The 56469-nt window shown below is 70.0% G+C and carries 49 protein-coding genes and 1 pseudogene (1 of these 50 only partly in view); 25 read left to right on the forward strand and 25 right to left on the reverse strand.

Annotated features, from left to right (window positions below; translation table 11 throughout):
• Positions 1 to 106: 106 nt before the first annotated feature.
• Positions 107 to 919, reverse strand: coding sequence for an enoyl-CoA hydratase/isomerase family protein (locus tag ACFWXQ_RS39535; protein ID WP_383951937.1), 813 nt, complete (start codon positions 917 to 919; stop codon positions 107 to 109).
• 153 nt (positions 920 to 1072) lie between these two features.
• On the opposite strand from ACFWXQ_RS39535, the gene ACFWXQ_RS39540 reads away from it, so the two are divergent.
• The 4 genes from ACFWXQ_RS39540 (at position 1073) to ACFWXQ_RS39555 (ending at position 5986) form a co-directional block, all read left to right on the forward strand.
• Positions 1073 to 2215 carry a diguanylate cyclase domain-containing protein gene (locus tag ACFWXQ_RS39540; protein ID WP_383951939.1) on the forward strand — a complete coding sequence of 381 codons (1143 nt, stop codon included), beginning with the start codon at positions 1073 to 1075 and terminating at the stop codon, positions 2213 to 2215.
• 126 nt (positions 2216 to 2341) lie between these two features.
• Entirely contained in the window at positions 2342 to 3880 is a 1539-nt protein-coding gene (gene hutH, locus ACFWXQ_RS39545; RefSeq protein ID WP_383951957.1) for a histidine ammonia-lyase, read from the forward strand.
• 199 nt (positions 3881 to 4079) lie between these two features.
• Entirely contained in the window at positions 4080 to 4283 is a 204-nt protein-coding gene (locus ACFWXQ_RS39550; RefSeq protein WP_053661143.1) for a cold-shock protein, read from the forward strand.
• A gap of 122 nt (positions 4284 to 4405) precedes the next feature.
• Complete coding sequence (locus ACFWXQ_RS39555) at positions 4406 to 5986, forward strand: DEAD/DEAH box helicase (protein WP_383951941.1); 1581 nt, start codon at positions 4406 to 4408, stop codon at positions 5984 to 5986.
• A gap of 95 nt (positions 5987 to 6081) precedes the next feature.
• Here ACFWXQ_RS39555 and ACFWXQ_RS39560 read toward each other — a convergent pair whose 3' ends face one another.
• Together ACFWXQ_RS39560 and ACFWXQ_RS39565 are read right to left on the reverse strand one after the other, a co-directional pair.
• The gene (locus tag ACFWXQ_RS39560) at positions 6082 to 8166 is read right to left on the reverse strand and encodes a glycosyltransferase family 4 protein (protein ID WP_383951943.1); all 2085 of its coding nucleotides are present in this window, start codon (positions 8164 to 8166) and stop codon (positions 6082 to 6084) included.
• Positions 8167 to 8216: 50 nt separating this feature from the next.
• Positions 8217 to 8516, reverse strand: coding sequence for an LPXTG cell wall anchor domain-containing protein (locus tag ACFWXQ_RS39565; RefSeq protein ID WP_383951945.1), 300 nt, complete (start codon positions 8514 to 8516; stop codon positions 8217 to 8219).
• 110 nt (positions 8517 to 8626) lie between these two features.
• On the opposite strand from ACFWXQ_RS39565, the gene ACFWXQ_RS39570 reads away from it, so the two are divergent.
• The 6 genes from ACFWXQ_RS39570 (at position 8627) to ACFWXQ_RS39595 (ending at position 17328) form a co-directional block, all read left to right on the forward strand.
• Entirely contained in the window at positions 8627 to 8968 is a 342-nt protein-coding gene (locus ACFWXQ_RS39570; RefSeq protein WP_383951946.1) for a hypothetical protein, read from the forward strand.
• Positions 8969 to 9217: 249 nt separating this feature from the next.
• A complete protein-coding gene (locus tag ACFWXQ_RS39575; protein ID WP_383951948.1) occupies positions 9218 to 10486 on the forward strand; it encodes an Ig-like domain-containing protein in 1269 nt (422 codons plus the stop codon).
• A gap of 159 nt (positions 10487 to 10645) precedes the next feature.
• Positions 10646 to 12124, forward strand: coding sequence for an ABC transporter permease (locus ACFWXQ_RS39580; protein ID WP_383951950.1), 1479 nt, complete (start codon positions 10646 to 10648; stop codon positions 12122 to 12124).
• 124 nt (positions 12125 to 12248) lie between these two features.
• Positions 12249 to 12932 (forward strand): ABC transporter ATP-binding protein, encoded by a 684-nt coding sequence (locus ACFWXQ_RS39585; RefSeq protein WP_189837332.1) that lies wholly within the window; start codon positions 12249 to 12251, stop codon positions 12930 to 12932.
• A gap of 151 nt (positions 12933 to 13083) precedes the next feature.
• Positions 13084 to 16407: a S8 family serine peptidase gene (locus tag ACFWXQ_RS39590; RefSeq protein WP_383951953.1), complete on the forward strand. Its 3324-nt coding sequence runs from the start codon at positions 13084 to 13086 to the stop codon at positions 16405 to 16407.
• Between the two features lie 150 nt (positions 16408 to 16557).
• Positions 16558 to 17328 (forward strand): group II truncated hemoglobin, encoded by a 771-nt coding sequence (locus tag ACFWXQ_RS39595; protein ID WP_383951955.1) that lies wholly within the window; start codon positions 16558 to 16560, stop codon positions 17326 to 17328.
• A gap of 351 nt (positions 17329 to 17679) precedes the next feature.
• On the opposite strand, the gene ACFWXQ_RS39600 is transcribed toward ACFWXQ_RS39595, so the two are convergent.
• Complete coding sequence (locus ACFWXQ_RS39600) at positions 17680 to 18627, reverse strand: helix-turn-helix transcriptional regulator (protein ID WP_383940624.1); 948 nt, start codon at positions 18625 to 18627, stop codon at positions 17680 to 17682.
• Between the two features lie 173 nt (positions 18628 to 18800).
• Between ACFWXQ_RS39600 and ACFWXQ_RS39605 the strand changes: the two genes are divergently transcribed.
• Entirely contained in the window at positions 18801 to 19841 is a 1041-nt protein-coding gene (locus tag ACFWXQ_RS39605; RefSeq protein WP_383940627.1) for an NAD(P)-dependent alcohol dehydrogenase, read from the forward strand.
• A 66-nt stretch (positions 19842 to 19907) separates the two neighbouring features.
• Here ACFWXQ_RS39605 and ACFWXQ_RS39610 read toward each other — a convergent pair whose 3' ends face one another.
• The 3 genes from ACFWXQ_RS39610 to ACFWXQ_RS39620 are packed head-to-tail and all read right to left on the reverse strand — an operon-like array spanning position 19908 to position 23104.
• Complete coding sequence (locus ACFWXQ_RS39610; RefSeq protein WP_383940629.1) at positions 19908 to 21041, reverse strand: FecCD family ABC transporter permease; 1134 nt, start codon at positions 21039 to 21041, stop codon at positions 19908 to 19910.
• On the reverse strand, positions 21038 to 22006 hold the full coding sequence (locus tag ACFWXQ_RS39615) for a FecCD family ABC transporter permease (protein ID WP_383940723.1): 969 nt from the start codon (positions 22004 to 22006) through the stop codon (positions 21038 to 21040). The genes ACFWXQ_RS39610 and ACFWXQ_RS39615 overlap by 4 nt, the downstream gene beginning before the upstream one ends.
• Positions 22007 to 22054: 48 nt before the next feature.
• On the reverse strand, positions 22055 to 23104 hold the full coding sequence (locus ACFWXQ_RS39620) for an ABC transporter substrate-binding protein (protein WP_383940631.1): 1050 nt from the start codon (positions 23102 to 23104) through the stop codon (positions 22055 to 22057).
• 209 nt (positions 23105 to 23313) lie between these two features.
• Here ACFWXQ_RS39620 and ACFWXQ_RS39625 point away from each other — a divergent pair, with 209 nt between their 5' ends.
• On the forward strand, positions 23314 to 23703 hold the full coding sequence (locus ACFWXQ_RS39625) for a VOC family protein (RefSeq protein WP_383940634.1): 390 nt from the start codon (positions 23314 to 23316) through the stop codon (positions 23701 to 23703).
• 52 nt (positions 23704 to 23755) lie between these two features.
• Here ACFWXQ_RS39625 and ACFWXQ_RS39630 read toward each other — a convergent pair whose 3' ends face one another.
• The gene (locus tag ACFWXQ_RS39630) at positions 23756 to 25345 is read right to left on the reverse strand and encodes a protein kinase (RefSeq protein WP_383940636.1); all 1590 of its coding nucleotides are present in this window, start codon (positions 25343 to 25345) and stop codon (positions 23756 to 23758) included.
• Between the two features lie 213 nt (positions 25346 to 25558).
• Entirely contained in the window at positions 25559 to 26131 is a 573-nt protein-coding gene (locus tag ACFWXQ_RS39635) for an SAM-dependent methyltransferase (RefSeq protein ID WP_383940639.1), read from the reverse strand.
• A 188-nt stretch (positions 26132 to 26319) separates the two neighbouring features.
• Between ACFWXQ_RS39635 and ACFWXQ_RS39640 the strand changes: the two genes are divergently transcribed.
• The gene (locus tag ACFWXQ_RS39640) at positions 26320 to 27534 is read left to right on the forward strand and encodes an FAD-dependent monooxygenase (RefSeq protein WP_383940642.1); all 1215 of its coding nucleotides are present in this window, start codon (positions 26320 to 26322) and stop codon (positions 27532 to 27534) included.
• Positions 27535 to 27592: 58 nt separating this feature from the next.
• Here ACFWXQ_RS39640 and ACFWXQ_RS39645 read toward each other — a convergent pair whose 3' ends face one another.
• Together ACFWXQ_RS39645 and ACFWXQ_RS39650 are read right to left on the reverse strand one after the other, a co-directional pair.
• The gene (locus ACFWXQ_RS39645; protein WP_383940645.1) at positions 27593 to 28594 is read right to left on the reverse strand and encodes an LLM class flavin-dependent oxidoreductase; all 1002 of its coding nucleotides are present in this window, start codon (positions 28592 to 28594) and stop codon (positions 27593 to 27595) included.
• 100 nt (positions 28595 to 28694) lie between these two features.
• The gene (locus tag ACFWXQ_RS39650; RefSeq protein ID WP_383940647.1) at positions 28695 to 29630 is read right to left on the reverse strand and encodes an SDR family oxidoreductase; all 936 of its coding nucleotides are present in this window, start codon (positions 29628 to 29630) and stop codon (positions 28695 to 28697) included.
• 212 nt (positions 29631 to 29842) lie between these two features.
• Here ACFWXQ_RS39650 and ACFWXQ_RS39655 point away from each other — a divergent pair, with 212 nt between their 5' ends.
• Positions 29843 to 30409, forward strand: a complete 567-nt coding sequence (locus ACFWXQ_RS39655) for a TetR/AcrR family transcriptional regulator (protein WP_383940650.1) — start codon at positions 29843 to 29845, stop codon at positions 30407 to 30409.
• Positions 30410 to 30542: 133 nt separating this feature from the next.
• Here the strand turns inward: ACFWXQ_RS39655 and ACFWXQ_RS39660 are convergent, their stop codons facing one another.
• Together ACFWXQ_RS39660 and ACFWXQ_RS39665 are read right to left on the reverse strand one after the other, a co-directional pair.
• Positions 30543 to 30944, reverse strand: coding sequence for a hypothetical protein (locus ACFWXQ_RS39660; protein ID WP_383940653.1), 402 nt, complete (start codon positions 30942 to 30944; stop codon positions 30543 to 30545).
• 464 nt (positions 30945 to 31408) lie between these two features.
• Complete coding sequence (locus ACFWXQ_RS39665) at positions 31409 to 31867, reverse strand: DUF4291 domain-containing protein (protein ID WP_383940655.1); 459 nt, start codon at positions 31865 to 31867, stop codon at positions 31409 to 31411.
• 94 nt (positions 31868 to 31961) lie between these two features.
• Between ACFWXQ_RS39665 and ACFWXQ_RS39670 the strand changes: the two genes are divergently transcribed.
• Entirely contained in the window at positions 31962 to 32810 is an 849-nt protein-coding gene (locus tag ACFWXQ_RS39670; RefSeq protein WP_383940727.1) for an SAVMC3_10250 family protein, read from the forward strand.
• 608 nt (positions 32811 to 33418) lie between these two features.
• Here the strand turns inward: ACFWXQ_RS39670 and ACFWXQ_RS39675 are convergent.
• Positions 33419 to 34213 carry a hypothetical protein gene (locus ACFWXQ_RS39675; protein ID WP_383940658.1) on the reverse strand — a complete coding sequence of 265 codons (795 nt, stop codon included), beginning with the start codon at positions 34211 to 34213 and terminating at the stop codon, positions 33419 to 33421.
• 325 nt (positions 34214 to 34538) lie between these two features.
• Between ACFWXQ_RS39675 and ACFWXQ_RS39680 the strand changes: the two genes are divergently transcribed.
• Positions 34539 to 35132, forward strand: coding sequence for a DUF4291 domain-containing protein (locus ACFWXQ_RS39680; protein WP_383940661.1), 594 nt, complete (start codon positions 34539 to 34541; stop codon positions 35130 to 35132).
• A gap of 73 nt (positions 35133 to 35205) precedes the next feature.
• Here the strand turns inward: ACFWXQ_RS39680 and ACFWXQ_RS39685 are convergent.
• Positions 35206 to 35352, reverse strand: a pseudogene (locus tag ACFWXQ_RS39685) (DUF4291 family protein); the annotation flags it as partial.
• A 220-nt stretch (positions 35353 to 35572) separates the two neighbouring features.
• On the opposite strand from ACFWXQ_RS39685, the gene ACFWXQ_RS39690 reads away from it, so the two are divergent.
• The 3 genes from ACFWXQ_RS39690 (at position 35573) to msrA (ending at position 38386) form a co-directional block, all read left to right on the forward strand.
• Positions 35573 to 35860 carry a DUF1905 domain-containing protein gene (locus tag ACFWXQ_RS39690; RefSeq protein WP_383940664.1) on the forward strand — a complete coding sequence of 96 codons (288 nt, stop codon included), beginning with the start codon at positions 35573 to 35575 and terminating at the stop codon, positions 35858 to 35860.
• A 398-nt stretch (positions 35861 to 36258) separates the two neighbouring features.
• Positions 36259 to 37662 carry a hypothetical protein gene (locus tag ACFWXQ_RS39695; RefSeq protein ID WP_383940666.1) on the forward strand — a complete coding sequence of 468 codons (1404 nt, stop codon included), beginning with the start codon at positions 36259 to 36261 and terminating at the stop codon, positions 37660 to 37662.
• 211 nt (positions 37663 to 37873) lie between these two features.
• Entirely contained in the window at positions 37874 to 38386 is a 513-nt protein-coding gene (gene msrA / locus ACFWXQ_RS39700) for a peptide-methionine (S)-S-oxide reductase MsrA (protein ID WP_383940669.1), read from the forward strand.
• A gap of 213 nt (positions 38387 to 38599) precedes the next feature.
• Here the strand turns inward: msrA and ACFWXQ_RS39705 are convergent, their stop codons facing one another.
• Positions 38600 to 39721: a hypothetical protein gene (locus tag ACFWXQ_RS39705; RefSeq protein WP_383940671.1), complete on the reverse strand. Its 1122-nt coding sequence runs from the start codon at positions 39719 to 39721 to the stop codon at positions 38600 to 38602.
• Between the two features lie 222 nt (positions 39722 to 39943).
• Between ACFWXQ_RS39705 and ACFWXQ_RS39710 the strand changes: the two genes are divergently transcribed.
• Complete coding sequence (locus tag ACFWXQ_RS39710) at positions 39944 to 41098, forward strand: cystathionine gamma-synthase (RefSeq protein WP_383940674.1); 1155 nt, start codon at positions 39944 to 39946, stop codon at positions 41096 to 41098.
• A gap of 80 nt (positions 41099 to 41178) precedes the next feature.
• Here the strand turns inward: ACFWXQ_RS39710 and ACFWXQ_RS39715 are convergent, their stop codons facing one another.
• From ACFWXQ_RS39715 to ACFWXQ_RS39725, 3 genes are all read right to left on the reverse strand, one after another.
• Positions 41179 to 41430, reverse strand: a complete 252-nt coding sequence (locus tag ACFWXQ_RS39715) for a hypothetical protein (RefSeq protein ID WP_383940677.1) — start codon at positions 41428 to 41430, stop codon at positions 41179 to 41181.
• Complete coding sequence (locus tag ACFWXQ_RS39720; RefSeq protein ID WP_383940680.1) at positions 41427 to 41936, reverse strand: sigma factor-like helix-turn-helix DNA-binding protein; 510 nt, start codon at positions 41934 to 41936, stop codon at positions 41427 to 41429. Before ACFWXQ_RS39720 ends, ACFWXQ_RS39715 begins: the two co-directional genes overlap by 4 nt.
• Before the next feature lie 140 nt (positions 41937 to 42076).
• A complete protein-coding gene (locus ACFWXQ_RS39725) occupies positions 42077 to 42577 on the reverse strand; it encodes a MarR family winged helix-turn-helix transcriptional regulator (RefSeq protein WP_383940730.1) in 501 nt (166 codons plus the stop codon).
• 162 nt (positions 42578 to 42739) lie between these two features.
• Between ACFWXQ_RS39725 and ilvA the strand changes: the two genes are divergently transcribed.
• The 3 genes from ilvA to ACFWXQ_RS39740 all read left to right on the forward strand — a co-directional run bounded on the left by ilvA (position 42740) and on the right by ACFWXQ_RS39740 (position 46010).
• The gene (gene ilvA, locus ACFWXQ_RS39730) at positions 42740 to 43969 is read left to right on the forward strand and encodes a threonine ammonia-lyase (RefSeq protein WP_383940683.1); all 1230 of its coding nucleotides are present in this window, start codon (positions 42740 to 42742) and stop codon (positions 43967 to 43969) included.
• A 176-nt stretch (positions 43970 to 44145) separates the two neighbouring features.
• Positions 44146 to 45156: an ATP-binding cassette domain-containing protein gene (locus ACFWXQ_RS39735; protein WP_383940686.1), complete on the forward strand. Its 1011-nt coding sequence runs from the start codon at positions 44146 to 44148 to the stop codon at positions 45154 to 45156.
• Positions 45153 to 46010 carry an ABC transporter permease gene (locus ACFWXQ_RS39740; protein ID WP_055614166.1) on the forward strand — a complete coding sequence of 286 codons (858 nt, stop codon included), beginning with the start codon at positions 45153 to 45155 and terminating at the stop codon, positions 46008 to 46010. Before ACFWXQ_RS39735 ends, ACFWXQ_RS39740 begins: the two co-directional genes overlap by 4 nt.
• A gap of 162 nt (positions 46011 to 46172) precedes the next feature.
• Here ACFWXQ_RS39740 and greA read toward each other — a convergent pair whose 3' ends face one another.
• On the reverse strand, positions 46173 to 46670 hold the full coding sequence (gene greA / locus ACFWXQ_RS39745) for a transcription elongation factor GreA (RefSeq protein WP_055614165.1): 498 nt from the start codon (positions 46668 to 46670) through the stop codon (positions 46173 to 46175).
• Positions 46671 to 46860: 190 nt separating this feature from the next.
• On the reverse strand, positions 46861 to 47253 hold the full coding sequence (locus ACFWXQ_RS39750; RefSeq protein WP_383940733.1) for a DUF4307 domain-containing protein: 393 nt from the start codon (positions 47251 to 47253) through the stop codon (positions 46861 to 46863).
• 180 nt (positions 47254 to 47433) lie between these two features.
• On the opposite strand from ACFWXQ_RS39750, the gene mca reads away from it, so the two are divergent.
• Positions 47434 to 48315, forward strand: coding sequence for a mycothiol conjugate amidase Mca (gene mca, locus ACFWXQ_RS39755; RefSeq protein ID WP_383940689.1), 882 nt, complete (start codon positions 47434 to 47436; stop codon positions 48313 to 48315).
• Positions 48308 to 48574 (forward strand): hypothetical protein, encoded by a 267-nt coding sequence (locus tag ACFWXQ_RS39760; protein ID WP_383940691.1) that lies wholly within the window; start codon positions 48308 to 48310, stop codon positions 48572 to 48574. The genes mca and ACFWXQ_RS39760 overlap by 8 nt, the downstream gene beginning before the upstream one ends.
• A 39-nt stretch (positions 48575 to 48613) precedes the next feature.
• On the opposite strand, the gene ACFWXQ_RS39765 is transcribed toward ACFWXQ_RS39760, so the two are convergent.
• The 4 genes from ACFWXQ_RS39765 to ACFWXQ_RS39780 all read right to left on the reverse strand — a co-directional run.
• Positions 48614 to 49630, reverse strand: a complete 1017-nt coding sequence (locus ACFWXQ_RS39765) for a hypothetical protein (RefSeq protein WP_383940694.1) — start codon at positions 49628 to 49630, stop codon at positions 48614 to 48616.
• Positions 49627 to 50964: a CHAT domain-containing protein gene (locus ACFWXQ_RS39770; protein ID WP_383940697.1), complete on the reverse strand. Its 1338-nt coding sequence runs from the start codon at positions 50962 to 50964 to the stop codon at positions 49627 to 49629. The genes ACFWXQ_RS39765 and ACFWXQ_RS39770 overlap by 4 nt, the downstream gene beginning before the upstream one ends.
• 5 nt (positions 50965 to 50969) lie before the next feature.
• Complete coding sequence (locus ACFWXQ_RS39775) at positions 50970 to 53795, reverse strand: AAA family ATPase (RefSeq protein ID WP_383940700.1); 2826 nt, start codon at positions 53793 to 53795, stop codon at positions 50970 to 50972.
• A 71-nt stretch (positions 53796 to 53866) separates the two neighbouring features.
• Positions 53867 to 56469, reverse strand: the 3' portion of a protein-coding gene (locus tag ACFWXQ_RS39780; RefSeq protein WP_383940704.1) for a tetratricopeptide repeat protein. Its footprint extends 601 nt past the window's final position; only the last 2603 of its 3204 coding nucleotides appear in the window; its start codon lies beyond the right edge, outside the window; its stop codon occupies positions 53867 to 53869.

The following is a 56469-nucleotide window of genomic DNA, read 5'->3' on the forward strand; positions in this document are numbered from 1 at the left end:
CCCCTAGTTTTTTAGGGGCGCGGGGAACTGCGCAGTCTTTTGGGGGTTCGGGGGCGTAGCCCCTGAGTAAGGGACGGGAATGGGTAGGGGCGGCGGGGGCGAGGAACTACTCGCCGGGCCACTCCGGGCGGCGCTTCTCGTTGAAGGCTGCCACCCCCTCCGCCCGGTCGCCCGAGAAGGCGACCGAGCGCCACGCGGCATCCTCGATCTCCAGACCGGCGCGGAGATCGAGCCCGTGCCCGAGCCGAAGCGCCCGCTTGGCGGCCCGCAGCCCGACGGGCGAGTTGACGGCGATACGCCCGGCCACCGCCAACCCCTCCGCACGGGCCTCGCCCACGGCAACCAGCACATCGACCAGCCCCAGCTCCCGCGCCTCCGCCGCCTCCACCCGCCGCGCCGAGAAGATCAGCTCGGCCGCCCGCGCCGCCCCCACCCGCCGCGGCAGCAACTGCGTACCCCCGCCCCCGGGAATGACGCCGACGGACACCTCGGGCAGCCCCACCACCGCCGTACCGTCCGCCACGATCAGATCGCAGGCCAGGGCCAGCTCGAAACCGCCGCCCAGCGCGAACCCGTGCACGGCGGCAATGGTGGGCATCGGCAGATCGAGGACGCCCGTGTACGCGGCCCGCGCGAGCGGACGCTGACGGACCAGCTCGGCGTCCGTGAGGGAGTTGCGCTCCTTGAGGTCGGCGCCGACGCAGAAGGCCCGCTCGTGGGTGGAGGTGAGGACGACCGCCCGGACGTCCCGGTCCGCGGCCAGCGCCTCGCACGCCGCGGCGATCGAGCGGGCCATGGCCGTCGACACGGCGTTCATGGCCTTGGGCCGGTCCAGGACGAGCTCGGCGACGTGCGACGACGTATGGCGTCGCACCACGACGTACTCCCCGAACCGCTGTTCCGCGCCTTGCTCGGACATGAGACTCTCCCGGTTCACGGTCCACGTTAACGACGGTTAACTTCTCGGTGTCCCGATCATCGTAGCCGGCCGCCTCCAGGGAAAGGCCCGCCCCGGACCCCTGTTCGCCGCATCAATCTCCCAAATTATTACAAACATACCTAACCTGGAGTGATGGGCGGTGACGATGTGCGGTTGAGGGCCGTGGTGACGCTGGCGCAGGGCATGGCCGCCGCGCACGCCCCGCGGGAGTCCTGGCGCGCGGCCGCGGCCGGAGCCTGCCGGGCGCTGGGCGGGAGCTTCGCCGCGCTGTCCGTGTGGGAGCGGGAACTCGGGCGGCTGCGGGTCCTGGCGAACGTAGGGGAGCGGGCCCGGGACGAGGAGGAGTTCCCGGAGGACGAGGCCTACCCCGTGCACCAGTTCCCGGAGATCACGGAGTTCCTGCACGAACGCTGGGTCGGCGGCGGCGGGCCCAACGCCTGGGTGGAGACGGCCGACGGACCGGCCGCGGGGGACGCCGGGTACTGCCATCAGCGCGTCGCCGCCCTGCGCAGACGCGGCCGCGGGTGCTGTGTCGTCGCGCCGATCGTCATGCACGGGCGCGCCTGGGGGGAGTTGTATGTGGCCCGGCCTGCCGGAGCCCCAGTCTTCGACCGCGCCGACGCCGACTTCGCGACCGTCCTCGCCTCCGTGGTCGCCGCCGGGATCGCGCAGACCGAACGCCTGGAGGAGGCCCGCCGACTCGCCTTCACCGACGCCCTCACCGGCCTCGCGAACCGCCGTGCCGTGGACATGCGGCTCGACGAGGCCATCGAGCGCCACCGTGCCGAGGGCGTGGTCGTGAGCCTCGTCGTCTGCGACCTCAACGGCCTCAAGCGCGTCAACGACACCCGGGGCCATGCCGTCGGCGACCGGCTCCTTGAGCGCTTCGGGTCTGTCCTCTCGCTGTGCGGCGCGATGCTGCCCGGCACCCTCGCCGCGCGCCTCGGCGGCGACGAGTTCTGCCTGCTGGCCGTGGGCCCGGCCGCCGACGAGGTCGTACGCGTCGCCGACGAGCTGTGCCGCCGCGCCGCCGAGCTGGAGCTCGGCGAGGGTGTCGCCTGCGGGGTCGCGTCGACCGAGGACCCGCTCGGGCCCGTCCGCTCGGCCCGGCGGCTCTTCCGGCTCGCCGACGCGGCCCAGTACCGCGCCAAGGCCGTACGTTCCGCGAAGCCCGTCGTCGCGGGCCGTGAGGGGCCGGACGACCCCGTCGTACGCCTCGCCGACGCACCCCCGCCCGCCGCGGCCGAACGCCGGCGGTTCCGCGGCCGACGGTAGGGCCGCCCCCGTCCGTCCGCCCCTATGAGGTCCTGTGGGGTCTTTTGGGGTCCTGTGTGTAAGGACCCAACCTGCCACCCACTAGTGACACCAAGGCATTCACTGCGTACGCTCCTGAATATGGATATGCACACTGTGGTGGTGGGGACGACGGGTGTCACCGCGTCCGACGTTCTCGCCGTGGCGCGCGGCGGCGCCCGGGTCGAGCTCTCCGACGAGGCGGTCTCGGCGCTCGCCGCGGCCCGCGAGATCGTGGAAGCGCTGGCGGCCAAGCCGGAGCCCGTGTACGGGGTCTCCACCGGCTTCGGAGCCCTCGCGACCCGGCACATCAGCCCGGAACTGCGCGCCCAGCTGCAGCGCAACATCGTGCGGTCGCACGCCGCCGGAATGGGCCCGCACGTCGAGCGCGAGGTCGTCCGTGCCCTGATGTTCCTGCGGCTGAAGACCGTCTGCTCGGGCCACACGGGCGTCCGCCCGTCCGTCGCGCAGACCATGGCCGACATCCTGAACGCCGGTATCACCCCGGTCGTCCACGAGTTCGGCTCCCTCGGCTGCTCGGGCGACCTCGCGCCGCTCTCCCACTGCGCCCTGACTCTCATGGGCGAGGGGGACGCGGAGGGCCCGGACGGAACGATTCGCCCCGCCGGTGAACTCCTCGCCGCGCACGGCATCGAGCCCGTCGAGCTGCGCGAGAAGGAGGGCCTGGCCCTCCTCAACGGCACCGACGGCATGCTCGGCATGCTGGTCATGGCCCTCGCCGACCTCGACACCCTCTACAAGTCCGCCGACATCACCGCGGCCCTCTCCCTCGAAGCGCTCCTCGGCACCGACCGCGTCCTCGCCCCCGAACTGCACGCCATCCGCCCCCACCCGGGCCAGGGCGCCAGCGCCGCCAACATGCTGGCCGTGCTGAAGGGTTCGGAGCTGACCGGCCACCACCAGGACGACGCCCCCCGCGTCCAGGACGCCTACTCCGTGCGCTGTGCCCCGCAGGTCGCGGGCGCCGGCCGCGACACCATGACCCACGCCCGTCTGGTCGCCGACCGCGAACTCGCCTCCGCCGTCGACAACCCCGTCGTCCTGCCCGACGGCCGCGTCGAGTCGAACGGCAACTTCCACGGCGCCCCGGTCGCCTACGTCCTGGACTTCCTCGCCATCGCCGCCGCCGACCTCGGCTCGATCACCGAGCGCCGCACGGACCGGCTCCTCGACAAGAACCGCTCGCACGGCCTGCCGCCGTTCCTCGCGGACGACGCCGGCGTCGACTCCGGCCTGATGATCGCCCAGTACACGCAGGCCGCCCTGGTCAGCGAGATGAAGCGGCTCGCCGTCCCGGCCTCCGCCGACTCCATCCCGTCCTCCGCCATGCAGGAGGACCACGTCTCGATGGGCTGGTCGGCCGCCCGCAAGCTCCGTACGGCCGTCGACAACCTGACCCGGATCGTCGCCATCGAGCTGTACGCCGCCACGCGCGCCATCGAGCTGCGCACCGGCCTCACCCCCGCACCCGCCTCGCAGGCCGCGATCGCCGCCGCCCGCGCCGCCGGTGTCGCGGGCCCGGGCCCCGACCGCTTCCTCGCCCCGGACCTGGCGGCCGCGGACGCGTTCGTGCGCGGCGGCCACCTGGTCGAGGCCGTGGAACCCGTAACGGGCCCGCTGGCATAGGGATTTCCGGGGTTCCTACAGATGTGCGAGGTGGGGGCGTCGGGGCGTCGCGACGCCCCCACCGAAAACTGTGCTAGGGTTCCTAACGAAACGTTTTTGGTACCCATTAACTTTGTGCGCCTGAAAGGAATCCTCTCTCAGGCGCGTTTTGTTTTTCCGGTCATTTCCGGATGGGAGCCACCTATCTTGGAGAAATGACATGGCTACTGGCACCGTGAAGTGGTTCAACGCGGAAAAGGGCTTCGGCTTCATCGAGCAGGACGGCGGCGGCGCCGACGTCTTCGCCCACTACTCGAACATCGCCACCTCGGGCTTCCGTGAGCTGCAGGAGGGCCAGAAGGTCTCCTTCGACGTCACGCAGGGTCAGAAGGGCCCGCAGGCGGAGAACATCGTCCCCGCCTAATTCCGGGACGCGTAACACGCGAGCCGGGGCCCGCACCTTCGGGTGCGGGCCCCGGCTTGTGCTGTCCGTGTGTTCTTGAACACGGGTAACCGTGAGGCCCAGGAAGGAATTCCAGATCCAGCATGACTCGATCCGAACGTCCTGAACGACCCGTCGGCAAACGACCGGCGAATTCCCGGGGTACCCGCGGTTCTCGTGGCGCGCGCGGCGGAGCCCCGGCGGCTTCCGCGAACGGCGGCGCAAGGAACGTACGCAAGAAGCCGTCCCAGCAGTCGACGGCGCCGCGGGAGTTCACCCTGCCGCAGACGCTGACGCCCGCGCTGCCCTCCGTCGAGTCCTTCGACGCGCTGGACATGCCGGCCGCGCTGACCAAGACCCTCACCGCCCAGGGGGTCATCGAGCCGTTCCCGATCCAGGGCGCGACGCTCCCCAACTCCCTCGCCGGGCGCGACATCCTCGGCCGGGGCCGCACCGGCTCGGGCAAGACCCTCGCCTTCGGCCTCGCGCTGCTCGCCCGCACGGCCGGCCGTCGTGCCGAGCCCAAGGCGCCGCTCGCGCTCGTCCTCGTGCCCACGCGCGAGCTCGCGCAGCAGGTCACCGACGCGCTCACGCCGTACGCCACGGCCGTGAACCTGCGGCTCGCGACCGTCGTCGGCGGCCTCTCCATCGGCAAGCAGTCCGGTCTGCTGAGGCGCGGCGCCGAGGTGCTCGTGGCCACGCCCGGGCGGCTCAAGGACCTGATAGACCGGGGCGACTGCACCCTCGCCCAGGTGGGCATCACCGTCCTCGACGAGGCCGACCAGATGGCCGACATGGGGTTCATGCCCCAGGTCACGGCACTGCTCAACCAGGTCGAGCCGGACGGCCAGCGCATGCTGTTCTCCGCGACGCTGGACAAGAACATCGACAAGCTCGTACGGATGTTCCTCACGGACCCCGTCGTGCACTCCGTCGACCCCTCCGCGGGCGCGGTGACGACGATGGAGCACCACGTGCTGCACGTCGCCGACGAGACCGACAAGAAGGCCGTCGCGATGCGGATCGCCGCGCGTGACGGGCGCGTGATTCTGTTCGTCGATACCAAGCGCGCCGCCGACCGCTTCGCCAAGCGGTTGCTGGCGAGTGGTGTGCGGGCCTCCGCGCTGCACGGCGGGCGGTCGCAGCCGCAGCGGAACCGGACGCTCGACCAGTTCAAGACCGGTCTTGTCACCGCGCTCGTCGCCACGAACGTCGCGGCTCGCGGGATTCACGTCGACGATCTCGACCTCGTCGTGAACGTCGATCCGCCGGTCGACCACAAGGACTATCTCCACCGAGGCGGGCGCACCGCCCGCGCGGGGGAGTCCGGGAGCGTCGTCACGCTCGTCCTGCCCGAGCAGAAGCGGGAGATGATCCGGCTGATGGCCGACGCCGGGATCAGTCCGCAGACCGCTCGGATCAAGTCGAGCGACGAGGAGCTCGTACGGATCACGGGGGCCCGGGAGCCGTCCGGGGTTCCTGTTGTCATTCCTGTGCCGGAGCCGGTTGCTGCGCAGGCTCAGTCGAAGTCGCCGTCTCGGGCTCGGCGTGGTGGGGGCGGGCGTGGGAATGCCGCCGCGCGTCCCGGTGCCGGGGCCGGTACCAGTGGGGGTTCTCGGGGGCGTGGTGGTGCGGGTTCTTCGCGTGCGCGTGGAGGGCAGGGGGGCGGGCGTCGGTCCGCCTAAGAGCTCGGGGGGAAGTGTTGTGCGCGGCTGCGGGTTGAGTGTGGCTGGTCGCGCAGTTCCCCGCGCCCCTTACGGGGCCCCAGTTCGCCGCGCCCTTAAAGGGCGCTGATTGCCACGTCGTTCGTCGTCGTGAAGAAGTAGTGGGCCCGCACTGACTTGCCTGTTGGGGTGGTCAGCGTTGTGCTCGGGTGTTTCGTTGTGGGCTTGCGGTCGACGATGTCGTCGGTGATGCGGCCCACTCGTACGGGGGCGGCGGCTTCGGAGGGGCGCAGGAAGAGGTCCCACAGGGGCTTGTCCGCCTCGCCGGGGCGGGGCAGCGTCGTGATGCGGGCCCTGAACGTCTGTTCTCCGGTGGGTCTCGCCGGTGTGGTGAAGTTGTGGGCCTCGCCGTCGCGGGAGACGCCGAGCAGGACCGCGTCCTCGCCCAGGACCGCCCCGTGGAGCGCGCCTTCCACGGACAGTGAGTCGTCGTCGGTGCGCAGGGCGGTGGCTTCCGCGTGGGCCGGGCGGCGGAAGGTCCGCAGGGCCAGGTAGCCGTCCTTCGTCGCGTACGGGATCCACCAGGCGAAGGCTTTCCCCGGAACCGGTCTCGCGCTCAGCAGGCCGCGCTGCTCGACGAGTCCCGCCTTGAGACGACGGCGTGTGCCGTCCTCCGCGCGTTCGACATGCAGGTCCCAGCGGCCTTCCGCCAGGGCAAGGCGAGCGTGCGTCAGGTCCGCGGTCCAGGGCGACTTCAGGTCCGTCGGGGGATCCAGCGGGACGCGTGTCTCGTCGTCTCCGTGCCGGTGGCGCAGGACCAGGGTGAGGTCCTTGCCGGACACGCTCGCCGCGTTCACCGTGATCCGTACGCAGCCGGTGGAGTCGGTCGTGCAGCCGGCCTTCGGGCGCAGGGCGCGTGGGCGGGCGTCCGCGGGCGGTGGGGCGGCGGGCGGGGCCGCCGGGGGCGCTTCCTCGGGGCGGGGGCGTGAGCTCTGGGGCAGCAGCGCCGTGAGCGCGCGGCGTACGCGGCGCGTGACCTTTGTCGCCGTTGAGGTGCGGGCCTCGCGCAGTTCGGCGAACAGGCGCTCGTACCGGTCCGCGATCCGGCGGGGCGCGAAGCGCTGGACGGACTCCCTGGCGGCCTCACCCATGAGACGGCGCTGGTCCGTGTCCTCGATCAGCTTCAGCAGTCCCGCCGCGAACGCGTCCGCGTCGCCCGGCGGTACGAGGAGTCCGTCGGAGCCGTCGGTGATGATCTCGCCGGGGCCGTGCGGACAGTCGGTCGCCACCACCGGGACGCCGGCGTGCATGGCCTCCAGGATCGTCATGCCGAAGGACTCCCAGTCCGAACTCACGGCGGCGACGGAGGCCTTGGCCCACTCGGTCTCCATCGTCGGGTGGGGTCCCATGAGGAAGACGTGGTCGTTCAGGCGGTGTGCGTCGACGGCCGCGCGGAGGGTGGCGCGTTCCGGCCCCTGGCCGTAGATCCGCAGGCGCCACTCCGGGCGTACGGCGACGACCTTGCCGAAGGCCTCGATGAGCAGGTCGTAGCGCTTGACCGGCATCAGCCGGCCCGCGGCGACCACCAAAGGGGCCTGTACGTCGGAACGTTCGGCCTTCGGGCGGGGCGCGGCGTTCGGGACGTCGGTGATCCGCGTCCGCAGCCCGGGCAGGCGGGCGCGGTGGTCGGCCGCGTCCTGCGCGGAGACGGTGACGAAGGCGTCCAGGTGCCGCAGGGCCTCGTTCTGCGCGGCGCGTACGTCCGGGACGTGGTTGTCGTACGACAGGTGCTCCTGTCCGACGCGCAGGTAGCGGCGCGAGCCGTACCGGGCCAGGACGACTACCAGTGCCGGGCGGGTCGCGACGACGACGTCCGCGTCCGTCCCGTCGAGGAAGTCGCGCAGCCGCTCGTCGGTGAGTTCGTTGTAGCGGTGGGCGAGGACCTCGGCGGGAGGCACGACCGTGGAGGGGCGCGCCATGAGAGGGTTTTCGCCGTCGTACGTCGGCGCGTCCTGGCGCTCGTCGACGAGCGGGACGAGACGGACCTTGCGGTTCACCCCGAGCAGGGGTCTGTCCTCGCTGCGGAAGACCGAGACGATCTCCACCTCGTGCCGCGCGGCCAGCGCACCGGCGAGGTTGAGCGTCGAGCGCACGGTGCCGCCGATGGCGTAGGCGTTGTGCAGCAGGAAGACGATCTTCACGTGGGCCACTCCCTGTTCACGCGGTACGGAGAAGCGACCAGGGTGCGCCTTCAATACAAGGTCGTACGTTCCCGGCGTACCGAATACACCACGAAACCGGCGCCCAGGCTGAGGAACAGGGTGCCGCCGACCACGTACGGAGTCGTGTCGAAGCTTCCCGTGTCGGCCAGTTGGGTGCGGACGGAGGTGGTCTCGTCCCCCGTCTTGGTCTGCAGGGGTGTGGTCGTCGCTGTCTGTGTTCTGTGTTCTGCCGTCGCGTCTCCGGTCGCATTGGCGGACGGGACGAACCACAGGGCGCCCAGCAGGGTCCCCGCGGCGGTGGCGGTCAGCAACGATCGACGTGCGGACACGGAATATCGATCCCCTTGTGACGCTGGCGAATTGGCCGTGTGGGGCGATGTTAGTGAAAGGTGCGGGTCACGGGAAAGTCACGGTGGTGATGAGTCGTACGCTCCGACGTATGAGCACTCCTGAGGCATCACGTTTTGTACGGTTGCGCGTCGAATTGGTCGTCGAGGTCGACGACGAGAACGCGCTCACCAAGGCCGCGCTGGGGCGCATCGCCGAGGACCCCGAGCTCCCCGGCGACGAGCGGGCGCACGCCGAGAGCGCAGTGACGGAAGACACTGCCGAGGCCCTCGCGTACCTCGTCGACCCGTTCGACCTGGTCAGCGGGGTGACCGGGGTCGAACTCGCGCAGGCCTCCTGGAGCACCGAGCAGATCGACTACGACCCCGATTCGCCGGAGTGGGACCTCGACGAGGATGATGAGGCCGGAGACGAGGAAGAAGTGGTCGGCTGAGGCGGCTTGGGAGAATCGTGACCCCGGGCGGCAACCGCCACCCGGGGTTCTGTCGTCTCAAGGGGCGCAGTGACCGACACCCGCACCAGTCGTAACAGCCGCACCGGTCGGATCGAGGACGATCCGACGTGGGCCGAAATGGATCGACGTGGTGTGCCCCACACCTGGGAAGGGTGTGGAACGGGACGAACCGGTCGTAGCGTTTACAGGTGTTACGGGGACTCTCGGGGTTTTGGGGATTCGGCAACGATGGAGAAGCGTGTGATGACGGACAGTAAGCGGCGCAAGGGCCTCACGGTCGCGTCCGCACTGCTCGGCGGGGTGCTGGTGCTCTCTGCGTGCAGCGGAGGCGGCGGCGACGACCCCAAGGGCGAAGGCGGTGACAGCACCTCGCAGGCCAAGGTCGACGAGGCGGCGGCCAAGAAGTCCTCCGAGGCCCAGATCAAGATCACACCCAAGGACGGCTCCGACAACGCCTCCATCAACAGCGCCGCGGCCGTCACTGTGACCAAGGGCACGCTGACCGACGTGACCATGAAGACGGCGGCCGGCGCGGCTGTCGCGGGTGAGATATCCGCGGACAAGAAGAGCTGGAAGCCCAGCGCCCAGCTGGAGCGCGCCACCGCCTACAAGATCGCCGCGACGGCCAAGGACTCCGACGGCCGCGCCGCCCACGAGAACGCGTCGTTCACGACCGTCTCCCCGGCCAACAGCTTCATCGGCAACTTCACGCCCGAGGACGGTTCCACCGTCGGCGTCGGCATGCCGGTCTCGATCAACTTCGACAAGGCCATCACCAACAAGGCCGACGTGCAGAAGGGGATCACCGTCTCCTCCAGCAGCGGCCAGGAGGTCGTCGGCCACTGGTTCAACGCCAACCGGCTCGACTTCCGCCCCGAGGAGTACTGGAAGGGCAACTCGACCGTCACGCTCAAGCTGAACCTCGACGGCGTCGAGGGCGCCGACGGTGTCTACGGCGTGCAGCAGAAGACGGTCACCTTCAAGATCGGCCGCAACCAGGTCTCGATCGTCGACGCGCAGACCAAGACCATGAAGGTCACGCAGGACGGCAAGACCATCCGGACGATCCCGATCTCCGCCGGTTCGCCCGAGAACAAGACGTACCAGGGCCAGATGGTGATCTCCGAGAAGTTCAAGGAGACCCGGATGAACGGCGCGACCGTGGGCTTCACGGACGACGACGGCAAGGGCGAGTACGACATCAAGGACGTACCGAACGCGATGCGTCTGTCGAACTCCGGCACCTTCATCCACGGCAACTACTGGGGCGCCAAGTCCATCTTCGGCAGCGTCAACACCAGCCACGGCTGCGTCGGCCTGTCGGACACGAAGGGCGCCAACGACCCGAACACGCCGGGCGGCTGGTTCTTCAGCCACTCGATCGTCGGTGACGTCGTGGACGTGCGGAACACCGGTGACAAGACCATCGCCCCGGACAACGGCCTCAACGGCTGGAACCTGGACTGGGCGGCGTGGAAGGCCGGTTCGGCCGTCTGACCCGAACGCGTTTCCCGTCCCGAGGGCGGTTGTCCGTACGACTCGTACGGGCAACCGCCCTCGGCGTTCTCACAGGGTTCCGCGGCGGCGCACAGTGTTCTCATCCTTCTCTTATGCGGGCCTTATCCCGCCATCACGCGGTGTCCCTAGCTTTCGGCCATGTTCTTCACCTACCTGAGGCGCGAACTGCGCCGCCGCAGAAAGGCGGCGCTCGTCGTCGCCTCCGGACTCGCCCTGGGCATCGCCCTGGTCATCGTGGTCAGTTCCGTGTCGTCCGGCATGGAGAAGGCGCAGGGCAAGGTCCTCCAGTCGCTGTACGGACTGGGCACGGACATGACGGTCACCAAGGCGGCCCAGGCACAGTCGAGCACGGGCGAGCGCCCGCGCTTCCAGTTCGACGCCCGGGGCAGCGACTCCGACGAAGAACAGAGCAGCGACCGCGTCATGGTGCAGGGCTTCCAGACCCTGGCCACGAGCACGGTCTCCAAGGTCGGCACACAGAACGGTGTCTCGGACGCCGTAGGGGGGCTCAGCCTTCAGGTCATCAAGGTCAGCGGCCAGTTCCGCCAGGGCCAGTTCCAGCAGGACCAGCAGAGCGGCGGCGGCAACCAGCAGGGCGGCGGCCAGCCCGGCGCCCAGCAGTCCCCGGAGGGCCGGGTCGAGGGCGGCGGCGCCGACTTCGACGTCAACAACTACTCCGTCTACGGCACCGACGTCACCAAGCCCGCGCTCGGCCCGCTGACCTCCTCGAAGATCACCAGCGGCCGGACCTTCAAGTCCTCCGAGACCGACGCCAAGGTCGTCGTCGCCGACAAGTCGTACGCCAAGGAGAAGAAGCTCGCCCTCGGTGACACGGTCACCATCAAGAGCGTCAAGTACAAGGTCATCGGCATCGCGACCCCCGAGAGCGGTGACGCGGCGGCCAACCTCTACATCCCGCTCAAGCAGGCGCAGACGCTCAGCGACTCCAAGAACAAGGTCACCACGATCTACGTCAAGGCGTCCGACTCGCAGCAGATCAGCACGGTCAAGTCGACCATCCAGAAGAACATGTCGGGTACGACCGTCACCACCTCCGCCGACCTCGCCGACACGGTCTCCGGCTCCCTCTCCACGGCTTCCGACCTCGCCTCCAACGTGGGCAAGTGGCTGTCGATCGCGGTGCTCGTGGCCGCGTTCCTGGTCGCCGGCCTGCTCACCTCCTCGGCCGTCTCCCGCCGCGTGAGGGAGTTCGGCACCCTCAAGGCGCTCGGCTGGAAGTCCGGCCGAGTCACCCGGCAGGTCGTCGGCGAGGCGGTCGTCAACGGCCTGGTCGGCGGCGCCCTCGGTATCGCGCTCGGCCTCGGCGGCGCCTATGCCGTCACCGCCATCAGCCCGACGCTCCAGGCCGAAGTCGGCTCCACGGGCGGGGCAGTCGGCGGCGGTGGCCCGGGTGGCGGTATGGGCGGCGGCATGGGCGGACCCGCCCGCGAGACGGCGTCCAAGGCCCTCGACGTGGCGCTCACCGCGCCCGTCGCCCTCAGCACGATCGCCCTCGCGGTCGGCCTCGCCGTCACCGGCGGCCTGATCGCGGGCGCCTTCGGCGGCTGGCGCGCCTCCCGCCTGCGGCCCGCGGACGCCCTGCGCCGCGTGGAGTAACTCGGCGCTGTGCAGCGCCCCGGAAGGGGCGCGGGGAACCGCGCGACCAGCCACGGACCACCCGCAGCTTGCGAACGGCGCTCCCGGCGGAGCCAACCACTTTACGTATCCCAGGAGTTGGACCATGTACGAACTCAGAGGCGTCACCAAGCGCTACAAGCGGGGCAAGGAGTCCGTCGACGCGCTCGACGGGGTCGACCTGACCATCGGGGACGGTGACCGGCTGGTCATCCAGGGCCCCACCGGCGGCGGCAAGTCCACCCTGCTGCAGATGCTCGGCGGACTCGACCGGCCCACCGCCGGAAGCGTCGAACTCGACGGTACGGATCTCGCCAGACTGTCCGAGAGCAAGCTCACCAAGGTGCGCAGCGAGAACATCGGCTTCGTCTTCCAGAGCTTCAACCTCATTCCCACGCTCACCGCCCAGGAGAACGTGGAAACCGCCCTCGTGCCCCTGAAGCTGAAGGTCAAGGACCGGCGCGAACGGGCCGCGGCCGCACTGGATTCCGTGGGTCTCGCCGAGCGGCTCGGACATCTGCCGGCCGAGCTGTCCGGAGGCCAGCAGCAGCGCGTCGCGATCGCCCGCGCCCTGGTCAAGCAGCCCAAGGTGCTCCTCGCCGACGAACCGACCGGCAACCTCGACGAGTCCATGCGCGACGAGATCATGGACGTACTCGAAACCATGTGGAAGGAGCACGGGCTCACTTTCATCATGGTCACGCACGATTCGGCCATCGCGAAAAAGGCCCCCCGGCTCGCCACGATCCGCAAGGGAAAGATCACCGTGAAGGAAAACGCGAACTCATAACAGCCGCCTCACTATTGAGCGCCTGTTCACCCCCCGGCATACTGAGTATTCCGGGGGGTTGCGCGCGAGCATGCGTACGGGACGTCCCCCGGCCGGATGAACGGGGATTCATCCCGGACCTGCATCTCCAGGGGGAGACTTGCGCAGACAAGTGAAAAGAGCGTGCGTGGCCACGATCGCCGCGGCGGCAGCCGTGGCCCTGGCGGCGGGCATGACCAGCCCGGCGTCGGCGGAGGCCAGGACCGCGGCCGCCGACTCGGCCGTGCCGACCACGCCCAAGCACCGCATCACCCTGATCACCGGCGACCGTGTGGTCGTCGACGCCAAGGGCCGCGTCGTCGGCCTGGAGCGGGCCAAGGGCCGCGAGGGGATACCCGTCCAGATCCGCACGGCCGGCGGGCACACCCTCGTCGTGCCGGCCGACGCCGCGCGGCTGATCGCCTCCGGCAAGCTCGACCAGCGGCTCTTCGACGTCACCGAGCTCAACAAGTCGGCCAACCGCAAGGCCCAGAAGCAGGGCCTCAAGCTGATCGTCGGCTACCGCGGCGCCGCAGCGGCGGCGAAGGCCGACGTCCGTGACGCGGGCGACACCAAGGTCCGCAGGACCCTCAAGTCGCTGAACGCGGACGCGGTGCTGACACCGAAGGCCGACGCGAGCGACCTCTGGGCCGCGGTCACCGACGCGCAGGGCGGCAACGCCCGGACCGCCTCCGGCATCGCCCACGTGTGGCTCGACGGCGTCCGCAAGGCCAGCCTCGACAAGTCCGTCAAGCAGATCGGCGCCGACAAGGCCTGGGCCGCCGGGTTCGACGGCAAGGGCGTCAAGATCGCCGTCCTCGACACGGGTGTCGACACGACCCACCCGGACCTCAAGGACCAGGTCGTCGCCGAGAAGAACTTCTCGACCGCTCCGGACGCGACCGACAAGTACGGCCACGGCACGCACGTCGCGTCCATCGCCGCCGGTACGGGCGCCAAGTCCGCGGGCAAGTACAAGGGCGTCGCGCCGGGAGCCCAGCTGCTCAACGGCAAGGTCCTCGACGACAGCGGCTTCGGTGACGACTCCGGCATCCTCGCCGGCATGGACTGGGCTGCCGAGCAGGGCGCCGATGTGGTGAACCTCAGCCTGGGCGGCGGCGACACCGCGGAGATCGACCCGCTGGAGGCCCAGGTCAACAAGCTGTCGGCCGAGAAGGGCATCCTCTTCGCGATAGCCGCCGGCAACTCCGGCGAGTTCGGCGAGCAGACGGTCGGCTCCCCGGGCAGCGCGGCCGCCGCACTCACCGTCGGCGCCGTGGACGACGGCGACAAGCTTGCCCCGTTCTCCAGCACCGGACCCGGCCTCGACGGCGCCATCAAGCCCGACGTGACCGCACCCGGCGTGGACACCACCGCCGCCTCGGCCAAGGGCAGCCTCATCGCCCAGGAGGTCGGCGAGAAGCCCGCCGGCTACGTCACCATCTCGGGTACGTCGATGGCGACCCCGCATGTCGCGGGCGCCGCGGCGATCCTCAAGCAGCAGCACCCGGACTGGACGTACACCGAGCTCAAGGCCGCGCTGACCGGCTCCACCAAGGGCGGCAAGTACACACCGTTCCAGCAGGGTTCGGGCCGCATCCAGGTCGACAAGGCCATCAAGCAGACCGTGCTCGCCGAGCCGTCGTCCGTGAGCTTCGGCATCCAGCAGTGGCCGCACACCGACGACACCCCGGTCACGAAGAAGATCACGTACAAGAACCTCGGCACCGCCGATGTCACGCTGAGCCTCTCCGCGACCGCCACCAACCCGAAGGGCCAGGCCGCTCCGGCCGGCTTCTTCACGCTCGGCGCCAAGACGCTGACCGTCCCGGCGGGCGGCACGGCCTCCGCCGACCTCACGGTCAACACCAAGCTGGGCGGCACCCTCGACGGCGGCTACTCCGCGTACGTGACCGCGACGGGCGGCGGCCAGACCGTGCGCACGGCGGCGGCGGTGCAGCGCGAGGTGGAGTCGTACGACGTCACGCTCAAGATGATCGACCGTGACGGCAACCCGGCGAAGTACTACGACGTCAACCTGACCGGTGTCTCCGGTGCGGCCGCGGACAAGTGGTTCACGCCGTACGACGAGTCCGGCACGGTCAAGGTCCGCGTGCCCAAGGGCGGATTCATCCTCAACTCGGCGTTCTTCGTCGACCCGGAGGACTTCACCAAGGGTGCCGACTGGGTGGCCCAGCCGAAACTGAGCGTCACCAAGAACGTCACGATCACGGTGGACGCGCGGACCGCGAAGCCGGTGGACGTCACCGTGCCCGACACGGCCGCCAAGTCGGAGTTCGCGTCGCCGGACTACACGGTGGACGTCGGCAACAGCAGCTACGGGTTCGGCTGGTGGCTGGACACGTACGCCAACTTCCGTACCGCGCACGCCGGTCCGGAGATCACCGACGGTTCGCTGTTCCAGCAGTGGGGCGGCCACTGGGCCAAGGACGGTGAGGAGTACAACACCGTCGCGGGCGGCAAGGTGAAGAAGGTCGCCACCGGCTACACCAAGCACTACAAGACGAGCGAACTGGCCACCCTGAAGGTCGGCCTGGGCGCCTCGACGAGCGGCAAGAAGGGCGCGGTCAACACCATCGGCTGGCTGCCCGGCAGCTTCAGCGCCTCCTCGATCGGGGTCCCGCAGACGCTGCCCAGCACGCGGAAGGTGCATGTCTCCACCGCGAACGGCGTGAAGTGGGAGCAGGACTTCGAGCAGCACGGCGGGCTGGACCCCGACGGCTTCCCGATCACCGAGGCCTACTACACGCTCGGCAGCGCCCAGACCTTCAAGGCGGGCAAGAGCTACGAGAAGATCTACAACACGGCGGTCTTCGGCCCGCGCGTCGGCTCCGGCTTCGGCATCCAGCGCGACGGCAACGAGATCTACGGCTACCTGCCGTTGTTCGCCGACGGCAAGACCCACGCCGGCTCCTCGCTCTTCTCGTCGGTCACCACGACGCTCTACCGCAACGGCACCAAGGTCGGCTCGAACGCGGACCCGCTGTTCGGCGAGGGAGTCTTCAAGGTCCCGGCCGGCGACGCCTCGTACAAGCTGACCACCTCGGTCAAGCGGAGCGTCAAGGTCGCAGCGGCCTCCACCCGGATCGACGCCAGCTGGACCTTCCGCTCCAAGAAGGTCACCAGTGCCGCGCTGCCCACCTCCTCGGTCCGCTTCAACGCGGCCGTCGGACTGGACAGCAAGGTTCCGGCCGGCAAGAAGGTCTCCATCCCGGTGACCGTCCAGGGCTCGGCCGCCGGCAAGAACCTCAAGTCGCTGTCGGTGTACGTGTCCTACGACTACGGCCAGACCTGGAAGAAGGTCACCGTCAAGAACGGCAAGATCGGCGTGACGAACCCGGCCAAGGGCAAGGGCATCTCGTTCCACGCGAAGATCACCGACAAGAAGAACAACAAGTCGACGATCTCGATCTACAACGCGTACTACGGGAAGTGAGCCGGCGGGGCCGGTCCTGGGAACCGGACCGGCCCTCAAGGCTGACCTCTGATCCCTGGTCCATGGTCCCGTGGTTCGCTGAACGCTGACATACGCGAACGGCCCGACGGAAGTGCAGCTTCCGCGGGCCGTCCGTGTTTGTGTGGGGGCATGACAGCGCACACCGTTGAGTACATCCGGTACCGCATTCCCGAGCAGCAGTCGGCGGAGTTCCTCGCCGCCTACACCCGGGCCGCCGCCCAGCTCGCCGCGGCCCCGCAGTGTGTCGACTACGAACTGGCGCGCTGCGAGGAGGACTTCGAGCACTTCGTGCTCCGCATCACCTGGACCTCCACCGAGGACCACATCGAGGGCTTCCGCAAGTCCGAGCTCTTCGAGGAATTCCTCGCCGAGATCCGGCCGTACATCAGCTCCATCGAGGAGATGCGGCACTACAAACCGACGACGGTACGGGGTACGGGGGCGTCCGTGCCGACGTTGTACGTCTGGGCGGGGGGTGCCGAGGCCTTCGACCGGCTCACCGAGGTCTTCTACGACAAGGTCCTCAAGGACGAGGTCCTGGCGCCCGTCTTCGAGGGCCTCGCTCCCGAGCACGCGTCGCATGTCGCGCTGTGGCTCGGGGAGGTGTTCGGGGGGCCGGCCGGGTACTCCGAGACGCAGGGCGGGCATGGGCACATGGTCGCGAAGCATCTCGGGAAGGGGATCACGGAGGTGCAGCGGCGGAGGTGGGTGAACCTTCTCCAGGACGCGGCGGATGATGCGGGGCTTCCTTCTGACGCCGAGTTCCGTTCCGCGTTCGTGGCGTACGCGGAGTGGGGGACTCGGCTTGCCGTGTACTTCTCCGGGCCCGACGCGGTGCCTCCGGCGGAGCAGCCGGTTCCGAAGTGGACATGGGGTTCGGCTCCGCCGTACCAGGGCTGACGCTCGGTCCGGGTTTTTCTCGCCCCCGCCGCCCCTACCCGTCCCATCCTTCTGGGGCTCCGCCCCAGGCCCCGGGGGGTGCGATTTCGGGTGCGGGTTCGTTGTGGCTGGTCGCGCAGTTCCCCGCGCCCCTGGAAAGCGGGGGCTGCGCCCCCTGCTTTCCAGCCCGTCCGGCGTTTGAGGACGATCCCCACCCGCCTCGGTCAACCCACCCCCCCCACTCACGTCCGCCTCCCCCACCTACGTCCGCCCCCCACTCACCCAGCCCCTCCGGCGTTTGAGGAGCGGGGGTTCGGGGGCTGGCCCCCGAGTAAGGGACGGGAATGGGTAGGGGCGGCGGGGGCGAAAAACCTACGCCTGCGGCGATGCCGTGCCCGCGCGGGTCGCGTCCGTGCCCCAGCTGGCCAGGAGGCGGAGGGCTTCGGCGGAGGGGGAGCCCGGTTCGGCGTGGTAGGTGATCATTGACTGTTCGTCGTCGTCGACGAGGCGGAAGGACTCGAAGGAGAGGGTCAGCTCGCCGACGAGGGGGTGGTGCAGCCGCTTGACGCCATGGCTTTTTTCCTTGACGTCGTGGTTCGCCCACAGCCGCCGGAACTCCTCGCTCTTCACGGAGAGCTCGCCGACCAGGGCGGACAGGCGCGGATCGTCGGGGTGGCACCCCGCGTCCATCCGCAGAAAACTCACCATGTCGGAAGCCTTCTGCTCCCACTCCACGAACAGCTCGCGATACTCGGGCTTGAGAAACACCATCCGCGCCCAGTTCCGCTCCTGCGGCGGCACCTCCGCCCAGTCCCCGAAAACGGCCGCGGCCATCCGGTTCCAGACGAGGATCTCCGACCGCCGCCCCACGACATACGCGGGCACCCCGTCGAACGTGTCGATCAGCTCCCGCAGAGCGACCCGCACCTGCTGCGGCCGGACCGACGGCTTCTTCTTGTGCTGCTTCGGCTTCGCCAGATGCGTGAGATGCGCGTGCTCGGCCCCCGTCAGCCGCAGAGCGCGCGCGATCGAGTCGAGCACCTCCGCGGACACGTTCCGCCCGTTGCCCTGCTCAAGCCGTGTGTAGTACGCCACGGACACCCCGGCCAGCTGCGCCAGCTCCTCGCGGCGCAGCCCGGGCACCCGGCGATGCCGCCCGAAGTCCGGCAGCCCCACGTCCTCCGGCTTCAGCCGGGCCCGGCGCGTGCGCAGGAACTCGCTGAGCTCGGCACGCCGGTCCAGCGGGCGCCCCGACCCCGGCCCCGCTTGTCCCGCCTGTCCCGACCGCCCCGCGGACTCCTGAGAGGGCTGTTCTTCCATACGTCCAGTATTCACGGTCGTACGCATACGAACCTGCCACCATCAGTAGTAGGACCAGCGAACGTACGCAAAGCCGTGGTCTGGGTGACCGCCGTGATCAGGAGCAGGCTGGAGGCCGTGCCCGGCCGGAAGGCAGGCCGGGCGCAGAACCCCTCCTTAGGAGAACCCCCGGCATGACCACTGTCGCCGCATACGCCGCTCCCGCCGCAAAGGCTCCGCTGGAGCGCACGACCATCGAGCGTCGCCCGGTCGGCGAGCACGACGTTCTGATCGAGATCAAGTTCGCCGGCATCTGTCACTCCGACATCCACCAGGCCCGCGAGGGCTGGGGCGAGGCCATCTTCCCGATGGTCCCCGGCCACGAGATCGCCGGCATCGTCACCGAGGTCGGCGCGGGCGTCACCAAGTTCGCCGCCGGTGACCGCGTGGGCGTCGGCTGCATGGTCGACTCCTGCCGCGAGTGCGAGAACTGCGAGGCGGGCCTGGAGCAGTACTGCACCCGGGGCAACGTCGGCACGTACAACGCCATCGGCAAGGACGGCGAGCCCACCTACGGCGGCTACTCGACCCACATCGTCGTCGACGAGGCCTTCACCGTCCGTATCCCCGAGGGCCTGGCCCTCGACGAGGCCGCGCCGCTGCTGTGCGCCGGCATCACCACGTACTCCCCGCTCAAGCACTGGAACGCCGGTCCCGGCAAGAAGGTCGCCGTCCTCGGCATGGGCGGTCTCGGCCACATGGGCGTCAAGATCGCGCACGCCCTCGGTGCCGAGGTGACCGTTCTCTCGCAGTCCCTGCGCAAGAAGGACGACGGGCTGAAGCTGGGCGCCGACCACTACTACGCGACCAGCGACCCGAAGACCTTCCAGGAACTGCGCGGTTCCTTCGACCTGATCCTGTCCACCGTGTCCGCCCCGCTGGACCTGGACGTCTTCCTCTCCCTCCTCAAGACGGACGGCGCCTTCGTGAACGTGGGCGCGCCCGAGGAGCCGGTCTCCCTGAACCTCTTCTCGGTGATCGGTGGCCGTAAGACCCTTGCGGGGTCCGGGATCGGTGGCATTCAGGAGACCCAGGAGATGCTGGACTTCTGTGCCGAGCACGGGTTCGGGGCGGAGATCGAGCTGATCAGTGCGGGTGAGATCAACGAGGCGTATGAGCGGGTGCTGAACAGTGATGTGCGGTACCGGTTCGTGATCGACGTCGCGACGATCTAGTTCCCACTGGGGTGCGCTTATTCGGCTGCGGGTTCGTTGTGGCTTGTCGCGCAGTTCCCCGCGCCCCTAAAGGATGGGGCTTCGCCCCTGTCCTTTAGGGCTGCCCGCCAGGAGCCACAGCAAGTACGGGCCCCCCACCAGCGCCGTCAGTGCCCCCACTGGGATTTCCAGTGGGGGTATCAGCGTGCGGGCTGTCAGGTCGGCCGCTACCAGGATCATCGATCCCGTCAACGCCGAGGCCGCCAGTGGGAGTTGGGGGGTGCGGGTCAGGCGGCGGGCCAGTTGGGGGGCCGTGAGGGCTACGAAGCCGATCGGGCCCGCCGCTCCTGTGGCCGTTGCGGCGAGGATCACGCCCAGGACCGTCAGGGCGAGCTGGGTCCGGTGTACGCGGACGCCCAGGGCGGAGGCCGTGTCGGGGTCCAGGCCGAGCGGGCGCAGGGCCCGGTTCGCCCACACCAGGGCGGGGAGGGCGAGGAGGAGGATCCAGGCCAGGGGTACCGCCTGCTCCCAGCCGCGGCCGTTGAGGCTGCCGGTCAGCCACAGCTTGACCTGCTCGGCGGCGGCCAGCTCGCTCTCCGCGAGGTACAGCTGGACGACCGCCGAGAGGGCCACCCCGATACCGACCCCGGTCAGCACGAACCGGCTGGGCTGCATGCCGTGCCGCCAGGCCAGGACGTACACGAGTGCCGCGGCCCCGAGCCCGCCCGCGACGGAGACCGCCGGGAGCGCGCCGGGGGAGGCGACCGTCCCCGTGGCGAGCGCCAGGACCGTGGCGGCGGCCGCCCCGTGGCCGACGCCGATGACGTCCGGGCTGGCCAGCGGGTTGCGGGTCACCGTCTGCACGAGGGCCCCGGAGAGCCCGTACGCGGCGCCGACCAGCGCGCCGAGCACGATCCGCGGGACCCGCAGCTCCCCGACGATCAGGTCGTACGGGCCGCCGTGGCCGCGCAGCACCCGCCAGACCTCGCCCGGCGACACGTACGTCTGCCCGACGCACGCCGAGAGTGCCATGACGCCGGCCAGGAGAAGCAGCAGTACGGCGACCACGGCCGCCGAGCGGCGGTGCAGGAGCAGCGAGAAGGAGCGGCGGCGGAGGACCGAGAGGCCTGCCGAGCGGGGGTAGGTGGGGTCCGGGTTCGGCCTTGGGGGTGTCCTTGGGGGTGTCGGCCGCTCGGACGGGCGCGGGGATGCCGTCGTCATGAAGCCGCTCCCTTCCGGCGTACGAGAACGACCAGGACCGGCACGCCCACGAGTGCCGTCATCACCCCGGCCGGTACCTCCGCGGGTGCGCGGACCACCCGTCCCGCGACGTCCGCCGCGAGCAGCAGGGCCGCGCCGAGCAGCGCGGAGAGCGGCAGGGTCCAGCGGTGGCCGCCCGCGACGAGGCGGCGGGCCAGGTGCGGTACGGCGAGGCCGATGAAGGCGATCGGTCCGGCGGCGGCCACCGCGGCGGCCGTCAGGACGGTCGCGCCGAGTGCCGCGCAGACCCGCACGAGCTGGACCTTGTGGCCCAGGGCGCGCGCGGTGTCGTCGCCGAGGGCGAGCGCGTCCAGGCCGCGGGCGCAGCCGAGCACCAGCAGCGCGCCCGCGACGAGGAAGGGCAGCATCTGCCCGACCGTCCCCGCGTCGCGTCCGCTGAGCGCGCCCACCTGCCAGAACCTGAACTGGTCCAGCGTCGCCGAACTCCACGTCAGGACCACGGTGGTGGCCCCGCCGACCATCGCGGACAGCGCGGTCCCGGCGAGCGCGAGCTTGACCGGCGAGGCGCCGCCCCGGCCGCGCGAGGCGACGGCGTACACCAGACAGGCGGCGACGACCGCGCCCACGAAGGCGAACCAGACGTAGCCGCCGAAGCCGTTGGCGAGTCCGCCGGTGATCGCGAACACGACCCCCGCCGCGGCCCCCTGGCTCAGCCCGAGGATCCCCGGATCGGCCAGCGGATTGCGGGTGACGGCCTGCAACGCCGCCCCCGCGACCCCGAGCGCGGCCCCCGCGGTGAGCCCGATTGCGGTTCGGGGCAGCCGCAGCGACCGTACGACCAGGGCGTCCCGTGAGCCGCCGCCGTGCAGCAGCGCGTCGACCACGGCGGACAGCGGCACCTGCCGGGTGCCGACGGCGAGGCTGAGGGCCACCGCGACGAGCGTGAGGAGAAGGGCGACCACCAGCCAGGAGGTGCGTACGGTCGCGGTGCGCGTGGTCACGTGCTCGCGAACCTACTTGGCGAGTGACTCGGTGAGCTGCTTCACGACCAGGTCGGCAGCGGTGGGGCCCGCGTTGAGGTACCACGGGTCGTCGTCGACCTTGACGGCGTGCCCGGCCTCGACGGCCTTCATCGACTTCCAGAGCGGCCCGGCGAGGACGCTGCCGGCGTCGGTCTTGTCCTGCGCACCCTGCACGGAGTAGAAGATCCAGTCGCCGTCCGCGACATCGATGCTCTCGGCGCCGATGTCCTCCGAAATGGCCTTGAACTGCTGGGACTTGGGCCGTCCGAGCCCCATGTCGACGGCGATCGACCCGGTGAAGGAGGAGACACCGAACATCCGGGTCCGGTCGGGCGTGAACCGCAGCATGGACACGGCGGTGTTCTTCCCCTCGACCTTCGTGCCCGCCGCGGCGGCCTCGTCCGCGTGCTCGTCGAGGAGCTTTTGCGCCTGCTCGCCCTTGCCGACGGCGTCGCCGACGAGCAGCAGATCCCGCTTCCAGTTGATGCCGTTGCCCGCGGTGATCACGGTCGGGGCGATCTTCGACAGCTTGGAGTAGAGGTCGCCGAGCGAGTCGTTGGCGAGGATGAGGTCGGGCTTGGCGGTGGCCAGCGTTTCGAGGTTGGGCGCGGCCCGGGTCCCCGCGTCGGTCATCTTCGCGAGCTGCTTCTTGTACTGGGGGAAGGCGTCGGCGAGGTAGCCGGGTACGAGTCCGGCGTTGTCGGCGCGGGTGGTGGCGGCCGGTACGACTCCCAGGGTGAGCAGGTCGTCGAGCTGCCCGGTGCTGAGCACGGCTATCCGCTTCGGCGCGGCCCCGATCTCCGTCTTGCCCTTGAAGTGGCTGACGGTACGCGGGAACTCGCCCTCGGCCGCCTTCGTACCCATGCCGTCGGCGAGGGCGCTGGGGGCGGCGGAGGGGCCCTCGGAGGCGCCGGCGACGGGATTGCGGGCGCTCTTGCCGCCGCCCTCACTGCTCTTGCCGCTCTCCGACGACGCGCATCCGGCCATCAGCCCGCCGACCACGGACACGGCCAGGACGGCTCTCAATCCCGATGTGCGCACGACTCTCTCCGATTTTTCGATCCATAAGGCAAGGCTTACCTTATCCCGCTTTCCGGAGTGGCCACTTCCGGGGCTGCGCACCCGTCACACGGGCACCTAGCGTGGAAGAGATACCTGGAAGAGATACGTGAAACAGGTAGGAAAAGGTCGCCGATGGCGAGCAACGCGCCAGGAACGAAGAAGAGCAACGAGCCAAGGAGGTACGCACGATGACCGTCGAGCTGAACCACACGATCGTCGCCGCCCATGACAAGAAGACCTCGGCCCGGTTCCTCGCTGACATCCTGGGCCTGGAGGTGAGCCCGCAGTACGGACCGTTCATCCCGGTCCAGATCCCCAACGGCGTGACCCTCGACTACATGGACGTGAACGGGCCCATCCCGCCCCAGCACTACGCGTTCCTGGTCTCGGAGGACGACTTCGACACGATCTTCGCCCGCGTCAGGGACGCGGGTCTGACCTACTGGGCGGACCCCTTCCACCACCACGTCGGCGAGATCAACACCAACGACGGTGGCCGCGGCACGTACTTCGACGACCCGAACGGCCACAACCTGGAGATTCTTACGCGGCCCTACGGGAGTGGGGGTCAGGGGTAGGCGACATCGGTGGCGGCTCGGCCTGCGGGGCAGGCTGGCCGGTGGCTGTCGCCTAGTGGACGGTCTTCGCCGCCCACAGCACCGCGTCGCCGGCCTTGATCACGACGTTGCCGTCGGCCTGGAGGACCAGGACCGCTCCGGGGTGGCCGAACGTCTGTGAGGCCCATATGGGTCGCCCGGCACTGTTGTGGACGACCAGGTTGCCGTCGTCCTGGAAGCGGGCGGTGTTGCCGGCGCCGGACGTCATGGCGGCCCAGAGGGGGCGGTCCTGCTTGTCGGTGATCACGAGGTTGCCGTCCCGCTGCATGACCAGTTTCGTCTTGGCGGTCCGTACGGACTCTCCGACGCCCAGGTCGTACACGGCTTGGAGAACCCTGCGTACCGGGATCGCCGGGTTCGCCGGGCTCGCCGGTTTCGTGGCCGACGCCGAGGGCCGTGGCTTCGCGCCGCCGGAGGAGTCGTCCGAGGCATCGGAACCGGAACCGGAGCCGCGCATACCGGCGTACGCGGCGACCGAGACGGCGGCCACGGCGACGGCGGCCGCCGCGGTGACGGCGACGACCAGCCAGAGGGGGCGCCGGCGTCTCTCGGGTGCGCCGGGGGCGGCGGCCAGGACGGTGCTGTCCTGCGTCTGCCCGGCGGTCGGGTGCCCGGGACCGGGGCCGAGACCGGGAGCCATAACGGGCTGGGTCTGCTGGTGGTGCCGCAGGTCGGGTGGGAGGTCGGGCCGTGGGTCGACGAGGGTGTGCGTCGGCTGCTCGTGCGCCGTCAGTTCCGTGGCGAGGGCCGGAGGGCGGACGTCCGGCCAGTTGCCGGTGCGGGCGCCGAGCTGCTCCAGGCGTTTGCCCAGTTCGGCCGCGGTGGGACGGTCGGCCGGGGACTTGGCCAGACATGAGGCGAGTACGGGGACCAGGGCCGGCGGAACGCCCTGGAGGTCGGGCGCCTCGTGGACGGCCCGGTAGACCAGGGCGGCCATGGCCACGTTGTTCTCCTGCGGGCGCGTGAACGGGCCGTGGCCGGTGGCGGCGTACACCAGGACCGCCGCCAGCGAGAACACGTCGGCGGGCTCGGCCGGCACGCCACCGACGGCCTGGTCCGGCGCGAGAAAGCCGGGCGAACCGAGGACTCCGCCGACCTGGGTGTGCCGGGGGTCGTCGGCGGCCCGTGCGATGCCGAAGTCGATCAGCCGCGGGCGGTCGCGTGCCAGCAGGACGTTGCCCGGCTTCACGTCCCGGTGCGTGAGGTCGGCCTGGTGCACCGACTGCAGCGCGCCGCACAGTTCGGCGGCGAGCGAGAGGACCGCGGCCTCAGGGAGCGGGCCGTGGCGCGCGACCCATTCGTCGAGCGAAGGCGCCGGTACGTACTCCGTGGCCAGCCACTGCGGACGCTGGCCCGGCGGGCTGTAGTCCACGACGGTCACGGTCCACGGCGAGCGCACCCGGTCGCTGTTGCGTATCTCGCGCGCGAACCGCTCCTCGAACCCCGGATCACTGCTGAGATCCTCACGGATCGTCTTCAGCGCCAGCAGACGCCCGGACGGCGTACGGGACAGGAACACCTGCCCCATGCCTCCCGCTCCGAGCCGGCTCAGTATCGGGTAGCCGCCGATGGACGACGGATCCGAAGGCTGAAGGTTCTTCATGAAAGCTGCACCCCGGGGATCGGCCTCGCCGCTCCAACAACGCGTCGCGGCCTGGTAGTTGAATCGAGGAGCAGCGTAGTTGGCGGGGCGCGCGGAGGTGGGCCGAGTGAGCGTGTTGGGCCGGGTCTGTGCCGCGGTTGTGGCGAGCCTGTGGCGTGGCGTGGCGTGGCGTGGCACGGCGGGGGCGGGGCCGCGGTTCGGTGGGCGGGCTGTTCAGGGGCGGCCAACGATGCCCACGACCGGTGCCGACAGGCGTAGCACCTCCGCGGCGAAGCCGCCCGCTTCGAACTCACCGGTGACTTTCGCGGCGAGTTCGTCCAGTCGCTCGCCCTGCCGCTCGCCCTGCCGCTGGTCCTGGCGTTCGTCCAGTCGCTCGCCCGGCGGCTGGTAGAAGGCGTACAGGGCGCCGCGCGGAGCCAAGAGGCCTGCCGCGAGGGCCAGTTCGGCATGGGCGGGGCCGGTCCAGAACAGGTTCACGTTGATCGCGAAGATCTTGTCGAACCGCCGGTCGGCGAGGCCCGCGGTCGTCAGGCCGGACTCGGTGAAGGCGGCCGTGGCGATCGTGGCACGTCCGTCCGCGATCGGGTCCGCGTTGCGCCGTACGGCACGTGCCGTGGCCGTCGCGGAACGGTCGACGGCCGTGATCGTGCCCGTGGTCAGCAGCGGACAGACCAGTTCGACGGCGACCCCGCCGCCACAGCCGATCTCCAACAGCCGGTCGCCGGCCCGCACATCCAGCGCGGCGACCGCCTGCCTGATCCGCTCCGGTACCGCCGTACCTGTCACGGGCGACGAGTGTAGGGCCACAACTTGGGCCGAAATGCCCCGTACAGCCGTGGAGTTGTGTTCGATAGCCTGCCCGGGCCGATGGCCGGGTACCTGGGTGCGCGATCGTGCCGAAGTGCCGATGCATCGATGTGCCGAAGCATTGATGTGAGGTCGTGGCGGTTGAGCGGTCGTCATGGGGGCGTGGCATGCGAGCGGTCGTCGTGGGAGCGGGTATCGGGGGACTGGCGGCGACGGTGAGCCTGCGCCGGGCCGGTCATGAGGTCACGCTCGTCGAGCAGGCGGCGCGGTTCACCGAGATCGGTGCCGGGATCCAGCTCGCGCCCAACGCCACGCGTCTGCTGCGCCGCCTGGACCTCCTCGACGAGGTCGCCGCCCAGGCCGCCCGCCCCTCCCACGTGAGCTTCCGCACCTGGTCCGACGGGTCCGAGATCTGCCGTTACGCGCTGGGGCGGGAGGCCGAGGACACGTTCGGGGCGCCCTACCTGCTGCTCCACCGGGCCGATCTGCATCAGGCCCTGGCCGCCGCGGTGCCGCCCTCGTCGGTGCGCCTGAACACCACAGTCGTGGGCATCGATCAGGACGACCGGTCCGCCTCCGTGACCACGGCGAGCGGCGAACGCCTGCGCGCGGACCTGGTCGTGGCCGCCGACGGGATACGGTCGGCCGCCCGCCAGTGGCTCTTCGGCGCGGACGACGCGGTCTTCTCCGGGACCGCCGCCTACCGGGCGCTGCTCCCGGCCGGCGAGGTGGCCGATCTGGACCTGCCCGACCTCGGCCTCTGGCTCGGTCCTGGCCGGCACTTCGTCCACTACTGGGTACGTCGTGGGGAACTGCTCAACGTCGTGGCCGTCGTGGCCGTCGTCACGGCGGAGGCCGAGGCCGAGGCCGATGCCGAGGCCGAGGCGGCGACGGAGTCGTGGACCGCCCGGGCGGAACCGGGCGAGCAGCTGCGCGAGTTCGACGGCTGGGACTCCCGGGTGATCGACGTCCTCGAACGCGCGGGGCAGGTGTTCCGCTACGACATCCATACGCGGGTGCCGCTCGCGCGGTGGAACATCGGCCGGGTGACCCTGCTGGGCGACAGCGCCCACGCGATGGTGCCGTTCCAGGCCCAGGGCGCGGCGCAGGCGATCATGGACGCTGCCGTACTCGGCGACGCCCTCACGGGTGCGACCCCGGCCGATGTGCCAGACGCGCTCGACCGGTACGTACGCCGGCGCCTGACCACCGCCACGGACATGCAGGCCAACTCCGCCCGGGCGGGCGACGAGTTCCACCTCCCCGACGGCCCCGAGGCCCGGGCGAGGAACGCCCGCATGGCGGCGTACGCGGCCGAGCACGTCTTCCTGCCCCAGGCGACGGGGTGGGCGGTGGACGTCCTTGACGACCGGCGTCCTTGACGAACGCCCACCATCGCGGGGCCTGGCCTGGCCTGGCCAGGCCTGGGCCGAGCCTGGGCTAGGCCGTCGTCGTAGGCGTCGTCGTCGGCGTCATGACGTGCTGCTTGACGAGTTCGTACGACCGCAGCCGGTCGGCCAGTGCATAGACGGGCGTTACGAGCATGAGTTCGTCCGCTCCGGTCAGGTCCACCAGGTCCGTCAGCTGCTTCGCGACGGTCTGCGGCGAGCCCTGGGCCTGGTGGGCGCGGAAGCCCGCCAGGAGCTGGGCCTCGTCCGCGGGGAACGAGTGGGCCGCCGCCTCTTCGGGCGTGGGGAAGGGGAAGCCGCCCTGTCCCTTGAGGAGTCCGGCCTTGATGACATCCATCGGGCCGACGAGCCGGGCCGCCTCCTCGTCCGTCCCGGCGCACACCGTTTCCACGCAGACCAGCACACGCGGGCTCGCACACCAGCGGGACGGGGAGAAGTGCTCGCGGTAGTGGGCGAGCGCGGCCAGGGTGTTGTCGGGACGGATGTGGTGGGCGAAGGCGATCGGCAGTCCGAGTTCCGCGGCGAGCGCGGCACCGGCCGTGCTGGAGGACAGCAGCCATGGCTCCGGGAGCGGGTCCAGACCGACCTCGTCCACCAGGAGACGCAGTGTCGACGACACGTCGTCGCGGTACTCGTCGTCCGTCGTCGGACCGGCCCCGCGGCGCAGGGCGCGCGCCGTGGCGTCGTCGAACGTACCCGGGCCCCGGCCGATGCCCAGGTCGATCCGGCCCCCGTGCAGCGCGGCCAGCGTGCCGAACTGCTCCGCCAGCATGATCGGGGCGTGGTTCGGAGCGAGAACGCCCCCGGAGCCGAGACGGATCGACGTCGTCAACGCGGCCGCGTGGGCGGTCAGTACGACGGGCGGGAACGCTCCGATGGCCGGGGAATGGTGATGCTCGGCGTACCAGAGCCGTAGATAACCGAGTTCTTCGACGCGTCGGGCGAACTCGGTGGTGTCTCGCAACGTGTCCTCGGCCGGAGCACCCGTCTGCACCATGGCCACTTCGAGCGCGCTGAGCGGAACGGTGATCATTGGGTCAGTATAGAAATCGTCCGCCGGGGCCAACTCCCTTTGCGTGCACGGCGGGTCGGGCGCCGCGCAGGCCGCCGGCGGGGTCGGCCGGTGCCGGCGGTCAGTCGCCCGGGGCGGCGAAGTAGTGGCCCTTGTCGAGGTCGTCGAGGAGCCCGGGCCCGGTCGGCTGCCACCCCAGCAGTTCGCGGGTGTACGCGCTGGAGGTGGGGCTGTCCAGGGCGAGGAAGGCGGCCAGCCAGGTGAAGTGCCCGGCCGCGTCGTCGGGGGAGACCGAGGCCACGGGCAGACCGAGGTGCCGCCCGATCACCTCGGCGACGGCACGTATCGGCACGCCCTCGTCCGCGATCGCGTGCAGCGTGGAGCCGGCCGGGGCGCTCTCCAGCGCGAGGCGGAACAGATGCGCGGCGTCGGACCGGTGCACGGCGGGCCAGCGGTTGGCGCCGTCGCCGATGTAGCCGGAGACGCCCTTCTCGCGGGCGATGCCCACCACGGTGGCCATGAAGCCGTGGTCCCCGTCGCCGTGCACGGTCGGAGCAAGCCGTACGACGGACGAGCGGACGCCGCGGTCCGCGAGGGCGACCGTGGCGTGCGCGTTGCCCAGCCGCTTGACCGGGCCGGCGGCCCAGTGGCCGTGTACCGGTCCTGACGCCTGACCGTCCTGCTCGGTGGCGGTCTGCCCCGGCGCCAGCCCGAGCGTCCCGGACGCGATGACGAACGGGCGGTCGGATCCGGCGAGCGCCTCGCCGAACGTGTCGATGGCGCGCCGATCGGCGTCGGCCGCGTCCTCGAAGCCGCCGCTGAACGCGATGTCGTGCTTGAAGGCGAGGTGGATCACGCCGTCGGACTCGGCAGCCGCTTCGCGCAGGGTGTCGAGATCGTCGAGCGTGCCGCGGCGCACCTCTGCGCCGGCCTCGGCGAGAGCGGCGGCCGAGGCGTCCGAGCGGGCGAGCCCGACGACCTGGTGGCCGGCGCCGATGAGCTCCGGAACAACGGCTGAACCGATCCAGCCGGACGCGCCGGTGACGAACACACGCATGAGGAGAACCTCCGGGTAGGTCGATGGGCCGACCGTCGCAGCCGCGGGCGCCCGGACTACCGGGCACGCCGTGCACATGGCGTGCAAGGGGAACTAGGGGGAGCTAGGGGTGCGCGGGACATGCGGCGGCGGGGGCGGACGGGTCGATGTCAGTGACTGACATCAACCGTAGCACCTGATGTCAGTCACTGTCATCGCGTACGATCTGGCGTATGAGTCGATGGGAGCCGGACGCGCGCGGGCGGCTTGAGAAGGCGGCGCTGGATCTCTACAGCGAGCGCGGGTACGAGCAGACGACCGCCGCGCAGATCGCCGAGCGCGCCGGGCTGACCGAGCGGACGTTCTTCCGGCACTACGCCGACAAGCGCGAGGTGCTCTTCGGGGGGTCGCAGGCGCTGGAGCAGGCCTTCGTGGCCACGCTCGCCGACATTCCGCACGAGGCCGCGCCGATCGACGCGGTGGCCACGACGCTGGAGACCGTCGCCGCGTTCTTCCTGGAGCGCCACGAGCACTCCCGGCAGCGCCAGGCCGTCATCGTGGCCAACGCGGAGCTGCGCGAGCGCGAGCTGATCAAGCTCGCGTCCCTGTCCGCGGCACTCGCCGCCACACTCCGCCGACGCGGCGTCAAGGACCCGGCCGCGACCCTCACCGCGGAGGCCGGCATAACCGTCTTCAAGGTCGGCTTCGAACGCTGGGTCGGCGACAACGGGGAACGCCCCCTGGCGGACTTCCTGCGCGAATCCCTCGACGAACTCAAGGTGGTGACGGCGGGAGGGTGATGGTGGGCGGATGACGGCGGGTACGTGGCCGCGGGCACCCGCTGGGGCGGGTTGCTCTGAGGGGCGACGGCCGGTGGCCGTGCTCCGACTCGGCCGCAGGTAGGCCGCAGTTGGAGCGGCTCGTGCGGCCGCCCTAGTTCGTTTCGCCTGAATGCTCGGGCTCGGGCTCGGACTCAAGCTCGGGTGCTTGTGCTCCTGCGGGCTCGCCGCGGCCGATCGTCATGGACCAGCGCACCGACGAGGGCGCCAGAACCGAGACGGTGCCCTTCTTCTCCACGCCAGCGACACGGACCTGGTTGTAGCTGGTGCCTATGTCTATGTCTATGCCTGTGCCGGTGGTGGTGCTGGCTTCGCCATCGACGCATGCCAGCGGGAAGCCGACGTTCACTGGCTTCACGGAGACCTCGATCTCCCCTTTGCCCTGGCACCGGACGGCGATGATCAGGGCATCACCCTTCTCGCCCGCGCCGAACTCGAATGTGCCGCCACCCCGGGTCTCACCCTGACGACCGGCGACGGTCTCGGTGGCGTCCAACTCGGGTGGGAATTTCACGGAGTTGGAGTCCGGGTGGTGTTCAGGGCGGGGAGATGCGGCGGGCACTGTTGCGCGGGGCGAAGCAGGCCGCGGAACACTCGCGACGTCCGTCCGATCGGCCCCGCACGCAACTGCAACAGCAAGCCCTGCCATTGCGAGGCTCGGTGCAATCAGCAGCGATGCCACTCTTGAATTTCGTATCGCGGTTCCCCCTGGTGAGACGAGTGGGGGCAGTCGATCGTGATGCCCGCCCGCGGTCACCCGATCCTGCAGCGCGCCACCGCGGCAGACAAGATCCAGGTGAAAACGCTGAGGGGAACGTGAGGTTCGGTTTCTGTCTGAAGCGGCCGACGCCACGTTCCACGCGGGAGGGGGCGCGCCCTGGTCGAGGGAGCATTGGTGATGGCGAGCCCGCACTGCCATGTGCCCCATGGCCGGCAGCCGGCCGCTCGGTGAGTGCCTGGTCAGGGACGCAGGTCGGCCAGGAGTTCGTCGGCGGCGGGGTAGGGGCGCTCCTGGGGCAGGAGCCGGGCCGCGGAGTCCAGGTCGCCGCTCCTGACGAGCGTGTGGATGTCGTGGGCAAGCGGAGTCACGTCGCTGATACCGACCGTCCACTCGTCCGCGTAACGCCGCACGGCCTCACCACAGAGCCCGAGTTGGAGCGAACGGTACGTCAGCGGGCGCAGGCGCAGATCACGCTCGGGGTCCCACTGGACGCGGGCCGGGGCCTGCTTCACCTGCCGCTGCCAGGTGGCGCGGTCGGGGTGCACTCCACGTACGTAGCCCGACAGACACGCGCGGCGCAGCGCCCACTCGAACCCTTCACGGGTGATCTCGACCGCCAGAACGATCTCCTGCCCAGCCTTCGCGCCCCAGCCGCACCGGTACATCATCCACAGGAACGACGGCTTGATCCACGTCAAGCAGTGTTCGTAGACCTATTTAGACTTGCGGCCCGCAGACACGTGCATCATGGTCGACGACCTTTGAGTGGGGGCGGGCATGCGACTCAACAACATGATCTATTTTTCCCGTCGACGGCTGGAAGCATTCTTCCCGGAGTGCCCGCCAAGACGTATGCCGACCGTGAACGTGGGAGTCGATCTTCAGATGGCATTAGTGGAGCTTGGATCTCCAGCTTCGCGAAGCCCGACTGACGCGGAGCTGCACAGGCTGCGTCAGGTACGGCGAGAGATCGAGCGCAGTGCATCCCACTTCTACGTACCTGGACTGAGTACTGGCGAATGGATCTACTTCGATCTCAAAATGGGCTGGGGTACGACTCACGAAGACTCCGAACTTCCGGACCTTGACGACGTTCTCGTGTTCTTCGGCTCGCTGCCGGCAGAGCACAGTCCTGGCGAAGGTTCTGTAGACCTGATGCTGTGTGGATCTACCGAGCACTTACTCAGGAAGACAGCAACTGCGGGAAGGATGGGGTCTGGAACTGAGTGGCTCCACAGTCTGATTCTCAAGATCAACGATTCTGACGCGCGTGCTCACACAGAGATCCCAGAAGAACTGACGCAGCAGGCGCTGGCAGTACCCCGAGTCAACCGACCGAAGCAAGTGGCCCGGTGGGTATTCCGCATGATCGCGCGGCATCATGCACCTGCCCAACGCGCTCGCGTACAAGGGTTGGCGCGTGTGGACCTCAGCTTTACCGGCGATGAGTTCAACCCACACTTGGTGGTAGCCACCCCACTGTATGTGCATGACGCTTCTAGGAAGGGACTGCGCTGGATCACTAGGTTGCGTCTCCATCGCGATCTCTGCAGCCGCTTCGGTCGGTCCATCTGGAAATGGAGCCCCGACCTTCCGCCGCGTGATCGTAACCGGCACTATGCTCCGCCACGGGGCACTTAGTTTCGCTTTTGCAGTCTATTAGCGGCGCTTCCCGGTGTATGGCCTTTCGTCCTGGACGCGTTTGATCATGGAATCAATCAGTCGGCGCGAGGTGTCGTCACTGAAGCGGCATGTGTGTGCCACCTCGATACGCAAGAAGGACCGGTCTTGGGGGTCTGCGAGATCGCGACAGTTTGTCTGGCCCTGCAACCTAGTGTCGTGACCGTCGGCGATCTGTAGCGGTTCTTCGAGGTCGCGGAGCTGAGGCATGAGCCGGTCGGGGTGCAACGTGAGGACGTGACGTACTCGCCCTCGGCTGGCCTCTGCCAATAGTGCGTCCCACCTCCGCCGCTTGGGCTTCCGCTGCCATGTGGACTGGTTGTTGTCCGAAGAACTGGCCTTCGGAGGCGACAAGTCCGAGACGTTCAGCTGCGGACCGGCTGCCTGCCTGGCCCGCAAACGCTCGGCGTAAGCGGCCGTCCGTCTGACGGTCCGTCTGTCTTCGGCCATGGAAAAGGGCTATGAGCGCGGCTTGATGACCCACGTCAAGCCGCGTTCACAGTCCCTTCTGCCAAAGGTGTTCGGGCTGGTCGTCCATGGTCGTATCTCTGACAGCGCTGGTGGCGGCATCAGCCGCGGTGCTGCCACCAGCGCCGCTTCGGCTCGACCTGCCGAGGATGGTCTGCGGTCTCACCAAAGGCTGGCGGGGCATCCGAGGCGAGGGAGTTCAGGGCGGCGCGGATGCGGTCGAAGGAAGCAATCGTGTGGTGACCGTCGGCGGGCAGCGTCACCCCCAGGCAGACCAATTTGAAACTCTCCCCGCTGAGGCGAGTGCTGATGAACACCGGTGCCCCTGCGCACCCCAGCGGCAGGTCGCCGTTCCAACGGATGCTGTCGCCGCTGGTGCGCGTAACCTGGCCGACCACCACAGCCTGCTCTCGGGCACCGTCCTCGATGATGTGACCCAACACGTAGGCCGCGATCGGGTGCTCACCGAGGTCGGCGATGTCCTCTTCCGTGGCGGCGATGCCTTCGGTGATCTCGTCGGTCGTCCAACTCCACCCCTTGCGAGCGCCGTGCGCGTGCAATCCGGTGGTGGGCATGACCGCCACTCCCAGGTCACCGAGATGGGCCCATCCCTCGGCGAAGTCGATCATCATCAGCTTCTCTGCACTCATCGCGGGTGTACACAAGTCTGGACGCAGGGTGAATTCGGCCAACTCGACTCTCGCCGGCTCGCTGGCAGTCACGAGGTACTGGCGGATGACCTCGTCTTCGGCGGTCGTCTCCACGAGATCGTTGAACCAGAAGGCCGTGGCGTGTTGTTCCTCCCGGTGGGCTCGCTGGAAGGGAAGCGTCGATCGGCCGACGTGATCGACTATCGCGTCGATGGTCGCACTATGAAGGTCGGGTAGGTCGGACATGGTTCGAGAGGCTAGTGCCTGCTCTGCGACAGCTACCGAGGGTGCTGACGGTCCAAGGGGCGCCATCGACCTCCGGGTGGTCCAACTCCTCGACAGCTCCACGATCACCAGTCAAGATCGGCCACGCGATCAAGGCAGGCCAGCCCGCGCGTCACCACTCCTCAGCCTTCGTCGTCGGCAACGCACAAGGGTCTGTCAAAGCGGCTTGATGATCCAGTCAAACCTTGCCAACTGCCTGCCGCCTGCGGCCGATGTGCTCCGTCGGATCGAGCAACGGGTCGAAAATCGGTGGTCACCTGAGCTGGCCGAGCCCACGCTGTACGCCATGGAAGAACCACACGGCCGGATCCGTGCGCTCCACACGGCGTCCACGATCACGGTCTACCAGGCGTACTCCCCTGAGATCGGACTGCCCGCCATCCGAGACGGCCGTTTTCCCGCCGCGTGGAAGCCTGGCCGTATGACGTGGATCAAGCCCAGTTTCATGTGGATGATGTATCGCTCCGGCTGGGGCACCAAGGAGGGTCAGGAGACAGTCCTCGCCGTCGAGATCACTCGCGACGGATTCGACTGGGCGCTGCGCCATGCCTGCCTGTCGAGTTACGTTCGCGGACTGCATCCCGATCGCGGCACCTGGCAACGTGAGCTCAAGCGCGCACCGGCTCGTGTCCAGTGGGATCCCGAACGCGATCTGCACCTGCGTCCCCTGCCGTACCGCTCGCTGCAACTGGGGCTCTCGGGCGAGGCATCGTCGCGTTACGCGGACGAGTGGATCATGTCCATCAGCGACGTGACCCCGCTCGCCAACCAGATCCACGCACTCGTCAGGGACGGTGAAATGGACTCAGTTGCCCGACTGCTACCCCAGGAGCAGGGATACCCCGCCAGCGCAGAACTCCTGGCCCACCTGCGTCCCTGACCGGCGATCAGGGCACAACTGGGGGCACCAGCCCGGGTCACATGGCGACACAGGTCTGTGAACGCTGCTTGATGACCCACGTCATCCGATCCCGTTTCCACGCCGACGGGAAACGACCTTCCCTGGCCGCGCGTTGGCCGATTTGCGGGGAGTACGCCTGGTAGACGGTGACCGTGGATGCGGTGTGGACCGCCCGGATGCTGCGGTGGGGTTCTTCCATGGCCTGCAGCGTGGGGTCGACCGGTGCTGTCGGCCACTGGTTTTCGACTGCCGGTCCCGCCGAGTCGAGGTCGCCGTTGCCCGCGAGTGTGTGGATCCCGCTGCGAGGGGGATGGCATCCTGCCTCCGCGGGCGTCTGTTGGTCGCTCTCGCGGAGGAGTGGTGGCACGGTCGGTACGCCTAGCGCGACTTGGCCGTACGTGCGAAAGGGGGCCGGCAAAGTGGAGTTCGCCTTCGCGGGTCGGGTGCTGGAATGGCGTGGGCCGTCGCCGTACTACTTCGTCCCGGTGCCGGACGAGGAGTCCGCCGACATTCGCGAGGTGGCCGCGATGGCTTCGTACGGCTGGGGCGTGATCCCGGTTGAGGCACGGATCGGTGAAGTCGTCTTCGGTACGTCGCTCTTCCCCAAGGACGGCCATTACCTGTTGCCTCTCAAGGCCGCTGTCCGCAAGGGGCAAGGCATCTCGGCAGGGGACGACGTTGCCGTGGAGATCTCGGTCCGCCTCTAGCCCCGACTTCTAGCCACGACCTCTCGTCCCGAACGCCGAACCTTGAGACTGACGGGGCGGCTGACGTCCGTTCCGCGTGCCCGTGCCCGCAGGGACAGGCCACTGCTGGTCGTCACCGATTCCGAGGAGCCCGCCGACCGGGACGTCGCGTGACGCTCCTCGCCATGCGCCCGCTGGAGAGAGTTGTCCGGCAGCTCCAGGGTGGTTCGATTGCCCGGTGGCGCAGCACAGCACCTTCGAAGGCAGCCGCACTGATCCGGACCCCGGACTGCCCGAGAAAGTCGCTCCCCAGTCTCCGTATGCCCGGCGCAGCATGATCACCGGCGTTGACCCCGTACACACGCGATGCGCACAATCTGCGGGCCCGCGACGGCCGTTGGCGAACCGGGAGGACCACCATGGACGGAGATCACGGTCACCGCGAGACCATCGCTGCGATCGCGCGCAATCCCGCGGCGCCTGCCGACGTTCTGACCCGGCTCCTGTGCGAGGAGGCCGACGCGGCCCGGGACACGCTTGCCTGGCGCGTTCTGCCGGACGAGGTGGTCGATGCCATCGTCGCGCACCCCGACCGCAGGCTGCGGGCCCTGCTCACCGAGAACATCTCCGTACCGGCGGAACAGCGCGCCAGGCTCGTGGACGATCCCGATCCACGCGTCCGCCTTGGTCTGGCCGTCGGACCCGACTGGTTCCGCATTCCCACGCCGCCACTGCCCCTGTCCACGCAGCAGCGCCTGCTCGCCGATCCGGATCCGAAAGTCCGCCGGAACGCAGCCCTCTGCCCCCACACGGCTCCGAGCCTGGTCGCAGGGCTCGCCGACCACCAGGACGCGGACTTTCGACAGGCGGCCTGCCGTGAGTGGGCCCTGCTGTCCGAGGACACCCGAAGCCGTCTGCTCCACGACGCCGATGACACGGTCCGCCGGGCGGCCATGATCGAGGCCAGCCGCGAAGACGCGGCCTGCACGGACCTTCTTCTCGACGTAGGAGACGCAGGAATCGAGAGCCTCGACAGGTGGAAAGTGATCCGCTGCGGCGCCATGACCACAGCGACCGCCGAACAACTCGCAGCAAGCACCGACGAGTGGGACAGGCGAGAGCTGGCGGCCAACCTCGACGTCCCCATCGACATCGTCCGGGCGTTGGCGGACGACGACGCGCACAGCGTACGGCTGGCGGTATCGGTACGTCCCGAGCTGACGGAGACTGAACGCGCCGCCATCGACGTCACCATCGGCCCGTCCGACCGGCTTCACCCCGTCGAATGGGTTCGCCTCTGCGCCGACCCCGATGTTCTGCGCCGATGCGCCAAGTCGGCCAACACCCTCCTACGGCGCAGCGCCACCTACAGCCCGCACCTGCCCGCCGACGCCATCGACCTGCTCTCCAAGGACGACGACCACCCCGTACGACTCCTGCTGTGCGAGAACCAACCGACCGTCGACGGCGAAGTCGTGCTGCAGACCTATCTGGACTGCAAGGTCATCACCAGGGGCGCTCTCCAGGCCCACCCGAACTTCCCGCGCGCGGGTAACGCGCAACGTTTCGCCGACGACCCGGATCCGGAGAAACGACGGCTGGTCGGGCTGGACCCCGAAGCGCCCGTCGACGTTTTGGTACGGCTGCTCGCCGACCCCGACGATCTCGTACGCGCCATGGCAGCCGCCCACCCCGCCCTGCCGGTCGATCTCATCCTCGAAAGCTGCGGGAACCCGGAGATCTCCTCCCACGCCCTCACCAACCCGAGCCTTCCCGCGGACGCCATGCACCGGTACCTGGACCAGGTCGGTGTCCCTCGCTGACACGACCGGATCAGACGCTTACACGACCGGATCAGAAACTCAGAGGCAACGGGAACTCACTCCCTGCCCGTGATCGTCCGGCCGGCCGGGCGGGCACGGAATCGCCCGGAACCCTCGCGCGTTGTGGAGAGTGGGAATGGGATGCCGGTGGTGTGCGAGCCGATGACCCCGAGTGACCGAGCTGACCGATACAGATATTGGAGGGGCCGCAATGGCTGCGCAGACGCAGAGGGCCGTACTGGCGGGCGGATGCTTCTGGGGGATGGAGGAGCTGATCCGCCGACTCCCGGGCGTGACGGGGACCCGGGTGGGATACACCGGAGGTGACGTGCCGAACGCGACGTACCGCAACCACGGCACGCACGCGGAGGCCATCGAGATCCTCTTCGACCCCGAGAAGACCGACTACCGCGCACTCCTGGAGTTCTTCTTCCAGATCCACGACCCGAGCACCAAGAACCGCCAGGGCAACGACATCGGCCTCAGCTACCGCTCGGCGATCTACTACGTGGACGACGAGCAGAAGCGGATCGCCGAGGACACGATCGCGGACGTGGACGCCTCCGGGCTGTGGCCCGGCAAGGTCGTCACCGAGGTGGAGCCGGTCGGCCCCTTCTGGGAGGCCGAGCCCGAGCACCAGGACTACCTGCAGCGTTACCCGGACGGCTACACCTGCCACTTCCCCCGCCCGGGATGGCACCTGCCCGCCCGCACGCAGGGCTGACCGCGAGACGGCCCGACGGAACGCCCCGACGGAAGGCCCCGACGGAAGACAGAGGCCGGCCGACCCGCCGGGCCTTCGCCGTTGGGCCGTGCTTGCGCCGTCGGGCCGTGCTTGCGCTTGCGGACCCTACTCGCGCTTGCGGGGCGGGCACCCCCCCCCGCTCTCCGCCGTTCCGCCCGGAGACCGTCGGCCCGCTCGGCCCGCTCGGCGCACTCAGTGCGGCAGCGTCGCCGGGCTCCCCCCGTTCGCCTCGTAGCCGCCCACCGCCAGGGCGCGGTACACCGCGTAGTCCGCCGCCGGGTCGGACGTCAGGGTCCAGGGGAGGGCTCCCACGTGGCCGTCGACGTGGACCAGCTGGGTCATCGCCTCCGACCAGCGTTCGCCGCGGACCAGGAAGAAGACCAGCAGGTGGCGGACGTGGGCGAGCATCGGGTCGTCGGGGCGGGCCGAGTGGACCGCGTAGAGGGCGCCGTGGACCGCCTTGGTCACGACCTCGCTCTGGTAGAAGCTGGTGACGAGGTTGACCTCGGGGAGGTGCTCGAAGACGGCGAAGAGGGGCATCGCGGCCAGGAGCGAGCCCTGGGGTGCCCGGGCAGCCGCCGCCTCCGCGAAGGAGTACGCAACCTCGCGCGAGCCGTGCCACTTCTCGCACCAGTAGTGCAGCGCCGCCAGATGCGCCCCCATGTGCGAGGGCGCGCGGTCCAGGATCTTCAGCCAGACCTTCTCGAACTCCGCCTGGGGGTAGGCGAGTCCACGGCCCACGGAGAGCTCGATGATGTACGGGATCGGGTCGCCCGGAGACAGCAGCGCGGCCTCGCCGCAGGCCGCCCTCGCCTCCTCCATGATGATCCGGAACTCGTCCGTCCCCGGCGACGACGTACGCCACGCCTGCTGCACCAGGAACTCCGCGTGCACCGCGGCGCCGCCCGCGTCCTTGGGATTCTCCGCCCGCCACACCCGCAGCCACTGCCCGCCGGGGGAGTCGCTCACCCCGCCCGGGCGCTGCTGCAGCTCCAGCGACGCGGCGCCCGCGAAGGCCTGCACGCGCTGCCAGCGCCGCTCGCCCTCGATCTCGGTGCCGACCAGGAGCTGCGACGCCGCCCGGTAGTCCTGGGTGCGCTGCACGAGGTCCAGGACCTCCAGCAGGTCCTGGTCGGGGCCGGGCATGCGGATGTCCAGCTCCTCCTGGCGCAGGAAGCCGTAGTTCGCCGGGTCGGCCGCGTCCGGGTCGCCCGGAGCGACCTGTTGGATACCACCGGCACGCCTGCGCAGAAGGAACGGCCAGAGGATGAGGCTCACCATGAGCATCGCCATCAGGACCCAGAGAATCTCCATGCCTCAAGCGAACCAGACTCGTCCGACAAATGGCGAACCCGGTCACCGCTCCTGTGGAAAACGGTCGGCGCCTCCTGTGGAAAACCCCGGACACATCCTGGTCCCAGGCCCGCACCAAACCCGCCGCCGGACCCCCGCCAGACCCGCATCCACCCCGTGCCCCCGCCCACAGCCGGGGCCCATGCCGTCACTTTCCCCGCGAGCGCATTACCCTCGGTGCCCATGAGCGACAGGCACATCAGCCAGCACTTCGAAACCGTGGCGATCCACGCGGGCAACACCGCCGATCCCCTCACCGGCGCGGTCGTCCCGCCGATCTACCAGGTTTCGACCTACAAGCAGGACGGCGTCGGCGGTCTGCGCGGCGGCTACGAATACAGCCGCAGCGCCAACCCCACCAGGACCGCCCTGGAGGAGAACCTCGCCGCCCTGGAGGGCGGCCGCCGCGGGCTCGCGTTCGCGTCCGGACTGGCGGCCGAGGACTGCCTGTTGCGTACGCTGCTCAGCCCCGGCGACCACGTGGTCATCCCCAATGACGCGTACGGCGGTACGTTCCGCCTCTTCGCGAAGGTCGTCTCCCGGTGGGGCGTGGAGTGGTCGGTCGCCGACACCAGCGACCCCGCGGCCGTACGGGCCGCCCTCACCCCGAAGACCAAGGCCGTCTGGGTGGAGACCCCCTCCAACCCCCTCCTCGGCATCACCGACATCGCCGCGCTCTCACAGATCGCGCGCGAGGCCGGCGCGAAGCTGGTCGTCGACAACACCTTCGCCAGCCCTTACCTCCAGCAGCCGCTCGCGCTCGGCGCGGACGTCGTCGTGCACTCGCTGACCAAGTACATGGGCGGCCACTCGGACGTCGTCGGCGGTGCGCTCGTGGTCGCCGACCAGGCGCTCGGCGAGGAGCTCGCCTACCACCAGAACGCGATGGGCGCGGTCGCCGGTCCCATGGACGCCTGGCTGGTGCTGCGCGGCATCAAGACGCTCGCCGTCCGCATGGACCGGCACAGCGAGAACGCCACGCAGGTCGCGGAGATGCTCACCCGGCACGCGCGCGTGACGCGCGTTCTGTACCCGGGCCTCGCGGAGCACCCCGGTCACGAGATCGCCGCCAAGCAGATGAAGTCGTTCGGCGGCATGGTCTCCTTCCAGGTCGAGGGCGGCGAGGAGGCGGCCGTCGAGGTCTGCAACCGCGCCAAGGTGTTCACGCTGGGCGAGTCCCTGGGCGGTGTCGAGTCCCTGATCGAGCACCCGGGGCGCATGACGCACGCTTCCGTGGCCGGGTCCCTCCTGGAGGTCCCCGCCGACCTGGTACGCCTCTCCGTAGGCATCGAGAACATCGACGACCTCCTCCAGGACCTCAAGCAGGCCCTGGGCTAGTCACCGACGGGCACATCGGCCGGGCAACGGGTCACCCGGTCGACGGGCTCACCGGCGAGTCGACGGACTCACCGACGCGCTCACCACCCGGTCAGCGGTGGAGTCGTCTCCGACGGCGGCTCCACCCACGGCTGGGTCAGCGACGCCCACACCACGAAGGCCACGACGGCCGCGAACAGCACCAACCAGAACAGCCGCGTCGCCGCCCTCCTGCGGCGCAGCATCCGCCCGCCCCGGCGCAGCGCCTCCCCGTACAGATCGGGTGGTACGGGCGGCTGCGGCTCCTCCAGGATCCGGCGGACGTCCGCCTCCCTGCGGCTCATCGAGCTCATGACGGGGCCACCTTCGCGATCACTGGAGCGGCCTCCCGCGGCGGATGCAGCAGCGTCGCCATGGCACGCGCGCAGATGGCCCGTACGCGCTCCGTGGGCAGCCCCAGCAGCGCCGCGGCCTGCTCCTCGGCGACGCCCTCGTACAGGCGCAGCACGAGGATCAGCCGTTCCTGGGGACTGAGGCACCACAGGACGCTGCCGGTTCTCGGGTGGCTCCGGGGATGTGCCCAGCCGAGGCCGCCGTACTGATGCCACGCCCCGCGCGCGAAGCGCACGGCGAGCTGCTGCCTGGTCCGGTCGTACGGGTCCTCGCCGCGCAGCCGGTCCCAGGAGGCGTACGTATGGGCGAGGGCGGCCGTGAGCAGGCGCCGCGCGCGTGGGTTGTCGTCCGGGGGCTCCGCGGTGAGCAGTGTGGCGGCATGCAACAGCCGCCCTGCCGCGCCCGCGACGAACGCCTCGAACTCCCGGGCCCGGCGGGCGTTCTGGGACGCCTGCCGCTCTCGCACCGCGCCTCCCGGCTGAGGGAAACCGGGCCCTTTGGACGTACGCCGAGGACAGCCGCGTACGACAGGACCCGGTCTCATATGAGGCCAGGCGCGGGTCCCCGGTCAAGAGGCCGGGTGCCGATCGGTGCGCGCGGGGTGATTCAGGAAGGCTCCGGTGCCTCCGCGGAGGGCGATGCGGCCATGCGGGCGGAGAGCGCGAGGTTGAACCGGGTGAGCAGCGTGCAGAAGGCCTCGCGCTCCTCGGGGGCCCACTCGTGCGTCAGCTCGGCCATCAACTGGCGCCTCGAGGACCGCACTTCCTCCAGGCGGGAGAGTCCGCGCGGGGACAGCTGGAGTACCACGGCACGTCCGTCCTCCGGGTGGGAGGTGCGCTTGACGAGCCCGGTGTCGACGAGCGGGGCGACCTGCCGGGTGACCGTCGACGAGTCGATGCCCATGCTCGCGGCGAGTGCCTTGACGCCCATCGGCCCCTCCTTGTCGAGGCGGTTGAGCAGCAGGTATGCGGCACGGTCCATGGAGTTGCGCACCTGGCCGACCCCGCCGAGCCGGGTCTGTTCGGCACGGCGGGCGAACACCGCCACCTCGTGCTGCAGCGATTCGAGAAGACCGGTGTCACCGACGGTCGTCATGTCCATCGACATTTCAGGTGTTGTGGGCATGGCCGGAGGCTCTATTCATGCGTGGGGCTGGGTTGGGGGACAGAGTACGCGGACGGGGGGCGGGCCGTACCTGCGCTGAGCAAACCGGTCTCGGACGTTGGTCACAGCCGGTGTGGCGCCGCGTGAACTGCGAGACTGGTGGTCATGAGCTACCGCACGGCTGACTCCTTGCCGCTGGTGACCCTCGACGATGTACGCGGCGCGCAGAAGATGCTCGCGGGCGTGGCGCGGATGACCGCCATGGAAGGCAGCAGGCACCTGTCCCGGCTGGTGGGCGCGCCGGTGCACTTCAAATGCGAGAACCTCCAGCGGACGGGTTCGTTCAAACTGCGCGGCGCGTACGTGCGGATCGCCGGGCTGCTCCCCGAGGAGCGGGCCGCCGGAGTGGTCGCCGCGAGCGCGGGGAACCACGCGCAGGGTGTCGCCCTCGCCTCCTCCCTGCTGGGTGTGCGCTCCACGGTGTTCATGCCCAAGGGCGCCCCGCTGCCGAAGGTCGCGGCGACCCGGCACTACGGCGCCGAGGTGCGCGCGCACGGCACGGTGGTGGACGAGACGCTGGCCGCCGCGCAGGAGTACGCGGCCGAGACGGGCGCCGTCTTCATCCACCCCTTCGACCACCCCGACATCATCGCCGGGCAGGGCACGGTCGGCCTGGAGATCCTGGAGCAGTGCCCCGAGGTGCGCACGATCGTCGTCGGGATCGGCGGTGGCGGTCTGGCCGCGGGCATCGCGGTCGCCGTGAAGGCGCTGCGTCCGGACGTACGGATCGTGGGTGTGCAGGCGGCGGGCGCGGCTGCGTACCCGCCCTCGCTGGCGGCGGGTCGTCCGCTGCCCATCGAGAACCCCGCGACGATGGCCGACGGCATCAAGGTCGGGCGGCCCGGTGACGTGCCGTTCGGCATCATCGGCGACCTGGTGGACGAGGTCCGTACGGTCTCCGAGAACGATCTGTCCAGCGCGCTGCTGCTCTGCCTGGAGCGGGCCAAGCTGGTCGTCGAGCCGGCCGGTGCGAGTCCCGTCGCGGCGCTGCTCAGCAAGCCGGAGGCCTTCGAAGGCCCGGTCGTGGCGCTGCTGTCCGGCGGGAACGTGGACCCGCTGCTGATGCAGCGCATCCTGCGCCATGGCATGGCGGCGGGCGGCCGCTACCTGGCGGTCACGCTGCGGCTGACGGACCGGCCCGGCGCCCTGGCGACGCTTCTCGGGGTGTTGTCAGTGGTGGACGCTAACGTCCTCGATGTGAGCCACGTACGGACCGACCCACGGCTCGGGCTCACGGAGGTGGAGGTCGAGCTGCACCTGGAGACCAAGGGACCGGAGCACTGTGCCGAGGTGAACTCCGCGCTGCGGAACGCGGGTTACACGATCATCGACTGAGGTCGGATCGGCTGTCGCCCCGGTTGGAATAATCCGTTGAGAAACGCGATACATCGCGTTATGGTGTGTCTCTGGTCACAGGTCCGCCTCGTCGCCGACCCGCTCGTCGGGCGGGGCAAACCCCAGAAAAATAGCCTCTCTTCTGCAGGATCCCCAACCACTTTTCGGAGACTCATATGCCAGGCGCCATCTACGCCGAAGGCCTGGTGAAGACCTTCGGCGACGTAAGGGCTCTGGACGGCGTCGATCTCGATGTCCCGGAGGGCACCGTCCTCGGCCTGCTCGGGCCGAACGGCGCGGGAAAGACCACCACGGTCCGCTGCCTCACCACCCTGCTCCGGCCCGACAGCGGCAAGGCCGTCGTCGCGGGCATCGACGTACTGAAGCAGCCGAACGAGGTGCGGCGCTCGATCGGCCTGTCCGGCCAGTTCGCCGCGGTCGACGAATACCTGACGGGCCGCGAGAACCTCCACATGGTCGGCCAGCTCTACCAGATGCGGTCGAAGCAGGCCAAGGTCCGCGCGGTCGAGCTCCTTGAGCAGTTCCACCTCACCGACGCCGCCGACCGCCCCGCCAAGACGTACTCCGGCGGTATGCGCCGCCGGCTCGACCTCGCGGCGGCGCTCGTCGTCTCACCGCCGGTCATGTTCATGGACGAGCCGACGACCGGCCTCGACCCGCGCAACCGCCAGCAGCTGTGGGAGGTCATCAAGGACCTCGTCTCCGGCGGTACGACACTGCTGCTCACCACCCAGTACCTCGAAGAGGCCGACCACCTCGCGCACGAGATCGCCGTGGTCGACCACGGCCGCGTCATCGCCCGGGGAACCGCCGACCAGCTCAAGGCCCGCACCGGCGGCGAGCGTGTCGAGGTCGTCGTGCACGAGCGCGAGCACATCGAGACGGCGTCCGAGGTGCTGCGCGGCTTCGGCAAGGGCGACACCACCGTCGAGCAGCACACCCGAAAGCTGACCGTCCCCGTCACCGGTGGCGCGAAGCTCCTCGCGGAGGTCATCCGCGAGCTGGACACCCGCGGTATCGAGATCGACGACATCGGTCTGCGCCGTCCCACCCTCGACGACGTCTTCCTCTCGCTGACGGGACACCACGCCGAGGCGGAGGACCGGGAGAACGGCACGGACGAGGACGCCAAGGGCCGCAAGAACAAGAAGGAGGCCGCCAAGTGAGCGCCGTGACCGACGCCGTGCGGACCGCTGCCCCGGGAGGTTCGTTCGGCCAGTCCGTCCGGGACTCCCTGGTCGTGGCCAAGCGGAACCTGATTCGGATGACCCGAATTCCCGAAATGATCCTATTTGGTCTGATTCAGCCAGTGATGTTCGTGGTGCTGTTCACGTACGTCTTCGGCGGCTCGATGCAGATCGGGGACACCACGAATCCGGACGTCTACAAGAACTTCCTGATGGCCGGCATCTTCGCGCAGACCGTCACCTTCGCCACCGCGGGCGCCGGGGCGGGCATCGCGGACGACATGCACAAGGGCCTCATCGACCGGTTCCGCTCGCTGCCCATGGCGCGTGGTGCGGTGCTGACAGGCCGTACCGTCGCGGACCTCGTCCAGACGGCCCTGACGCTGCTCGTCCTCGCGATGGTCGCGCTGCTCGTGGGCTGGCGCCCCGGCTCCATGGAGCCGACCAACTTCGGGAAGATCATGGGCGGCTTCGGCCTGCTCCTGCTGCTCGGGTACGCGTTCACCTGGATCGGCGCGCTGATCGGACTGTCCGTGCGCACCCCGGAGGCGGCGACCTCGGGCGGTCTGATCTGGCTCTTTCCGGTGACGTTCCTGTCCAACGCGTTCGTGGACTCCAGCAAGATGACGCCCTGGCTGCGCCACATCGCCGACTGGAACCCGTTCAGCGCGACCGTTCAGGCGTGCCGCAAGCTCTTCGGCGACCCCGGCCTGTCCACGTCCGGCGCCTGGCCCATGCAGCACCCGGTCTGGGCCTCGCTGATCTACTCGATTCTGATCGTCGTCATCTTCCGGACGCTGGCAGTGCGGAAGTACCGCTCGGCGGCGGCCTGAGGCAGAGTCCTGGCCCGAGGCGCGGCGGCGGCCCGAGACGCGGTCCCGGGTCCGCCCGGGACATGGTGAAGCCCCCGGACCATGGGCACCGGGGGCTCACCAGGGGCGACGCGCCGGACGGGTCGCGAGGCGCGGGCAGCGCGCGACGCGACGCGGGAGGAACTACGCGGCGTACGGCTTGGCCTCCAGGATCTTCACCGAGGCCAGCTTGCCGTTCGGCAGCTCGTACTCGGCGTCCTGGCCGATCTTCTTGCCGTTCACGCCGGAGCCCAGCGGCGACTGCGGCGAGTACGTCTCGATGTCCGTGCTCGCGTACTCACGCGAGGCGAGCAGGAACGTGAGCGTGTCGTCCTTGTCGCCGTCGAAGGCGATGGTCACGACCATGCCGGGCGCGACCGCGCCGTCGGCCGCAGGGGCCTCGCCCACCTTGGCGTTCTCCAGGAGCTGGGTCAGCTGGCGCACCCGGAGCTCCTGCTTGCCCTGCTCCTCCTTGGCCGCGTGGTACCCGCCGTTCTCGCGCAGATCGCCCTCCTCGCGCGCAGCCGCGATCTTGGCGGCGATCTCCGTGCGCGCAGGACCAGACAGGTGATCCAGCTCGGCCTTGAGCTGGTTGTACGCCTCCTGGGTCAGCCAGGTGACGTTCTCGCTGGTCTGGGTCACAGGTGCTCCTCGTAGGTACTGGGAATACAAAGCATCGCCCTACCCAGAAGAATGTTCCTTCACGGGTGGGCGAAACCACGAGCCTAACAATTCACGGCCCAAAGGGGGAGGACATAAGCCATCAGACATACGTCAACGCAGGTCAGCGCCAAGCTGTCCAGGGTGACATCCGTCAGCCGCGGGACGGGACTCAGTCCGCGTGGCAGCCGAGCAGCTCAGCGGTCGTGCCGGGGGCCGTGGTGCGCAGGGTGACGACCTTGTCGATGCGGGTGGAGTCCTGGTCGAAGCGGAAGTCCGCGCGGCCCACCTCGGCGCCGCTCTCGGCCTGCGAGCGGATCGTGCAGTAGCCGCTCGCGTCCGCGTCCTTGCGGACCTCCAGGTGCACCTTCACCGAGGTGTCCGAGAGGTCGTAGGTGATGATCTCGGCGCTGATCTTGTTTCCGCCGACGTAGTAGTAGGCGAAATAACCGACCAGGGCGAGCAGGCCCGCCCCCAGCGCCGCACCGATGATCCTGAGCCTGCGGTCGGCGCGCCCGTCCGTGGAACGGCCGTACCGGCCCTCGGGCAGCTGCACCGTACTCATCATCGTCCTCTCCGGGGCGAGCGGGCGGGGTTCGGGCCCCGGAATTATTCACCCCCCGATTCGGTCACTATAGAAGCTCCCACCCGCCACCCGACCGCCGCCCCACATCGACGTCCCTGCGGGACGGCCCCTACTAATTGCGCCGATTCCCACCGGGCGCCGACTTACGAGGATTGAGTCTTGACTGACCAGCTGCGACTGATGGCCGTCCACGCCCACCCCGACGACGAGTCGTCGAAGGGCGCGGCCACCATGGCGAAGTACGTTTCCGAGGGGGTGGACGTGCTGGTCGTGACCTGCACGGGCGGGGAGCGCGGCTCCATCCTCAATCCGAAGCTTCAGGGGGACAAGTACGTCGAGGAGCACATCCACGAGGTACGCAAGAAGGAGATGGACGAGGCCCGCGAGATCCTCGGCGTCAAGCAGGAGTGGCTCGGCTTCGTGGACTCGGGCCTGCCCGAGGGCGACCCGCTGCCGCCGCTGCCCGAGGGCTGCTTCGCCCTGGAGGACGTCGACAAGGCGGCCGGTGAGCTGGTCCGCAAGATCCGCGCCTTCCGTCCGCAGGTGATCACCACCTACGACGAGAACGGCGGGTATCCGCACCCGGACCACATCATGACCCACAAGATCTCGATGGTGGCGTTCGAGGGCGCGGCGGACACCGAGACGTACCCGGAGTCGGAGTTCGGCCCGGTCTTCCAGCCGCAGAAGCTCTACTACAACCAGGGCTTCAACCGCCCGCGCACCGAGGCACTGCACAACGCGATGCTGGAGCGGGGCCTGGAGTCGCCGTACGGGGACTGGCTGAAGCGCTGGGACGAGTTCGAGCGCACCGAGCGGATTCTGACGACGCACGTGCCGTGCGCCGACTTCTACGAGATCCGCGACAAGGCCCTCATCGCCCACGCCACACAGATCGACCCCGACGGCGGCTGGTTCCGGATCCCGATGGACCTCCAGCGGAAGGTCTGGCCGACCGAGGAGTACGAGCTGGCGAAGTCCCTCGTCGATACCTCCCTCCCCGAGGACGACCTCTTCGCGGGCATCCGCGACAATGCCTGACATGAGCGCAAGCCTGGCACTGACACACCTCGTCCCCCTCGCCAAGGAGGTCGACGAGAACAAGGTCACCCCCGGTGTCCTCGGCTTCATCGTCTTCGCGGTGATGGCCCTGGCCGTGTGGGGGCTGATGAAGTCCATGAACCGACAGCTGGGAAGGGTCGACTTCACGGAGGAGACCGACCCCGAGGCGGCCCCCTCCGAGCCGGAACCGGCTGCTTCGTCCGGCCCCGGAGGGAAGTCCTCGCCCGCCAAGGGCTGAGGCAGGCGGGGCCTCGGTCCGCCGGGGCGGTGGCGCCGTTCAGCGTGAATGGTCGGCCAAGGACAGCAGCAGGTGGGCGCACTCCGGGTGCAGGTGGTCGGAGTGCGCCCCCGCCGGCCCGTTGCCGCGCGCGAAGACACTGCTCGCGTCGACGCTGACGAAGCGGTGGTCCAGCGCGGCGCGCGGGTACGGGTGCTCCGGGCGCAGCATGCGCAGGAAGGACACCGGTGCGGGGGCCGTGCCGATGCCCGCGTGACCGATGCCGACGCGTTTCTCGGCACGTAGGTGCCAGAAGCCGGTGGCGCGGTCGTGCTGGGAGTACGTGGCCACCACAGGGCCGCGCAGCGGCGCCTCGGCGAGCGCGATGAAAGTCGTGGCGAAGGCGTCGCGCGGGGCTGCCATCTGCAACAGCAGCATCGAGTCGACCGTGAAGGGCCGATCCGGCGGCTCCGGTGTGGTCCAGCCCAGAGTGACCGGTGCGTCCGCCGCCCACTGCACCGCCTCGCACAGGAAACGGCATCCGAAGGAGTGGCCGACGAGGTGCAGGTACTGACCTTCGCGGTTGGCGAGGACCGGTGCGGCTGACGGGTCTCCGCGGTGGGCGTCCAGGTAGCCCAGCAACCGGCCGATGACGCGGGCCGCGTGACCGTTGCCCGTACTCATGGCGTGTGCCCGGTCGCGGATGCGCCGGTAACCGCCCAGGGACGGCAGTGAGCGGGAGGGCCAGCGGACGAGGACGGTCCAGGGTCTCCAGGGCCGGAGGCCGGGGTACAGGCCACCGTGGGAGTACATCTGGCTGCGCTCGTACTGGGCGGCGGCCAGGTCCAGGAGCCGGGTGACCGCCCTCAGCGCGGACTCCGGGCCGGTCTGCCAGCCGTGGACATAGACAAGGAGATCCGTCGCCCAGCCGGGTGGGGACAATTCCTCGGCGAAGTGGTCGTCCAGGCGGCCTGCGGGGACAGGGCGCGGGCCGGCCGGTGTGCTCTCCATCAGCCAGCCGTCGGTGTCCAGATCCACTGTGTGCACGGCGTGCGCCGCGTGCGCCGGACCGTTCATACGGCTATCTCCCGGCCGCTCTCGGTGGCCTTCTCCGCGGCCCGCTCCAGGCGGGTGTCCATGCCGCAATGCAGCGCGTACGCGAAGCCCAGCGGGTTGAGCAGTTTGTCGGCGAAGTGGCGGGCCACCGCGTGGGCGATCTCCCCGGCCGTCTCCGTGCCGCGCAGGTAGCGGGTCAAGAACTCCAGCGCGTACTCCGCCGCGAAGCGCTGCGGCATCTCGATCTGTGGGCCGAGCACGCCGCGCGCACCCGCGTGGATCAGGGCACGGCCCAGGAATGCCAGGTCGCCGCCGCCCTCGGGCACTCCCGCGTGGCAGGCGTTGAGCACGACGAACGGCTGGAACGGGCTGTCCTCGCCGAAGCGTCGTCGGCGTTCGCGCACGGTCTGGGCGTCGATGGCGGTCTGGTCGCTCAACTTCACGGCCAGGCAGGCCGGTTGGGAGCCGTTGGGTACAAAGTGGCCGTGGCACCAGAAGTACATCAGGTGCTCGTCCAGGCCGCGATCCGCCAGCGCCCGCACCAGTTCGGCACGCGTGGTGCGCTCCACGAACCGGGTGTTCGTGGAGAGAACTGTGGCGACTTCTGCCGCCTTGGTACGGCCCTGGCGGTCGACCCGTGTGTCGTGGTTGAGGCTGACGGAGGGTACGGCAGGAGGCTCGTGGCGGCCGGCCAACCAGGGGTAGGCGCCGCCGGTCTGCTCGATCTGGTGGCGGTGACCGAGGAAGTGGGAGAGGAGCGCGGCCGGGTCCTCGTCGTCGTCCTGGTCCGGCCGTGCCTCTTCCTCCGGTCGGAGGCACACCATCGGCCACGGTATGTACAGCTCCGAATCGAAGCGGACCCGCAGGCCCTCGCGGGCGGAGAGCGCCTTGGCCAGGTACGTACGGAAACGGCGGACGCGTGGGTCGGTGCCGCCCAGCAGCGTTTCGAACAACAGCTCCGAGCCCGAGAGGGTCAGTTCTTCGAGGATGGCGTGGAGTTCGGCGGGTGGGCGCGTGCCCAGGTCCACGAGGGCGGCGTAGGGCTGCTCGGGGGTGTCGGGTGCGGGACGGCCGTCGTCCGTCAACGGGCGGAAGTCGACCAGGAGTTCCTTCCAGAGTCTGCACAGGCGAGCCGCGGCCGTACGCACCTCGGTCGGGCGGGCGGTCAGGTCTGCGCGGTGTTCGGTGCCGTAGAGGGACGGTACGGCGGGCCCGTACAGCCGTGCCCTGATGCGGTCACCGGCCAGGATGTCGAGGCAGACCGTGATGTCCGGGCCCCGGGTCAGCTCGTCGGGGAGGGTCGTGAAGCCCTGGCTGGGGTCCTGGACGATGCGGACGCGGAGTTCCGTGGTCATGCCGGTCACCGTCCCCGCAAGGAGGTCGCGTGCGGTCCCGCGAGGTCGGCGGGGTGGTCGGTGTCGAGGATTTCCAGCTCCGTTTCGACCTGCTGGAGGACGGTGCCGGTGCGTTCCAGGGCGATGGTGAAGCGGATGACGTGGATGCCGGACCGATGGGCCGTGAATGCGAACTCGGCGCCGTGGACCTCGTGCGGGGACGGGCGCAGAAGGGCGGTGGGCGGTTCGACGGAGGCGGGGGTCAGGGGGAGGGCCACCACGGTCAGCCACGGGCGGTCGTCGTGGGAAGAGGCCCACGGGTGGCCGGCTTCCGGGGTGACGCGCAGGAGGATGCGGGCGGTGGCGTGGGTGGTGGGCGAGTCGTCGAGGAGTGTCAGCCTGGTGCGACAGCGGGGAGCGGTGGGCGACGGCGCGTGGGTGGTCAGGTATTTGGCGAGAGGTTTGTGCCCGCCGCGGGGATCGGAGACGGCAACGGTGTCGCGGGCGTGGAAGGGGATGGCAGGGCGGGAACCTTCGGACGTGGTGCGCCAGAACGTCCTGATGTCCTCGACGAGTTGCTCCCGGCCGTGGATGACCTGGGAGAGATTCCGGGTCAGGTCGGCCAGCGTGGTGACCTTGTCGGGCAACAGGCGTCGGGCACGGACCGCTTGGGCCCAGGCGAGGCCGCCCTGGTCGTCCAGGGTGGTGAAGAGGGTTTCGGCGCGGGCCCGATCGGGCTCATTGGGAGACGGCCCGCCCCTCAGGGCGTATTCGAGCAGGGACCACGCCTGGCCGAGATCGCAGCCGAGCTCGGCGAACTCGGCCGCTGTGGACCGTAGCTCGGGCACCTGCCAGGGGTCCGGTGTGAGAAGAGCAAGCCTGTGGCGGGTCCACGCCGCTCCCAGCTGGTCGTCGCAGGTCCGGAAGTGGTCCGCGGAGGCCAGCAGAGCCACCCGGGCGTCCGCGGTGTGGCCCAGCCGTGCGTGCCCCAGGCCCAGGAGGTGGCACGTCCACCCCATACCGCGGACGTCCTCGGCCTGTTCGTGCGCGGTGAGCGCCCGCTGGGCGGCGACGAGTGCCGCCTCGGCCTCACCACGCAGGAGGAGCAGCCGGATCCGCTCGGTGGCCGCCCGGTTCAGCCCACGTATGTCGCCCGAGGTGCGCAGCGCCTGAGTGGCCTGCCCCAGCAGATGGTCCGCCTCGTTCACGCGGCTCATCAGCAGGGAGGCACGGGCGTGGTGCAGGAGTGCCCAGCCGCGGCCACGGACGCAACTGATCAGTCGATACGTCTCCGCGGCCTCTTCGAGTTCCGTTTCGGCTGCCAGCGGCCTGCCCTGGTCGCACAGCGTCGCGCCGCGGATCATGGACAGCCAGGCGGAGTCGGCCGCATGTGTCTCCGGTGCGCTGTCCAACGTCTCCAGGGTGCGGCCCAGCTCGCCCGAGCGGTACAAGGCGTCCGCCCGCCTCAGGACGGCCTGTTGAGGGGGCTCCTCGACCTGTCCGCTCCGGAACGTCTGTGGCGTACCGAGAGCGCGGTGCAGCAGACTCAGACGGCGCCGCGTGAGATCCCCCGACGCCCGATGGAGCGCCACGAGGCGGTGGGCGTCTCCACGGACGGCGAGCAGAGTGGCGAGCGCGTCGGCGAGATCATGGCGGTCGCCCAGAAGGTAACGGTGCCGATCGAGCAGGCCCATGAACTCGTCGACGTGCTCCGCGAGTTCGCCAGGCGTGAATCTGGTCTCCCATGTGCCGCCCGGCACCTCCCTGCCGTCCAGCAGGCGTGCCACACCGAGAGCGCTGTGCGTGGCAGCCTTCTCCACGGCCGCCTGCACGCGGGCGGTGAGCAGAGCCCTGTCGGTCTGCGGCATACGCAGGAGCGCGGCGGCCGCCACCGGTGACGGCAGTACCAGGTGTCCGTCTCGCGGCTCCAGCAGAAGGTCGTACGACCGGAGGCTGCTCAGAATGTGCGGTACGTCCGACAGATCGGCGTCCTTGGGGAGGAGCGCCTCGACCGTGAGAGCGGTGAACGGTGCACCGCCCTCCTCCTGCGCCGCGAGCCGCAGCAGCATGTCCGCCACAGCGGGGTCGAGCAGGTCCGCCGCGAGCGTGAGCAACTCGCCCGGCCCTTTGACCGGCACCGGCGTTGTTCCTTCCAGCCCGGCGAGCACGGCGCCGGCGACTCGTGACCAGAGCGGCAACCCCCGTGCTGCCGAGACCAGCCTGCGGTGCTCGGGGTTCGGGCTGAAGCCGGCCCACCGCGCGGCCGCGACGCCCTGGGCCAGCTGCACGGAGTCGCGAGCACTCAGCGGCCGTACTCTGTGCAGATACACCCCCAGGTCGGCCCACCGGGCCTTCTGGCGCGAGGTGATGATCACCAGGTTGGTGCCCTGGTGGAGCACTTCGAGGAGTTCAGCGCCCAGTGTGGGGTGCACTCCGTCCAGGACCAGCACCGAACCCTGGATGTGCTCCTGGCACTGGTCCCGCAGCTCACGGGCGAACTTTCGCCCGTCTCCGGTCCGGTCGGCCGTCAGGGCTGCCTCGACAACCGGCCGGCGCGGGGCCCGGTGCTCGGCGAGGAGCCGAAGCAGCGTCGGCTCCGCTCGCGCCCGGTCGCCCAGCGACAGCCAGTGCGCGTGACGAAGACCGAGCCGTTCCACCAGCGCGGCCGCCAGTGCTGACTTCCCGACACCGGCCGGTCCGTGCAGGACCACCGCCTTCGGGTTCTCGTCGCTCGTCCCGGGCTCCGACCACCGGTTCAGCCGCGCGGCGAGCGCCTCGACCTCCAAGTCCCGCCCCACGAACGGCACCGGTACCCCCGGCGGCGGCGTGGGCCCACGCAGCACGTCCTCCATCGATGCCCCCCAACACCCTTACATTCCCAGGAAGTCGAGCCTCCATCCACGCGAACGGAAGTCCGGCCCGATCACCCCCGCCGAGCCGAAACCGCCACCCCCATCACCTCCCGCGCATGCCGGTTCGGCACCATGCCCAGGCGCCAGGCCTGCCAGCCGGCCTCCAGGTCGGCTCCCCGTTCCAGGAGGAGCTGGTACGCCTCGATGTAGTCGTCCAGTTTTCCGTCGCGGGTCGGGTGGCCGGTGCGGGAGAGCTGGGTCAGTTCCTCCTGGGCCACCGCCGTGCCGACCTCCACACCGCCGGGGGAGGCGTAGGGGAGGAGCGTGCAGCGCAGGAAGCGGGCCCAGTCCTCGCCGCGGCGGTCGCCGTAGGAGGCGAAGAGTGACGCTGCCTCGTCGCAGAGGGCGAGGGCCGGCTGGGTACGGGCGTTGCCGGCGTCGACCACCGCCAGTTCCAGGCAGGTCCAGGCCTCGCCGTGGGCGACGCCGATCCGCTGGAAGTCGGCCCGCGCGTCCACCAGGAGCTGGCGGGCGAAGCCCGAGTTCCGCAGTGAGCCGGTCTGGGCGGCACGCTGGTCGCGGGTCACCCGGGCCGAGTGGTGGCGGGCGCACGCCAGGCCGTACACGTCTCGGATGCGGGAGAACATCGTCCGCGAGCGTTCCAGTTCACGGACCGCCTGGTCGAGGTTGCCGGTCTCCTCCAGGGCCTGGCCGAGGTAGTAGACCGTCCAGGCCTCGCCCCGGGAGTCCTCGTTGTCGCGGTGGCGGGAGGCAGCCTGGCGCAGGCCGTCCACCGCCGAGGACGGGTCGCCGTCGACCAGGCGGGCCCGGGCGAGCTGGGTGAGGGCCCAGGCCTCGCCGCGTGCGTCGCGTGTGCGGCCGTACAGGTCGAGGGCCTCGCGCAGCTCGGACTCGGCGCGCGGTACGTCGCCCATGCGCAGACCCAGCTGGCCGAGCTGGAAGTGGGCCCACGCCTCGCCGTGCACGGACTCGCCCTCGCGGTGCAGGACCAGGGCCTGGGTCAGGAGGTCGAGCGCCTCGCGCAGCCTCGCCCGGTCCCGCTCCACCGCCGCCAGCGCGTGCATCGTCCAGGCGCGGTCCGCCGAGAGGCCGGGGGAGGCCTGGAGGTCCATGGCCTCCTGGAGCTTCGCCGCCGCCTCCGTGAGATTGCCCTGGTGGTGGAGGGTGATCCCGAGCGAGCAGAGCGCCCGGGCCGCGCCCGCGTCGTGGTGCGCCTCGAAGTAGAGGTCCACCACGGAGGCCAGTTGCGTACGCGCCTTGTCGAGCTCGCCGAGCTGGCGGGCCGCGATGCCCGTACGCCACTGGACCGAGCGCACCAGCAGCCCCTGGTCGACGGCCTGCGTCAACTCGCTGATCTCGCCCAGGCGGTAGAGGTCGCCGCGCAGCAGGCAGTAGTCGCACAGCGCGCCCAGGAGGTTGAGCACCGTCGCCTGGTTGACGCCCTCCGCGTGCCGCAGGGCCGCCGTGATGAAGCTCGACTCGTCGTCCAGCCAGCGCAGGGCGGCGTCCAGCGAGGTGAAGCCGTGCGGGCCGAACTGGTCGGCACGCGTGGACGTCTTGCCGTCGACCAGGCGGATCACCGAGTCCGCGAGCTCGGCGTAGTTCGCGATGAGACGTTCCTGCGCGGCCGTGCGCTCGGACGGTTCCTCCTCGTCGAGGAGGCGGGCCTGGGCGAAGGCGCGTACGAGGTCGTGCAGGCGGTAGCGGCTGCCGCGTACATGGTCGATGAGGCCCGCGCGGGAGAGGGCCTCCAGGTGGCGGGTCGCCTCCGGCTCGTCCGTCGCGAGCAGGGCGGCCGCCGCGGCCGCGCCCAGTGAGGCGCGGCCGGCCAGCGCGAGCCGGCGCAGCAGCCGCCGGCCCGTGTCCGACTGGTCGGTGTAGCGCAGCCACAGCACCCGTTCGACCGGCTCGACCGGTCCGTACGCCGCCAGGTCGGTGGCGAGCCGGCTGGGCGTGCGCGGGCCCAGGGACGAGCCCGCGATGCGCAGCGCCAGCGGGAGGCCTCCGCACAACTCCCGTACCCGGTCGGTGGATTCGGCGTCGTACGGAGCCGAACTGTCCTGTGCCGCCGCCTTCAGGAGCTCCTCGGCGCCGGGCGCGGTCAGCGGTTCCACGGCCAGCTGGTGCACCCAGGCGGGGAGGTCGGCGGGCAGGTCGAGGGGTTTGCGGGCGGTGACCACGACCAGGCTGTCGGAGCGCTCGGGCACGAGCGTGCGCACCTGGTCCACATCGCTCGCGTCGTTGAGCACGATTGTGACCGGGAGGCCGGTCAGATGCTTGTGGTAGAGCTCGGACAGCCGCCTGACCTGCTGGTCCTGCGAGGAACGCTCACGGAACAGCAGCTGCTCGCGGGGCGCGCCCAGCCGGTTGAGCAGGTGCAGCAGCGCATCGCGGGTCGTCAGCGGCGACTCCTCCGGGCTGTCGCCGCGCAGGTCCACCACGCACGCGCCGCGGAACTGGTCCTTCAGTTCGTGCGCCGCCCGGACGGCGAGGGTGCTGCGGCCGGAGCCGGGCGCGCCGTACAGCACGACGACGGTCGGCCTGGTCTCCGTGCTCGCACGGGCCGCGTGCACCCACTGCGCGACCCGCAGCAGCTCCTGCCGACGGCCCGCGAACGGCCCGACCGGCTCGGGAAGTTGGCCGAACGACTGCT

Origin of the sequence: Streptomyces sp. NPDC058697 (genome assembly GCF_042715345.1) — a bacterium.
GTDB classification, from domain to species: domain Bacteria; phylum Actinomycetota; class Actinomycetes; order Streptomycetales; family Streptomycetaceae; genus Streptomyces; species Streptomyces liliifuscus.

Coding starts and splice junctions, on each gene's coding strand:
- ACFWXQ_RS39535 (WP_383951937.1), bottom strand. CDS start 919: ATGTCCGAGCAAGGCGCGGAACAGCGGTTCGGGGAGTACGTCGTGGTG.
- ACFWXQ_RS39540 (WP_383951939.1), top strand. CDS start 1,073: ATGGGCGGTGACGATGTGCGGTTGAGGGCCGTGGTGACGCTGGCGCAG.
- hutH (WP_383951957.1), top strand. CDS start 2,342: ATGCACACTGTGGTGGTGGGGACGACGGGTGTCACCGCGTCCGACGTT.
- ACFWXQ_RS39550 (WP_053661143.1), top strand. CDS start 4,080: ATGGCTACTGGCACCGTGAAGTGGTTCAACGCGGAAAAGGGCTTCGGC.
- ACFWXQ_RS39555 (WP_383951941.1), top strand. CDS start 4,406: ATGACTCGATCCGAACGTCCTGAACGACCCGTCGGCAAACGACCGGCG.
- ACFWXQ_RS39570 (WP_383951946.1), top strand. CDS start 8,627: ATGAGCACTCCTGAGGCATCACGTTTTGTACGGTTGCGCGTCGAATTG.
- ACFWXQ_RS39575 (WP_383951948.1), top strand. CDS start 9,218: ATGGAGAAGCGTGTGATGACGGACAGTAAGCGGCGCAAGGGCCTCACG.
- ACFWXQ_RS39580 (WP_383951950.1), top strand. CDS start 10,646: ATGTTCTTCACCTACCTGAGGCGCGAACTGCGCCGCCGCAGAAAGGCG.
- ACFWXQ_RS39585 (WP_189837332.1), top strand. CDS start 12,249: ATGTACGAACTCAGAGGCGTCACCAAGCGCTACAAGCGGGGCAAGGAG.
- ACFWXQ_RS39595 (WP_383951955.1), top strand. CDS start 16,558: ATGACAGCGCACACCGTTGAGTACATCCGGTACCGCATTCCCGAGCAG.
- ACFWXQ_RS39600 (WP_383940624.1), bottom strand. CDS start 18,627: ATGGAAGAACAGCCCTCTCAGGAGTCCGCGGGGCGGTCGGGACAGGCG.
- ACFWXQ_RS39605 (WP_383940627.1), top strand. CDS start 18,801: ATGACCACTGTCGCCGCATACGCCGCTCCCGCCGCAAAGGCTCCGCTG.
- ACFWXQ_RS39610 (WP_383940629.1), bottom strand. CDS start 21,041: ATGACGACGGCATCCCCGCGCCCGTCCGAGCGGCCGACACCCCCAAGG.
- ACFWXQ_RS39625 (WP_383940634.1), top strand. CDS start 23,314: ATGACCGTCGAGCTGAACCACACGATCGTCGCCGCCCATGACAAGAAG.
- ACFWXQ_RS39630 (WP_383940636.1), bottom strand. CDS start 25,345: ATGAAGAACCTTCAGCCTTCGGATCCGTCGTCCATCGGCGGCTACCCG.
- ACFWXQ_RS39640 (WP_383940642.1), top strand. CDS start 26,320: ATGCGAGCGGTCGTCGTGGGAGCGGGTATCGGGGGACTGGCGGCGACG.
- ACFWXQ_RS39645 (WP_383940645.1), bottom strand. CDS start 28,594: ATGATCACCGTTCCGCTCAGCGCGCTCGAAGTGGCCATGGTGCAGACG.
- ACFWXQ_RS39650 (WP_383940647.1), bottom strand. CDS start 29,630: ATGCGTGTGTTCGTCACCGGCGCGTCCGGCTGGATCGGTTCAGCCGTT.
- ACFWXQ_RS39655 (WP_383940650.1), top strand. CDS start 29,843: ATGAGTCGATGGGAGCCGGACGCGCGCGGGCGGCTTGAGAAGGCGGCG.
- ACFWXQ_RS39670 (WP_383940727.1), top strand. CDS start 31,962: ATGATCTATTTTTCCCGTCGACGGCTGGAAGCATTCTTCCCGGAGTGC.
- ACFWXQ_RS39675 (WP_383940658.1), bottom strand. CDS start 34,213: ATGTCCGACCTACCCGACCTTCATAGTGCGACCATCGACGCGATAGTC.
- ACFWXQ_RS39680 (WP_383940661.1), top strand. CDS start 34,539: ATGGAAGAACCACACGGCCGGATCCGTGCGCTCCACACGGCGTCCACG.
- ACFWXQ_RS39695 (WP_383940666.1), top strand. CDS start 36,259: ATGGACGGAGATCACGGTCACCGCGAGACCATCGCTGCGATCGCGCGC.
- msrA (WP_383940669.1), top strand. CDS start 37,874: ATGGCTGCGCAGACGCAGAGGGCCGTACTGGCGGGCGGATGCTTCTGG.
- ACFWXQ_RS39705 (WP_383940671.1), bottom strand. CDS start 39,721: ATGGAGATTCTCTGGGTCCTGATGGCGATGCTCATGGTGAGCCTCATC.
- ACFWXQ_RS39710 (WP_383940674.1), top strand. CDS start 39,944: ATGAGCGACAGGCACATCAGCCAGCACTTCGAAACCGTGGCGATCCAC.
- ACFWXQ_RS39715 (WP_383940677.1), bottom strand. CDS start 41,430: ATGAGCTCGATGAGCCGCAGGGAGGCGGACGTCCGCCGGATCCTGGAG.
- ACFWXQ_RS39725 (WP_383940730.1), bottom strand. CDS start 42,577: ATGTCGATGGACATGACGACCGTCGGTGACACCGGTCTTCTCGAATCG.
- ilvA (WP_383940683.1), top strand. CDS start 42,740: ATGAGCTACCGCACGGCTGACTCCTTGCCGCTGGTGACCCTCGACGAT.
- ACFWXQ_RS39735 (WP_383940686.1), top strand. CDS start 44,146: ATGCCAGGCGCCATCTACGCCGAAGGCCTGGTGAAGACCTTCGGCGAC.
- ACFWXQ_RS39750 (WP_383940733.1), bottom strand. CDS start 47,253: ATGAGTACGGTGCAGCTGCCCGAGGGCCGGTACGGCCGTTCCACGGAC.
- ACFWXQ_RS39760 (WP_383940691.1), top strand. CDS start 48,308: ATGCCTGACATGAGCGCAAGCCTGGCACTGACACACCTCGTCCCCCTC.
- ACFWXQ_RS39765 (WP_383940694.1), bottom strand. CDS start 49,630: ATGAACGGTCCGGCGCACGCGGCGCACGCCGTGCACACAGTGGATCTG.
- ACFWXQ_RS39770 (WP_383940697.1), bottom strand. CDS start 50,964: ATGACCACGGAACTCCGCGTCCGCATCGTCCAGGACCCCAGCCAGGGC.
- ACFWXQ_RS39775 (WP_383940700.1), bottom strand. CDS start 53,795: ATGGAGGACGTGCTGCGTGGGCCCACGCCGCCGCCGGGGGTACCGGTG.